Raw genomic sequence first — 57,671 nt, forward strand, 5'->3', positions numbered from 1 at the left:
CCCTGGTAAGAGGTTAAGCAAATAGCATTCGCGTCTTCTTGAATGGCTGTATTTACTACTTCTTCTACACTTCTATCGTGTCCTAAATGAATAACCTCAACCCCTGTTGCTTGAATAATACGGCGCATGATATTTATAGATGCGTCATGTCCATCAAAAAGCGATGCTGCAGTTACTATACGTACTTTATGTTTTGGTTTATATGGTGCTACTTGTTGCATGTATTTTAAAATATTCGATTAGTCTCGCAAATTTAAGGAATATAAAAATTATAGCTGTAATTTTTAAGAATTGTTTCGTGGTTTACAAACCATACAAACTCTGCTTAATTCATTTGAATTATAATTTTCAACAAACAGTAAGTTGCTATTTCAATTAGATAGAAATTAGCTACAAATATTAGTATCTTTACCCTAAAAAACATAACATATGAAACGCCTTTTAATATTCCTTTTAGTTTTAAACTTTACATCTTGCGCAGAATTTCAACAAGTAATAGATCAATTACCTCAAGAGGTTGGCTTATCGGAAGCGGAAATTGGTTCCGGTTTACGGGAAGCTTTAAATTTAGGTATAGACAAACAAGTTACACGACTAACCCAAAAGGACGGTTTCTTTAAAAATGATTTAGTTAGAATTCTTTTACCAGAAGAACTTCAAAAAGTAGATAAAGCTTTACGCGATATAGGTTTAGGAAATCTTGCAGACGAAGGTTTAAAAGTACTTAACAGAGCTGCGGAAGATGCTGTTGGCGAAGCAACACCTATTTTTATTGATGCTGTAAAAGGAATCACCTTTAATGATGCTAAAAGTATATTACTAGGCCAGAACGATGCCGCAACACAATATCTAACTAGCAGAACAGAAGCTGCTTTATACAACAAATTTCAACCTGTGATTGAAAACTCATTTACAAAGGTTGGCGCAGACCAAATTTGGGAAAACTTAATTAACAGGTATAATAGCATCCCATTCACCAATAAAGTAAACCCAGATTTAACAGATTATGTTACTAGTGAAGCACTAAAAGGAGTGTACACTATGATCGCTATGGAAGAAAAAGAAATAAGAAGTAATATATCTGCTAGAACAACAGATTTACTACGCAAAGTTTTTGCTATGCAAGATTAACAACAATAATTGTAGCTTTTTTCATCTAACATTTTTGAGATATTGTAACCGGTTTTCTACAAAACCGGTTTTTTTGTTAAAATTTTATCGCTTTGTTTTTATTATTCACAAAAAAATGTATATTTATCTGTCTAATAGCTAATTAAACCATGAATAGAAATGATATAATTAAACAGCACCAAAGTAAGCTCAACAGAAAATACAAGAAACTTGTAGAAAAAGCTTACAATTTCAGACAAACCGACCATGCCTTAAGTGATATTTCAGAATATAAAGCAATCAAGCTTTTAGATAAGCTAAATAAGCTCAAATATCTTTCTAGGGAAACGCATAAGGTCTAAAATTTACCATTTCTTTAACCTTTACATAACGTCCAAAAAGAAGTTATGCTCGTAATTTATATAAACAAGAATTATGAGCACACAATACTGTAAAGTCGGAAAAACAAAACCTAACTTAAAAAAGTTATTAAACCTTAAAGCTGCAGAAGAAAAAGCAGTTTCTTTTATAGAGGTTATATATAAAAATAAGCCTATGGAGGATCTTAATGCAGTGTCTTAAAATAGGCAAAAGCTTTAATAAGTCTAGAACCGTACCACGAAAACATTTCACCATCTACTAATTGTATTCTGGCATCAGGAAAATACGCCAGAAACTCCCTTTTGTGTTCTTCCTTAAAAGGATAAGGTTCACTAGACAAAAACACTGTATCAACAGCCTTTGCATTAGCAATATCTATTTCTGGATACCTATCTAAATCAGCATATACATTTTCAAAATTATTTAGTTTTAATAAATATTCAATGAAGGTGTGTTTTCCTGCAACCATGAAAGGTTTTTTCCATATAAAATAAGCAACCTTTTTCCTTGGTTTGTCTTTTATATATTCCTGAAAATCTTTTAGATTATTTTGAATAGTTTCCGAAATATGTTTTGCTGCAGCTTCTTTCTGAAACATCGCTCCATACTGCTGAATCACGGCAACACAATCGGAAATAGTTTCAATATCAGAAACATGCACCGGAGAAATTTCACTACAAGCAGCAACGATGTCTTGCGTGTTTTCTTCTTTATTGCATAAAATAATATCTGGCTGCAAGGCTTTTATTTTATCTAAATGCACTTGCTTGGTTCCTCCAACAATCTTTTTATTTTTAATCAGATTTTTTGGATGTACACAGAATTTAGTAATACCTACTATAGCGTCTTCTAAACCTAAATCTACAAGTAATTCTGTTTGAGAAGGCACCAAGGAAACAATTCTTTTTGGTACAGATGCCAAATGAATTTCTCTATTTAGTGAGTCTACTAACTTCATTGTGAATTTCAAACTTTTTAAGAATGCAATTTATAAAAAGCAACCGTTAAAGCCTAACCTAATGCTACTGCCATTTGCTCCTGTAACTCTTTTGCTTTTTCTGCAGCTGCTTGTGCAAAATCTTCTTGACTGGAAGCGTATATAATTCCTCTAGAAGAATTTATAAGCAGTCCTACTTGCTCGTTCATTCCGTATTTACAGACATCCTGCAAGTTACCACCTTGTGCTCCTACTCCTGGAACCAATAAAAAACTATCCGGTACAATTTTTCTTATTTCTGTAAAGTACTCCGCTTTAGTAGCTCCAACAACATACATCAAGTTTTCGGAATTCTCCCAAGTTTTAGAAGTCTCTAAAACTTGTTTGTACAATTCTTTTCCATCGACTTGTTTCGTTTGAAAATCGAAAGCCCCTGTATTTGAAGTCAAAGCCAATAGGATAGTATGTTTGTTATTGAAAGCTAAGAAAGGCTCTACAGAATCTTTCCCCATATACGGAGCAACAGTAACACTATCAAAATTTAAATCCTCTAAAAATGCTTTCGCATACATGGTACTTGTATTACCAATATCTCCACGTTTAGCATCTGCAATCGTGAATATTTCTGGGTGGTTTTCATTGATATAATTGATGGTTTTTTCTAAAGACTTCCATCCTTTTAATCCGTAAGCTTCATAAAAAGCCGTATTCGGTTTATAAGCTACACACAAGTGGTGTGTAGCATCTATAATTGCTTTATTGAAAGCAAAAATAGGGTCTTCTTCTTTTAAAAGATGTTGTGGGATTTTATGTATATCTACATCTAATCCTATACAAAGAAAGGATTTCTTTTTTTGAATCTGGCTTACAAGTTCTTTTGTAGTCATGAATAATACTTTGTATTTCTGTGAAGCAACACAGAGTCTATTTTTATAATTGAAAGATTTAACACCTAGTACAAATGAATAAATCCTTAGTATTTGTCACTAAAAAAAGCCTCAAAAAGAGGCTTGGTTTTAAATATGTTCGTCGCTGGCTTTCAACTTTTCAGTGTTTTCTGCCAACTGCAATTCGTCAATTATTTTTTGAATATCTCCGTTAACAATATTACTTAAATCGTAAAGTGTTAATCCTATTCTGTGATCAGTTACACGTCCTTGCGGATAGTTATAAGTTCTAATTTTAGCACTTCTATCTCCAGATGTCACCATGGTACCACGTAAAGCAGCATCTTCTTCCATCTTTTTTGCAAGTTCTAAATCATATAAACGAGAACGTAAAACTTTAAAAGCTTTTTCCTTGTTTTTATGCTGTGATTTCTGGTCTTGACATTGCGCTACTAATCCTGTTGGAATATGTGTTAAACGTACTGCAGAATATGTTGTATTTACCGACTGTCCTCCTGGTCCTGATGAACAGAAAAAATCGATACGAACATCTTTTGGGTTGATTTCTACATCAAACTCTTCGGCTTCTGGAAACACCATTACCGTTGCAGCACTAGTATGAACACGTCCTTGCGTTTCGGTTTGAGGAACACGTTGTACACGGTGCACGCCAGCTTCAAATTTTAAAGTTCCGTAAACATCTTCACCAGAAACTTCAAATTGAATTTCCTTAAATCCACCATTAGTTCCTTCACTATAATCTACCGTATCTACTTTCCAACCTTTACTTTCACAGTACTTAGAATACATTCTAAATAAATCTCCTGCAAAAATACTAGCCTCATCTCCTCCTGTTCCTGCTCTTAATTCAACAACAGCATTTTTAGAATCTTGAGGATCTTTAGGAATTAATAATAATCTTATTTCCTCTTCTAGTTTCGGTATTCTTTCTTTAGCTTCGTCATACTGCAACTTGGCCATTTCTACCATTTCTGCATCACTTCCGTCTGAAATTATTTCTTCTGCTTCTGCTAAATTATTTGTGTACTCGATATATTGCTCACGCTTATCCATTAATAAACGTAAGTCTTTATACTCTTTATTTAATTCTACATAACGCTTTTGATCTGAAATAATATCTGGTTGAATGATTAAATCACTTACCTCATCAAAACGTTGTTTTATAATTTGTAACTTATCTAACATGTACTATTTTAAATTGTGAGTCAAAAATACGATAATTTATGGATTTCTGAATTTTTTAGTTTCGTGTATTTTAAGAAATTTATCTTATTGAAAATATTTTATCTAAGAAAGCCATACAAAAACAAAAAGGGAAGCCATAAACAACTCCCCTTTTAAATGCATATTAATTAAGGTCTATCCACACTTAGAAGAACCACAGTCCTTACAAGTTAAGCAACCTTCTTGGTAGATTAAATTGCTAGAATCACAGTTAGAACACGTCTGACCTTTAGCCTGTGTACCATCTTCCACATAGCGCTTTAAAGCTCTAACCACACCATTTTTCCAGGTATTTATAGATTCGCTATCTAACTGTAAACTATTAATTAAGTCTACAATTTTCTCAATAGGCATTCCATGACGCAAAGTACTTGAGATTAGTTTTGCATAGTTCCAATACTCTGGATTAAACTTATGTGATAAGCCTTCAATAGTGGTTTTATAACCTCTTTTGTTTTGATATTGAAAATCATAACGAGTAGAACCGTCTTCGTTTTTACTTTTAATTATCACTCCATTTTCTACCCATCTCGGCATTAAAATTCCGTCCTCATCATCTGCTAATCCGGTAAACACCTCATAAGGCTTCCCTTCAATTAGTCCGATAAACGCAATCCATTTTTCTTTATTATTTTGGAAACGCACAACATCTGCTTCTAAAACTTGCGGACGTTTTGTAGGGAATGCTGTTAAAACTTCTTGGTTTTCTTGTTCGGTTTTTTCTTCATTAGATATTAAAACCCCAGAACGAGACCCATCTCTATAAACCGTTACTCCTTTACATCCTGCTTCCCAAGCTTCTAAATATAATTTTCCAACCAACTCTTCTGTTGCATCGTTTGGTAAATTGATAGTGACACTAATAGAGTGATCTACCCATTTTTGAACAGCTCCTTGCATGCTTACTTTGCTCAACCAATCTACATCATTAGAAGTTGCTTGGTAATACGGTGATTTTTTCACCATTTCATCTAATTCTTTTTGATCGTAATTATCTGAAACCTCATAACCATTCACTTCCATCCATTGCTTGAATCTGTGGTGGAAAACCACATATTCCTCCCAAGAATCTCCTACCTCATCAACGAAATCTACACGTACATTTTTATCGTTAGGATTTACTTTTCTTCTTCGTTTATAAACCGGCATAAATACAGGCTCAATTCCAGAGGAAGTTTGTGTCATCAAGCTAGTAGTTCCTGTTGGAGCTATAGTTAATAATGCAATATTTCTACGTCCGTGCTCCAACATTTCATAATAAAGTTTATCGTCTGCTTCTTTTAAACGTTGTATAAACGGATTATTTTTTTCTCTTTCTGCATCGAAAATAGCGAAAGGACCTCTATCTTTTGCTGTATAAACCGAAGCTCTATATGCTTCAATTCCTAGAGTTTTATGCACTTCAACAGAAAAAGCATTTCCTGCTTCACTTCCGTATTTAATTCCTAAAGCAGCAAGCATATCTCCTTCTGCAGTAATACCAATTCCTGTTCTACGTCCTTCTTCTGCTTTCTTTTGAATATTTAACCAAAGATTTCTTTCAATAGATTTTACTTCAGCCGATTCTGGATCTGCATCAATCTTAGCTATAATATTGTCGATTTTCTCTAATTCTAAATCGATAATATCATCCATGATACGTTGTGCAACGTGGATGTGCTTTTTAAATAATTCGAAATTGAAAGTCGCCTTATCTGTAAAAGGGTTTTCAACATAAGAAAATAAGTTCATTGCCAACAAACGACAAGAGTCATATGGACATAAAGGAATTTCACCACAAGGGTTTGTTGAAACCGTTTTGTAACCTAAATCAGCATAGCAATCTGGAACAGATTCGTTAATAATAGTATCCCAAAATAAGATACCTGGCTCGGCAGATTTCCATGCATTATGTACTATCTTTTTCCAAATTTTATTGGCTTCAATAGTTTTAGTGAATTTTGGGTTCTCACTAAATATTGGGTATTTCTGTGTATAAGTTTCGTTTGCCTTAACAGCCTCCATGAAGGCATCATCAATTCTTACAGAAACATTTGCTCCTGTAACCTTACCTTGCTCTAGTTTAGCATCAATAAAATCCTCTGAGTCTGGATGATTGATAGAAACGGAAAGCATTAATGCCCCACGGCGTCCATCTTGAGCAACTTCACGTGTAGAATTAGAATAACGCTCCATAAAAGGAACCACCCCTGTAGATGTTAAAGCAGAATTTTTTACTGCAGATCCTTTTGGGCGAATGTGTGATAAATCGTGACCAACACCTCCTCGACGTTTCATTAATTGCACCTGCTCTTGATCAATTTTCATAATCCCTCCATAAGAATCGGAATCTCCATCGTTACCAATTACAAAACAGTTAGAAAGTGATGCAATTTGGTACGGATTACCAATTCCTGCCATTGGGCTCCCCTGAGGTACAATATATTTAAAGTCTTTTATTAAATCGAAAATGGTTTCTTCCGATAATGGATTAGGATAACGAGTTTCAATCCTTGCAATTTCTTTTGCGATACGTCTATGCATATCGTTTGGTGTTAATTCGTATAAATTGCCTTCAGAATCTTTTAAAGCATATTTATTTATCCAAACGCGAGCTGCTAAATCATCGCCTTTAAAGTATTTAACAGATGCTTCAAAAGCATCTTCTTGGGTGTAAGTTTTAGGCTTAACAACAGTATTGGTTTTTGTTGACATATTCTGGATTAAATTTTAATATTTCACATTCTACATTGAAGGTGTAAAGAACGCAAATATTTTCAACTTTAAAGAATATAAATTTTTCAAAGTTTACAAAAATTTACAACAAAATACTGAATACCAATACGCTAACAATTTATCAACATCAAAAAGTTAACAAATAAATTTGCTTTATATTAAAAGTCAAAAACAACTCCAATTCCCAAAATCTGCTTCCACTGTATCTTGGCAGCTTCTTCCACATACTCCTCTTCCTCACCTTCTTCATGCACAGCTATAAGGTTTCTAACGTCGTTATCAAACTTTAAATGCGAGCCTAAATTTGCTCTAATATAACTATTGACTTTAAAATCTAAATTCACTTGCCAATCTACATCAATATTTCCGAAGTCGTTTATATAGTCGGTATAAAAACTCGCAAGGTGCTTCATATAAATATTAGTGGCTATTTCTGTTTCGTAAGCATTGGTAAACAAAATACCGAATTCGGTTCGAACCCTACTACCTTCTCTAATTAAATTCCCTTCTGCATCATAAACAGCAGCAGTAACACCAAAAGCCCCTGAATTTGCTAACCTTTGATCCAAAACAAATGTTGATTTTAATGTTGCTGGAGAAAAATACAGAGAAAGTGTTTCGATATTTTTACCATACTCAAAACCCATTCCGTAGAACAGATAACCTGGAGCCATTAGTTTAGATATAGATGTATCGGTGTTTGGATAAGAATATCCACTAGTAAATTGTGTTTTAAAATTAAACCTAGATGTAAAAAACCAATTACTTAGCGTATCTCTTCTATAACCAACATTAGAATTTACCTCAAAAACATCCTCCGTTTTTCTAAGCTCCTGATCTTGCTGCTTATTAACCCCGTATCTAACTTTTAAGTTATTATTCCAATAAAAGTTTTTGTATTTATAATTAGCCTGACTGGCAAAACCTAATAAAGCTGAAATAGAATTACTACCTCCAGAATTCCAGTTAACAAAAGCAACCTCACTTACATCTAAAGTTGCTACGTTTTTCTTACTCCATTTAGAAGGCAACTTCTTCTCTTTTTTACCATCTGCCAACGAATCCGGTTCCGCTATATCATATTGCGAATAAGCAAACTGCACGACAAAAATAAACACAAAAAATAGTACCTTTCTCATAAACCAAATAATTGAAACCGCTAAAAGTAATAATTAAACCTAGCTTTTATAAATATTTAAGATATTTTAACGAATCTAATAAGCTAGAATTAATATTTGAATTCTCCGAATTCACTTTTAATTGTTAATTGTTTGTTTTCTGAAGCTTCTACGCGACCAATTATTTTCGCATCTACTTGGAAAGATTTTGAAATTGCGATAATATCTTCTGCAACTTCCGGAGCCACATACAATTCCATTCTATGACCACAGTTAAACACTTGATACATCTCCTTCCAATCTGTTTTAGATTGCTCCTGAATAAGTTTAAACAACGGCGGAACTTCAAACATATTATCTTTTATAATATGTAAATTATCTATAAAGTGAAGTATTTTAGTTTGTGCACCACCAGAACAGTGAACCATTCCGTGTAAAGTATCACTATGGTATTTGGATAAAATAGCTTTTATGATTGGAGCATAGGTTCTTGTTGGAGATAAAACCAACTTACCTGCGTCTATTGGAGCGTCTTGAACTGCATCTGTCAATTTTGTACTCCCCGAATACACTAGATCTTCTGGTACTGCAGCATCAAAACTTTCTGGATATTTTTCAGCTAAATATTTATGAAACACATCATGTCTTGCAGAAGTTAATCCGTTAGACCCCATTCCTCCATTATACTCCTTCTCATAACTTGCTTGACCAAAACTTTCTAAACCAACAATAACATCTCCTGGCTTTATGTTAGCATTATCAATAACATTTTCACGTTTCATTCTTGCAGTCACCGTAGAATCTACAATAATCGTTCTCACCAAATCTCCTACATCTGCAGTTTCCCCTCCTGTTGAGTGAATAGTTACTCCGTGCGATTTTAAATCTTGAATAAGTTCTTCTGTACCATTTATAATTGCCGAAATAACTTCTCCCGGAATTAGGTTTTTATTTCTTCCTATAGTAGAAGACAACATAATATTATCTGTTGCACCAACACACAGTAAGTCATCAATATTCATAATTAATGCATCCTGAGCAATACCTTTCCAAACAGAAAGATCTCCTGTTTCCCTCCAATACATATAAGCTAGGGAAGATTTTGTTCCTGCACCATCGGCATGCATGATTAAGCAATAATCATCATCTCCGGTTAAATAATCTGGAACTATTTTACAGAAAGCTTTTGGAAATAACCCCTTGTCTATATTTTTTATAGCATTATGCACATCTTCTTTGGAAGCGGACACTCCTCTTTGCGCATATCTTTTACTTACATCTTGGCTCATGAGTACAATTTTGAGCTACAAAAATAAGAATTGTATTTTGTTATTTATACTTTATTGGATTGGAATTTATAATTGTTGGCTCGTCATCTGAAATTCTTTGTTTTTTTGTAATTCTTGTTTTTCCGAGGTAATAATTAATCCCCAAACCAACACGCCAAAAAGAAACATTAGACTCCCCGAAAATTCTTTCATCAAAATGTACCAAGAACGTATGGTTATATTCTGCAAAAACTTTAATCCCAAACCCATGTTTTAACATATACTCACCACCAAAACCTCCTTGAACTTTCAGACCTTTTTCAGAAAACTTATCAGTAGTTTTCATTCCTCCACCCAAATACACATAAGGAGTAATAAAACTATCTGGCATCAAAACACTTTCTAGGTTTAAATCTAAAGACATAAAACTTTTGTTTAGCTTTTTATCATACTCTAAGCTAAAGGCGTTGAATGTTAAATTGAAATTTAAATAAGGAGTCACATGCTGTTTATAGCCTAGCTGACCATAAAACCCATAAGAACCTCCAGCTTCACCATTACTTATTAAGGAAGCACCTAAGCCCCCCGTAAGAACATTGTTTCCCCTGTATTCATAAAAATAATCGTGAGAACTACGAATAGGAGGTTTAACATTGGTCGCTGTAGATTGTGCAAACCCGAACGCTACACATAAAAACATAAAAAGAAATAAGCTAAAAGGTTTCAAACAAGAACTCATAGACACAGGAATTTAATGACAAAATATTTTTTAAAACAACAAAGACAATCGAATACAATTCGCTTGCCTTTGTTATTCTTTAGGTAAAGTTATTTCTAACAACAAACAACTCACTACAAACCATATTTAATTTTTTTACTTATTAATAGTTACCACTGGGTTACTGTTTTGTACTAAGTCATTTTTTAATCCCTGTTCGTCTTGTCCCTTATTAGTTTGCGAAAAAATAAAAGTAGCAACCAAAAGCACTAAGACGCTAATTATTAGCCTCTTCATTTTAAATTGATTATTGATTAATAGCAATACTAATATACGAAAAACCTCATAACACACTATAAACCACACCATTAATTCGTTAAGGTGTATTTTAATTTAGCCAAAACGCAGTAGTTTAAGAATTCACCTACAAGTTAACCCCAAAAAAAAAGGCCATTTTTTTCAAAATGACCTTTACTTTATATTTTTCAAAAGCTTAATTAGTAAATAATAACTCTCTATATTTAGTCAATGGCCAAAGCTCATCATCTACTAGTAACTCAAGCTTATCACAGTGATATCTAATTTCATCAAATAGAGGCCTCACATTAAAGCAATATGCTTCAGCTTTCTCCTCAAAACAATCTAACTTATTAGCCTTCTTACGCTCATTAATCATTTTGGTAACATTAGAGTTTATAGATTCAATATGACCAGAAATTTGCTCAATTAAATTCATTTGCTCATTTGCTAATCTCTTGAAATCCTTACCGTAAATTTCTTTTAAACCTCTAACGTTTTCAATTAAAACATTCTGATATTTCACAGCAATAGGTACGATATGATTTCTAGCAATATCCCCTAATACACGACTTTCAATCTGAATACGAAGAGTATAATCCTCTACCTCAATCTCATAACGAGCCTCAACCTCCACCTTATTCATGATTCCAAGCTCACTATAAAGATCAAAAGCTTTTTGTGTTACTTTTGCCTTAAGTGCTTCAGGAGTTGTTTTATTATTACTTAAGCCACGTTTTTTAGCTTCTTTCTCCCAAGCTTCTCCGTAACCATTTCCTTCAAAAAGAATGTTTTTAGACTTTTTAATATACTCTCTTAAAACATTAAAAACAGCCTCATCTTTCTTTAATTTTTTTGCAGCGATTAAAGCATCTACTTCTACTTTAAAGTCTTTTAATTGTTTTGCTACAATAGCATTTAAAACCGTCATTGGATTTGCACAGTTTGCTGTAGAACCCACTGCTCTAAATTCAAATTTGTTTCCTGTAAAAGCAAAAGGAGATGTCCTGTTTCTGTCCGTATTATCTAATAAAACATCTGGAAGTTTTCCAACTACATTAAGTTTTAAATCTGTCTTTTCTTCTGGCGAAAGCTTGCCATTAGTAACATTTTCAAGTTCATTTAAAGTTCTTGTCAATTGATCACCAATAAACACAGACATGATTGCAGGAGGCGCCTCGTTTGCTCCTAAACGATGATCGTTACTTGCCGAAGCAATTGCTGCTCGTAGCAATTCTTCATTATCATGTACCGCTTTAATAGTATTAATAAAGAAAGTCAAGAATTGAAGGTTACTCATTGGTGTTTTACCTGGCGCTAAAAGATTAACACCTGTATCTGTACTCAAACTCCAGTTATTATGTTTACCAGACCCATTTACACCAGCAAATGGTTTTTCGTGGAATAATACTTTAAAATTATGACGAGCAGCAATTTTATCCATTAAGTCCATTAATAAGGAGTTATGGTCAACCGCTAAATTAGCCTCATCATAAACTGGCGCTAACTCAAATTGGTTAGGAGCTACCTCATTATGTCGAGTTTTCACTGGAATACCTAATAACATACATTCTGTTTCTAGGTCTCTCATATACGCCATAGCACGATTTGGAATAGTTCCAAAATAGTGATCATCTAACTGCTGCCCTTTTGCTGAGGAATGCCCTAATAAAGTACGCCCTGTCAAAACAATATCAGGTCTTGAATTAGCCAAAGAACTATCTATTAAAAAGTATTCCTGCTCCCAACCTAACGATGTATTTACTTTTTTTACGCTTTTATCAAAATATTTACAAACTGCAACCGCTGCCTGATCTATAGCCTGTAATGAACGCAACAACGGAGTTTTAAAATCTAAAGCCTCCCCCGTATATGCAACAAAAACTGTAGGAATACAAAGTGTTGTTCCGTAAATAAATGCTGGAGAAGTTGGGTCCCATGCTGTATAACCACGAGCCTCAAAGGTGTTTCTAATTCCTCCATTTGGAAAACTAGAAGCATCCGGCTCCTGTTGTACCAACTGTCCGCCACCAAATTTTTCTATCGCTCGACCATCTCCAATAGGCTCAAAGAAAGCATCGTGTTTTTCTGCAGTTGCACCCGTTAACGGCTGAAACCAGTGAGAATAATGTGTTGCTCCTTTAGAAATTGCCCATTCCTTCATCCCTGTAGAAATATGATCTGCAACTCCTCTATCTATTTTTGATCCGCTTTTAATTGCGTCTTGCACACTTTTAAATGCTTCTTTCGTCAAATATTGACGCATGGTGTCTTCGTTAAATACGTTAGCTCCAAATATTTCGGAACGACGCTGGTTTTCTTCAATATGCACGGGCACTCTATTGAAGGTTTCTTTTAGCGCAAAAAATCTTAAGGTTGACATATGTTGGCGTTTTTAAATTTATACTATGTAATTTATAGGGCAAATTTACGAAAAAATGCACTTACTCGACATTCACCCCTAAAAAAAATAGGGTTAAAAATGAAAAACATCATATTTAACCCTATTTCACAGAAACATTTTTTATTAAAAAAAATTTCTATACCATATATATAGGAAGCAAAAACTAGCCTTTAAAAACTAAAAATATAAAAATAGAATAAAGTAAAACTAAAGCAAACCCTTTCAACTTTCCTATTTCATGTCTTTTCGGAATTAGCGCCAATACTAAAACTATTGCTCCAAATATTAACATCCAAAAGATATCTCGAGATAAAATAGATGACTCTGTAACAGGAATTGTTTTTATCATAGAAGTAAGCCCTAATACAGAACCAATATTAAAAATATTAGAACCTATTAAGTTTCCTAAAGAGATTGCTTTTTCTTGTTTTGCTGCTGCAATAACCGATGCTGCCAACTCCGGAACACTTGTTCCAATAGCTATCATCGTCACTCCAATAACCGCTTCACTAACATCTAACTGTCTTGCTATTTCAGTAGCTCCTTGCACCAACCATTCCGATCCAAAGTACAAAGCTAATGCTCCTATTAAAAACCAAATTATAATTTTAAAGTTGGAAACAGCAGCTAAAGCCTCATCTACCTCTTCTGAAACCTCATCAGACTTTTGGGTTTTGATCAAAAAGACTACAAAAGCAATTAATGCCGCAAATAAAACCCCACCTTCAACAGCTGTAAGTTGATTATCATTCCATAAAAAGTAATATAATGCAATAGAAAAAAGCATCATTACAGGCCAATTCACTTTATAGAAAGATGTATCTACCGCAATAGAACCAACAACAGCCGTGATACCAAGCACCAATCCTATATTTGCAATATTAGAACCTACTACATTATTTATAGCAATAGCTGGAGAACCGGTAAGAGCTGCTTGTAAACTCACTAGTAATTCTGGTGCAGAGGTAGCAAAAGACACTACTGTCATTCCTATTACTATTTTAGAAATATTCAGCTTGAATGATAATGCTACAGAAGACCGAACTAAAAACTCTCCTCCTATTACCAACAAAACAAATCCTAAAATTAACAACACAATACTCATATAAATATTTTTTTGCGAAGATACTATTTCTAAGAAACCAAAATCAAAGATTTTAATTTTTATACGAACAGAATACAAAAAAAAGAACCACAAATTTTAAAGTTTGTGGTTCTTTTTAAAGGACTCATTATTGAATAATAATTTTCTTATTTAAGACCCTTCCTTCGGAAGATATTCTGAAGACATACATTCCTTTGGAAAGATTTAAATCTAACAAAGTGCTTCCTTCTATATTAAAACTATGCACTTTACGGCCTTCTACCGAAAACACATCTACTTTTGCTTCGCCTGAAATTCCATTTATATAAATATAATCGCTTGCAGGATTTGGAAACACTTTCACTTCCACTGTATCAGCTTCAGCAATACTCATGGTTTGCGACCATGATTCCCCGACCATATTTCCCCAGATATATTCAATTAAATCTGGCTGATCTATAAATGGGTTTCTATTAAATTGCCAATTATAAATCACGTTATTTCTATTCATTTCATAATCATCCGGCGGATCATTTCTATGCCAATCTAATAAAGTCTGTAAATCTCCAAACTGACCAACGCTTCCATTCGGGTAACCATTTACAATTTCTAATCCGTTATATCTTACCGCTAAATAAAACACGCCACGCGCTACATCTCCTTTAAACCCGCCTTGAGTTCCTGCAGGACCTGTATACTCCCCATAAAACTGATTTCCTCTACTACTATTCTCAGGACCATCTACAGCTCTTAAAGCATGCGCATCGGAGTTTCCATGACGAAGAGAATCTGCTTTTGTTGTCCAAAAAACATCTACACCATCAGCTACCTCGTCTTCTTCTATACTGTAATAACCTGCTCGAGATCTTGGAAAAGTATGTTCTCTATTCCATTTCCCTGTATTCACAGAGGTGGTTTGAAAGTCTAATTTCGCTCTTCCTTGTTCTAAATACACCAACCAAACCTCATTACTGTTTTCCGGATTTTGATCTGCTTCTTTTAAGATATCAATCACATCGGCATAAGTTTGTGCTCTCACCACACTTGGATCTGCAATAATATCCTGCAATGCTTGACGTAAATCTGTATCTGCCAAACCATCAAGGCTATCATAATATCCATCAGGTTGTGTGCTAGCAACATTTCCGTAGGTAGAATTTAAAGGCGTCCCAAAAGGAGCGACAGTAAAATCATTGTCTACAATTCTTACCTCTATAAAATTATGGCCCGGCACAAAAGGCTCAACAAGATCTAAAAAATGAATTTTCGCAACCTCATCCCCTTCATCAAAATCATCATCTATAGTTGCAATAGTTGTGCTTACAGAATTTTGACCTGCAAGAATTGTTAATGAAGTTGCACCTGTGTAATCAGCGTTGTTAAATCCGTAATTATCAAGACTAATAGCAAAAGTCACATCAGAAGCAACAACTTCTTCAGAAGTAAAGGTAATATCAAAACTATCACCTTCACCTACTTGCGTATTACTTACTGTAATCGAAATTGGGTTTATTGGAATACCAGAACCATCATTCTCTCTTCTCGGAGTTGGTGTAGCAGCTGCAAAAGTTACACCCCCCATAGTATCTACAAATCGCTGAATGGATTTCGGATTCGCATTTGTACCATTATCATTATACTGCGTGGTTTCTCCTAAAAGGGTTAATAAACCTGTTGCATCAGGATCATTAGTACCATATACCATAGCATCAACTAAATTAGTTTGAGTCGCCAAAGTTCCTTCCGGAAAATCCTCCACACTAGCCTGATAAATCCCAACTGCATCTGCTCCATTCTGAATAACATTATCTGGAATAGAATATTGAGGATAAGGATACACTTCTGAACCACCAATAACTAATAGGCCATTATTATCTGTAGTATATCCAGCCAAATCAATTACCATATAACTAGAATCCCCTCCGCTAGAAGAACCATTAAAGAAAACTAAGATGTAGCCATCTGTAGAAAAGTTTGGGGTTTCTGATTTAATCTCTATAAACTCGGCGGTATCAATACTAGGTGTATCTGGATCTAACTCATTAATTACAATTTGTGCAATAGAAAATTGCCAGGACAATAAGAAAACTACTAAAATAAATAAATTTTTCATGCTTGATTTTTTACTAAAACGCTAAAGTAAGTAAGCTTTTTGGATTTAAATATTTTTTAAACGATTTAACATCCTAAAACCAACTTATTTAGTTAAACGAAATTAAACTTAAATTCAAAAATAATAAGCGAAATACAAAATTTCACTCCTTTTTTAAATAAAACCCCCCTTGATTTATAAAAACACACAGAAAACCACCCTAAAAAACTAACATATAGAAACTATAAACAATAAATATAATTACACTTAATAACCAATAGCAAGACACATATGATACATATTGAAACATATTACATCTTTTTAGTTATAAAACAGCATTTAATTTCATGAATTCTATATAAATCGTTTGGAGGATAATTTCCAAAATATATATATTGAAAAAACAATCAAAAAAACGAATCTATTTATTAACAGATAAAACCATTGAATTATGATGACACTTGCAAAGATTTTAATTGACATTATTACCTCAGTAATGTAGAAGTTTAAAATAGTAGAACTTAGTCTAGAATAAGTTTTACTCTTCTAAAAGATTAAATGTTTTGTATTTTGTATTTAAAGTAATAGTTTTACCAATTCTAATTAACTAGATTTTAAAGCATTGAAGAAAAAAGCATTCAAAGTATTAGCAAAAATTAACAAGGCCATCTTACCTAGTTATACCAAACAGCGTTTAGACTTAAGCAAAGCTAGCAAAATACAAATGGCAATATTTGGCTGGAAAGTTTATGTCACAAAGAACGCACTAGATTAGATCAATTTATTCCTTATCCCTGCAGAAAAACAAGCAGTTACATCACACCCTTATATTTCAACAAAGTTTGACCCATAAAGTACTTTTAAAAATATTTTATTTTATAATAAATATTCTTTCAGTTTATTTTGTCATTATCCTAAAAAGAAATATATTTGCACCCACAAAATAGGCCATGTGGCGCAACTGAATAGCGCACTTGATTACGGCTCAAGAGGTTGCAGGTTTGAATCCTGCCATGGTCACTAAAAAGAATGCAAATTCTTAGCAAAACCACTCAATCACTATGATTTGAGTGGTTTTCTGGTTTTTAGACTATCATTTTATTTGATATCAAATCAATCTAATTGGTCTGCTAATCGGTTACCTCCAACTCAAAGTGTCTGCTCAGCAGACACTTTGAAGAAAACAGTTTTGAAAAGTACAGTTGATTTGACTTTCGTCCTAACGATGTTAAACACCTAAAGACGACAACTATGCGCACAAAACACACATTCTCAACATTCTTCTGGTTGCAAACTACTAGAGCAATCAACGAAGAAGCACTCCTTTACGTAAGAATTACAGTAGACGGAAAAAGAGTAAACATTAGCTTAAAAAAACGGGTTCCTATTACTTTATGGGACAAAAAAAAGAAAAAAGCAAAAGGATCCTCCCCTTTAGCTAGGCAAATCAACAGCTATATAGAGGAAGTTAATACCAAACTGTTCCAGATCTATCAAGACTTAAAATATCAAGACCAGCTTATAACAGCTAAACTGATTAAAGCTATTTATAACGGAGAAGAACAAAACAGCAAATCCTTAAAAGATATTTTCGACTACCACAGCGAAAAAATCAAAGACACCCTAGCTCCAGGTTCTATTAGGAATTACGGAATTACACAAAACTATATTTTCCGCTTCCTAGAAGAGAAAAAACACAGCACAGACATCCATTTAAACAAACTCAATTTCGAGTTCTTAAGCCAATTCGAATTATTCCTTACAAAAGTATGGCCTACAGGGCACCCAAAAGCACTAAGCAATAATACCAGAATGAAACACATACAACGCTTAAGAAAAGTAGTAACCCTAGCCTACCACCTAGAATGGATAGACCGCGACCCTTTTATTAAGTGGAAAATGAGCTACGACAAAACCACAAGAGAATTCCTTTCAGAACTAGAACTAAAAAACCTAGAAGAAAAAGTCTTCCTATCAGAACGTCTAGACCGCGTACGCGACCTATTCGTTTTTAGCTGTTATACCGGTATCAGCTACATAGATATCATGAGCCTTACGCCAGACAATGTTGTATTAAACATAAACGGCGGAAACTGGATAATGACCAAAAGACAAAAAACAAACGCAACAGTCAAGGTCCCTCTACTAGACCAAGCACTAAGCATCATTAATAAATACAAAAACCACCCTATAACCAATATATCAGGATCCTTACTCCCTGTAATTACAAACGAAAAATTAAATGCTTACCTAAAAGAAGTAGCCAACCATGTCGAAATCCACAAAAACCTAACCTTCCACATGGCACGCCATACATTTGCAACCACGGTTACCCTATCCAATGGCGTACCTATAGAAACCGTATCCAAACTCTTAGGACACTCAAAAATCGCCACCACACAAATTTATGCTCGGGTATTAGAACATAAAATAAGTGACGACATGAATACGCTTCAAAACATATTAAGAAACAAGAAATCAGACAACAATAGCAAAGCAAAACGAAACAATTAGAAGGAAAGTAAACTACTGCTTTAGAGTTATTTAATTTTGAAATAAGTAAATTCTTACATAATTTGAAGATTTTTTATAAAGGAATTATGCAAGAAATTGGCCCAATCTTGGATAGCTACACAAAACAAGTAGCCACAATTAAAAAATCTAACCTTCACGATATTGAAATTCTAAACGAAGGATTACACCTTTCTATTGACACCCTAAACCAATTCAGAAAACTACTTAGAACGAAGAAGTATTTCTCTACAATAGATAAAGAAATACTCTTCTTCAAAGTAGTAAAACCATATATAAACGGAAGAATAAAGTTTTTCTCAAAAGTAAGAAGGTTTTTATTCGAAAGACCAAACGCAGACATTGTACAACAAATAACCTATGTCTCCTATTTAATAGATAAACTAGAAAAACACAAACTCCGAAACTTAGAATTCTTTCAATACATGAAGCAGTCTAATACATTATTAGACCACATTTATTTTGTTCGCGGGGTAGACAGATTAGATTTCCCTGTAGACACATCACACTACTATACAGACCCCGAATTCTCTACAAGTCACGATAATTTAGCAGCACAAGTAGTTAGCTACGAGCTACTCACTAACTACTACCAAAGAGAACTTCTGTATTTAAGAAAACTAAAGGAAAGCATTGCTTTAGAAGAACCAAAAGCATACTCCTTCAACAAAGTATCCTGGACAGCCTCCAAAACAGATCTAGTAGAATTACTGTACGCACTTCATAGCGCTGGTGCCATAAAAAACGGACAAGTAGAAATCAGTAAAATGGCAGAAGCTTGCAACAACCTTTTTGACATCAACCTCAACAATTTCTATAAAACCTATAGCGAAATTAAAAACAGAGAAAAAGACACCACAAAGTTCTTAGACCATCTAAAACAATGCCTCTTAAACCGCATAGAACAAGACGATTCGCAATAAAAAACCCCTCCCCTTTCTTCGGTACTACCACCCAACTACCGAAAACATACTTACACATAACATCCACTTACTAAAAAGCACCTTCAAATAGTAAAATGCTAGCAAAAACCCTCTTTGCTATACCATAGCATTTTTTTGTTTTACCAAAACACAACAACTTCCAACTAATTTCAAAAAGCATTTAAATCGAAAAACTCCACTAACCCCTTATATAACCTAACCTTTCAAACACAAACACCCATAACACAAATGTTAAAATTCTTCGGTACTACCGAACACATACCGAAGAATTTCCAACAATATCCCCCAAGTTTGTAAAACGAAAGTCAAATCAATCCAAAAAGAGTTTTTAATAATTCTTTTTAAAAGCTCCCTTAAGGCAAGGGAGCTATTTACCAACAATCTAAAACGTTTTACAATGAAAACAGAAAACAAACTTCACCCAAGTCAAACAAGCAAAACACCAATGCTTCGTAACCAAATCATCACTACAGATGATCTCTATGAGTTCAAATTGCAACTATTCGAAGAGCTCAAAAAACTACTCAACAAAAGCAGCCACATACCAAACCAGCAATACCTAAAATCTGCTGAGGTTATGAAATTGCTTAAAGTAAGCCCAGGAACCTTACAAAATTTAAGAATCAATGGCACCATCCCCTACACCAAAATCGGCGGAATCATCCTCTATGATTACCAGGAAATCACTAGAGTACTTCGCGAAAACCAATACAATAACAAGTAAAAAACAGACTCCCTAAAAGGAGTCCTCAACACGCTCAAAGTGTCAAAACATGCCAACCATCAACTACATAAAGCATCTCAATGCAGTCTTTCAACAATTCGCAAAAGACAGTAGGTTAAACCCAACACACATTAGCTTATACATGGCATTCTTTCAATTATGGAACCTTAACCGATTCCCAAATCAATTCCACGTAAATCGAGAGGATGTCATGAAGCTATCCAAAATAGGGTCCAAATCTACCTATCACAAATGTGTAAAGGAATTAGACAACTACAAATACCTCATCTACTACCCTTCCCACAACCCGTTCAAAGGCTCCAAAATCAAGATGCTCATTTTCGGGACAAGCTCTGGACAAGCAGTGGACTTAGCCGTCCTAAATTCGGGACAAGCACTGGTACCTTCTTATAAACATAATAAACATATAAAAAACAGAAGTAAACTAGAGCGCCCAAAATCAAAAATAGAAGTAATCACTTTTTTTAAAGAAAATAAATGGCCAAAAATAGAAGCCGAAAAATTCTTTAACTATTACGAATCCATCGATTGGAAAATAAAAGGCGAAACCAAAATCGCCAATTGGCAAGCAACAGCTCAAAACTGGATACTCAAAGCCGAAGAATTAAAAACCAAAGCAAACAAAAAAGCAGTAAGCCAAAAAACAGACAACCTAAAAACAACCAAAAACAAAAATTACAACCAGCCTTTATAATGGCACAGTTAGAATACATGTACAACCGCATCCAAAACCAGGAACCAATGAAAGGAAAAGCAACATATATGATCACCGAAGGAGGAGTCGATTACACCCTAGGCACCATAAAAAACAACTACATCCACTACGATTTCGATAAAGTCCTAATCTTTTTAGAAGCAAAAGGAAAAAACCTATTTGGGCAACATTTTAAAATTTATGACGAAGACCACCCAATCATTTTCAAGCTATGCATATATGCCATTCACGAAGTCGATTACTGCAAAAAACTGGATATCGACCCAAACAAAGGAATACTCCTTACCGGTCCAGTTGGCTGCGGAAAAACAAGCCTAATGAAACTTATCAGGCACCTCACCCCACACCGCAAAGCCTATAAAATCGTCCCTTGCAGAAATACCGTGTTCAACTTCAACCACCTAGGCTATAAAACTATAGAAGACTATGGCTCCGATGGCTACTATTGTTTCGATGATCTAGGCGTAGAACCTACCGGAAGACACTATGGGCAAGACTGTAACGTCATGGGAGAAATCCTCCTATCCCGTTACGACTACAATGAAAACCCAGCACAAAACCGCAGAATCATAACCCACGCCACCACCAACCTCAACGCTGCAGAAATAGAAGACCGCTACGGAAACCGCGTACGCTCACGCATGCGCTCCATGTTTAATTTATTGGCTTTTGATATGTCTGCAAAGGATAAACGATAACTTAGGTATTTAAAAAAGTAAATAAATAAGTGAAACATCTATAACAAAACCCCAAATCTCAATTAATTTTATTAATTTAGTCATCCCCTCTTTCCAATAATATACAATCGACAATTTTTAATTGTATAAACACCTATTAGGTATTTATGCAACTTTCGCAGGCTATTAGAATGTAGCATTTTGAAAAAGAAATCTTTCAAGGTGGATTAGCTTGATAAACAAATATGAATTATAGCTGTATGGCAACTAATCAAACAGCTGTTTTGTATATATGTTGGGAACTAACCGAAAAGCCAACTAAATTTTGGAGTAGGTGTAATTTAACAGGTTAAAAATGAAAAAAACAATTTTATTATTAGGTTTTGCTATTAGTATCGGTACAATGATGTCCTTCACTAACAAATCACAACAAAAATCAAACATTGTAATTACTACAAACTCCGATTATTGTGATGGCTGGGAAGACGGCTATTGTGAAGGATGGAAAGATGTAAAAGGCCAATTTGCTGTTTGTCCTGTCACACCAGTATGTCCAGTTCCAGAAGTTGGAAAAGACGGCTATAGAGGAGGCTACAATAGAGGTTTTAAAGCAGGAATGAAGGCTGCAAGAAATAATTAAAAACCCCATTAACTAAGAATGAGATTGATTGTTTGGTTTGAGTTCTTTTATTAAATCACTTACAGTTTTGTATCCATGTATAAATACACAAACACATCACCCAAACCACGCAATTAATCTTTAATAGTTACACTTAAACTAATTTACACTCTTTCCCAATACAATAAATTCACTTCAAACTTTACATTAAAAATTAATGACTACTTTATTTTATTACTGTACAAACACTTATAAAACCTAACAATCCCACCTTTTTCACATAGATTGTACACAAATAACAATAAATTAAATTTGTTTATTATCTAAATTAAATTTATGTTTGTACACAGTTAACAACAAATAAAATGAAGTTAAGTCAAATCACATCTATTACCTCAGGTATTAACGAGCGTAGAAACCCGCAAGGGAGTATCTATTATTTGAGTGCAAGTGACTTTATCGCTCCTCACACTTTAGATCCTCTTCTGGAGCCAAGCATAATGCCTTCACCTAAATTAGAAAAACATTTTCTAAACAAGGGAGATGTAATTATTTTATCCAAAGGACATCACGGGTTTATTGCACACAGCTATCAAGCTATAAAAGAACCGGCAGTAGCCTCTTCTATATTTATGGTATTACGGGATATCAACCCTAAAGTATTACCAGAATACATAGCCTGGTATATAAACCTAAAGGCAACACAAAAAGAACTAATCAACTTTAGTCGAGGGTCAGCACTACCAGCCATCAACAAAAGAATTCTGAGCGATCTAAAAATTCAAATTCCAGATTTAGAAACTCAAAGAAAAATAGTAAGATTAGATTCTCTAAAAAAAGCGGAAACCAAAATCATCAATAAGCTAGATCAGCTTAAAACAATAGAGTTAGAAATAGTATTAAAAAATAAAATCCAATAAACATGAGCAATAAAATTAAATCAGAAGACATTAACAGAATTATTTGGCAAGCGTGCGACACCTTTAGAGGGGTTATAGATCCCAGTCAATACAAAGACTACATTCTAGTTATGTTGTTCTTGAAGTATGTTTCTGATACCTATACAGAAAAATATGAGGCCCACCTTAAAAAATACGACGGAGATATTGCTCGTGCACAAAGAGCTATGGCTTCAGAACGCTTTATTGTTCCAGAGCATAGTCATTTTGATGCTTTGTATGACAAACGTAACGAACCTAATATTGGAGAGTTAATAGATATTGCTTTAGCAGACTTAGAAGATGCCAATCGTGAAAAATTAACAAGTAGTGATGGTGCAGGAATTTTTAGAAACATTAGTTTCAATAGCAGCAATTTAGGAGATAAGAAAGACAAAAATTCACGATTAAAAACTCTACTAACAGATTTCAATAAACTAGATCTTAGACCTTCAGCATTAGACGGTCAAGATGTTTTAGGAGATACTTATGAGTTTTTAATATCAAACTTTGCTAGTGATGCAGGTAAAAAAGCTGGGGAATTCTATACCCCTAAAGAAGTATCTACAGTCTTAGCGCGTTTAACTAAATCGAAACCTGGAGCACGTATTTATGACCCTACTTGTGGGTCGGCTTCTCTTTTAATTAAAGCTGGACAAGAGGTCGGAGATCCTAACTTTTCTCTTTATGGTCAAGAGGCAAACGGAAGCACCTGGGCACTAGCTGTTATGAATATGTTTTTACACGGTTTCGATAACGCATCTATTCGTTGGGGAGATACATTACGTAACCCAAAGCACACCGAAGGAGACAACCTAATGAAGTTTGATACGGTAGTTGCAAATCCGCCATTTTCCTTAGATAAATGGGGGCAAGAAGAAGCTGAAGATGATAAATACAACCGTTTCAACCGTGGGGTTCCTCCAAAAAGCAAGGGAGACTGGGCATTTATATTGCACATGATTGAAAGCGCTTACGAAGATACAGGTATTGTAGGTGTTGTTGTGCCACACGGAGTACTATTTAGAGGAAGTGCTGAAGGCCGCATTCGTAAACGTGTAATAGAAGATAATTTATTGGATGCAGTGATAGGACTTCCAGCCAACCTATTTTTCGGTACAGGTATTCCTGCAGCCATACTTATTTTCAATAAAGCTAAGGACAAAAGAACGGAAACCTTATTTATTGACGCAAGCGAAGAATACCTTAATGGTAAAAATCAAAATATTCTAGCAGACAAACATATAGACCACATTGTAGAAACCTATTCCCGTTTTCGTGAAGGCGAAATCAAACCAGGTATAGTAGAAGACAAATACAGCTATATCGCTACACTTTCAGAAATGAAAGAAAACGAATACAACCTCAACATACCACGATACGTAGACACATTTGAGGAAGAGGCCGAAATTGATATAACGGAAGTACAAACAGAAATCTCTAAATTAGAAAATGATCTAGCAGATGTACGTTCTAAAATGCAAGAATACCTTAAAGAATTAAGTTTATAAATCATGGAAGAACAAAATAATATCATTATCTATACTGCGGATGATGGAAAAGCTTCTGTAGCTTTATTTGAAAGAGATGGCACTGTTTGGTTAAATCAAAATCAATTAGCAGAACTTTTTAACACCTCAAAACAAAACATTAGCCTACATATAAATAATATACTCTCAGACAAAGAATTAAAGGCTAATTCAGTTGTCAAGGAATACTTGACAACTGCCGCAGATGGCAAAGAATACAACATTACATTTTATACTTTAGAAATGATACTTGCTATTGGCTATCGTGTACGCAGTAAACGCGGTGTACAATTTAGGCAGTGGGCAACCAGAAACTTAGCCAGCTATATGCGTAAGGGTTTTATTATGGATGATGAACGTCTTAAAAACCCTGACGGACGTGCCGATTATTTTGATGAGCTACTAGAGCGTATTAGAGACATACGCAGCTCAGAAAAACGTTTTTATCAAAAAGTACGCGACCTTTTTAGTTTAAGCAGTGATTATGACGCGACAGATAAAGCAACACAAATGTTTTTTGCAGAAGCCCAAAACAAACTGCTATTTGCAGTAACAAAAAAAACAGCAGCAGAAATGATTGTAACACGTGCCGATGCTAGCAAATTGAATATGGGTCTTACCAACTGGAAAGGCAGTGTGGTAAGAAAACAAGACATAACCATCGCCAAAAATTATCTCACAGCAGATGAACTCGATAGTTTAAACAGACTTGTGGTTATCTTTTTAGAGCAGGCAGAATTAAGAGTAAAAAACCAACAAGATCTTACCATGAGCTACTGGCAGGACAACCTAGATAAATTGATAGCCTTTAATGAATTTCCAGTACTTAAAACAACTGGACGCATAAGCAATACGCAAATGCAGAAAAAAGTAAAAGCACATTATGAAGCTTTTGATAAACTGCGAAAACAAGAAGCCGCAAAAGAGGCAGATAGACAAGAACTAGAGGAATTAAAAGCCCTAGCAGCACAAATTAAAAGGAAAAAGCAATAATGGAAAACACAATTACAGAAAACAATCCAGACTATAAAAAAACCAAACTAGGATGGATTCCGGAGGATTGGGATGTTGCAAAGTTTAAAGAACTATGTCTAAATAAAGGGCAATATGGTATCAATGCATCTGCAGTTAATTTTAGCGAACATTTACCTGCATATTTAAGAATTACAGATATTGATGACGACGGCAAGTTCTCTAAGACAAAGAAAGTCTCTGTCGATGATATAAATTATAAAAACTTTATTTTAATTGAAGGAGACATCGTATTTGTGCGAACTGGAGCAACTGTAGGCAAAACGTACCTGTATGATCCAAAGGATGGAGAGCTTGTTTATGCCGGATTTTTAATAAAATTTACACCCAATAAGAATAAGTTAAATAAAAAATATTTAAAATATTACACCCAAACAACTTCTTATTGGAATTGGGTAAGAATAACATCTGTCAGAAGCGGACAACCTGGGATAAACGAAACCGAGTATGGCGAAATGTTATTACCTTTAGCGCCTCTTTCTGAACAAAAAGCCATAGCAAACTGCCTCAGCACCTGGGACACCGCCATCACAAAGCTAGACGCGCTTATCAAGGCAAAACAAAAACTCAAAAAAGCCCTAATGCAACAATTGCTAAGTGGCAAAAAGCGCTTGCCTGGGTTTGAGGGGGAATGGGTGGAAAAGCGGGTTGATGATTTTGCGAATGAATACAGTCAGAAAAATGACGATAATAAGGACATTGAAGTTTTATCCTGCACTAAATATGATGGTTTGGTACCATCATTAGAATACTTTGGTAGACAAGTTTTTGGAGACAACTTAACAAAATATAAAGTAGTTCCTCGTGGGTATTTCGCATACGCCACAAACCATATCGAAGAAGGTTCAATCGGCTATCAAGATTTTAACGAATTAGGCTTAGTTAGCCCTATGTATACTGTTTTTAAAACAAATGAAACTGTAGATGACAACTATCTATTTAAGGTTTTAAAGTCTCATAAACTCATTCATGAGTATAATCGACGTATGGAAGGGTCTATTGATCGTCGAGGTGGTTTAAGGTGGAAAAATTTTAAAGGCATTAAAATCAACTTAGCTCAATTAGAAGAGCAAAAAGCAATTGCAAAAGTATTAGACACCGCAGATCAAGAAATTAACCTACTAACTAACCAACGTAACCAACTGCAATTGCAAAAGAAAGGCTTAATGCAACAGTTACTAACCGGAAAAAAGAGATTGAATACATAATACACACAGAAAAACACATAAAATATTAATCTTATTTAATGGAAAACAACTACGAATATAATATCTACATAGACGAGAGCTGTCATTTAGAAAATGATAAGCAACCCTTAATGTGTATTGGCTACACTAAGATTCCAACAGCACGTTACGAAGAGTACAAAGAAGCTATTAAAAATATAAAGCTTAAGCACAAGTCGCCTACAGAAATAAAGTGGAACAAGTTGTCTTCTTCTAGATTAGATTTATATAAAGCGTTAATAGATTTCTTTTTTGATAATGAAATTCAGTTTCGTGCAATACTTGTGAAGAATAAACACCAGTTAAATCATGAGAAATTTAATAAAGGAGATCACAATTCTTTTTACTATACACTTGTATTTTTATTGCTTCGAAATCCTTGGGTAAACTACATTACCTCTCCACATAAAGTAATTTTAGATATAAAAGACACTAGAGGAAAAGAGCGTTTAAAGAAGCTAGACCAGCGCTTAAATGAAGAATATCAGAAAAAATATAATCGCCTCTCTCCTTTTAATTTTTTTCAACATATACGTTCAGATGAAAATGAGTTTTTACAGCTCGCAGATTTCTTTATTGGTGCCATCACTTATAAATCTAGAAAAATGCATCGGAAGGAAAATGCATCTAAGGTAAAAATTGCAGTCATTAACTACATTGAAGAAAAATCAGGATATGTATTACACGATGGTACAGACCCTCTTGAAGAAAAGTTCAATATTTTTGATTTTAGAATTCAAACACAACATTAATTCTGCGGATGAATTTTGAAGAAGAACACGAGTTAGATCTCGTAGAAGATCTGTTTGATTATCTAGATATAGATGGTCCAGACAAAGAGCAAATGTATACCCTTTACGGTATCTTTAAAAAGGACATGATAGAAGAGCCTATTTTTATAAACCTAGTACAGGTAGGTTATAATAGTAAAAAGTCAAAACACCCACTCTTTAGAGGTAAACCAGAAGGTTTTGAACATATTTGTACACGAGAAAGCAAACATTCTGGAAAAAGACACTTTGATCCGGAAAGAACAAATAAGATTCATTGGATTAAAACTGTTATTAATCATAGACAGGATCCAAGGGTTAAATATTTTGAAAGGATACATTATAAAGGTCAAAACCAACAGTATTATTGGCTAAAAGACAAAGACTATGTTGTTATTATAAGAGAAATAACAGTAAAACTACAGCTAGTTACTGCGTTTAAGGTTGATGAACTAAATAGAAATAATTTCAAAAGATGGTATGAAGACTATCATAAATAAAGGCAAAAAAAAACCTCACTTCGTAAGTGAGGAACGTATCTTAAGGCAATACGAGTGATGCAACAAGTGCTAAGCCAAGTCCTTTACCCTTTGGGTAATGACACCACAAAGATAGTCAAATTTTACTTATAAACAAAACAGCAACAATTAGACCGCGTCCCCTAAAGCGGCTTTGTAAAAAATAAACTTATGGAAACACCCTCATTCAAAGAAGATCATATTTCACAAATACCTGCCTTGCAGCTATTAATAAATATGGGGTATAACTACCTGAATCAAGAAGAAGCTTTACAAGCTAGAGGCAATAGAACCTCAAGTATTTTGCTAGAAGATATCTTACGCACCCAATTACATAAAATCAACCATGCACGCGTCTCTTCAAAAAAGACTGTTCCATTTACTGATAGTAATATTGAAAATGCCATCATAGCATTAAAAGACATTCCTATGGTAGATGGTTATATGACTACAAGTGAGAAAATATATGAACTGCTTACGCTAGGTATTTCCCTAGACCAAAGTATTGAAGGAGATCGTAAAAGTTTTGATTTACAATATATTGATTGGGAGAACCCAGAAAATAACATATTTCATGTTACAGAAGAGTTCAGTGTACTGCGCTCAGGACTAAAAGAACATTACAGACCAGACATAGTCCTTTTTGTAAACGGAATTCCTATATGTATTATAGAGTGTAAAAGACCAGATATAAAAGAGCCATTAACACAAGCTATATCACAAAATCTTCGCAATCAAAAAGAAGACGGCATTCGTCCATTGTATGCAATGACACAGTTAGTTATGGCAGTAACAGTTAATGAAGGCAGCTATGCTACTACAGGAACACCAGAAAAATTTTGGGCACAATGGCAAGAAGATTTTAAAAAATCCAATGGTGCAATCGATGATGAAAAGGAAGCACATTATCGTAAACATATCTCCAAACTAAAAAACACGCCGCTTCCAGATGAGGTGAAAAAACGCTTGTTTAACGAGAGATTCTATTACGTACGCCAATATTTTGACGCTCTAGAAACCCAAGAAGTTAAAATCACGCCACAAGATGAATACTTGTTTAGTTTATGTAGCAAAGACCGTTTGTTAGACTTGATTTATAACTTCACCCTATTTGATAATGGCGCTAAAAAAATAGCACGTTATCAACAGTTTTTTGCTATTAAAAAGGCAATGAAACAAATCAAAAAAAATAATAATGGACAACGAACCGGAGGTGTTGTTTGGCATACACAAGGAAGTGGAAAATCATTAACAATGGTAATGCTTGCCCAAGCAATTGCAATGGAGCCAAGTATATTAAATCCTAAAATCATTCTAGTAACAGACAGGACAGATTTAGACACCCAAATTACAGGTACATTTAGAAAGTGTGGTTTAGACGTAGATAATGCTAAAACTGGATCGCAACTTGTAGAGTTACTACATACAGAAAGTGATGCCGTTGTAACAACCATCATTAATAAATTCGAAACTGCTGTCAAGAAAATCAAAACACCTCTCACCAGTAATAATATCTTTGTGTTAGTAGATGAGGGCCACCGTACCCAACATGGTACCTTTAATATTGAAATGCAAAAAACCTTGCCTAATGCATGTTTCATCGCATTTACGGGAACACCTTTATTTAAAAAAGACAAAAGCACATTGTCTAAATTCGGTACCCTCATAGATAGCTACACGGTAGATCAAGCTGTAAAAGATAAAGCTGTTGTTCCATTATTGTATGAAGGGCGTCATGCCATGCAGGATGTTAATGCAGCTCCCTTGGATACTTTTTTTAACATGGTATCAGAACCATTAAACGATTATGAAAAAGCAGATCTTAAAAAGAAGTTCTCTCGTGCAGACCAACTCAATATTGCAGATCAAAAAATCTATGCTATCGCTTGGGATATTACAAAGCATTATGAGAGTAACTTTCAAGGGAGAACACCATTTAAAGGTCAGATCGTATGCCAATCTAAAGAAGCAGCTGTTAAATACAAAAACTATCTAGACGAAATTGGTAGGGTAACCTCAGCAGTAATAATCTCACCTCCAGATGAGCGGGAAGGAGAAGACTCTGCGTATGGAAAAACAAGTAATTTAGTGAAAACGTTCTGGCATAAAATGATGGATGAGCATGGGACTCCAAAAAAATACCAGAAAAATATCGTAAACCGTTTTAAAAACGATAATGAACCAGAGTTAATTATTGTTGTAGACAAGCTTCTTACCGGTTTTGATGCGCCTAACAACATAGTGCTGTACTTAACAAGAAAACTCATCGGGCATACATTACTACAAGCTATCGCGCGTGTTAATCGTGTTAGCCCAGACAAAGATTATGGCTATATCATTGATTATTATGGAGTACTTGAAGAATTAGACTCAGCTCTTAAAACATACTCTACTTTTGGCGATTTTGATGAAGAGCAATTACAAGGAACTCTAACAAATATTAATGAAGAAATTGAGAAGTTACCTCAGGCTCATAGTGACCTTTGGCAAATATTTTCATCTATTTCAAATAAAAAAGATGCAGAAGCCTATCAGCAACTTTTAAGAGACGAAGCGCTTAGAAATAAATTTTATGATCAGTTAGCAAAATATGCTCGTTTATTAAAGCTAGCATTATCATCAATAAATTTTCATAAAGAGACAGAAGAAAAACGTATTTCTAAGTACAAAGAAGACCTTTCATTTTTTATGAAATTACGAGCAGCAGTTGCTTCCAGGTATTCCGATAAAATTGATTTTAAAAAATATGAAGGTCAAATACAAAAGCTAATTGACACACATATACCAACTACCGATATAGTTACACTTACAGAGCTCGTAAATATTTTTGACAAAGAAGCATTTGAGGAAGAAATAGAGAAAGTAACAGGTAAGGCCGCAAAAGCTGATATGATAGCATCTAGAACAGCGAAACATATCACTGAAAAGATGGATGAAGACCCAGCCTTTTATAAACGATTCTCTCAATTAATCAAAGAAACCATTGATGATTATTTACAAGGAAGAATCGATGAAACAATGTATTTGCAAAAAATTAAGGAAGCAAGAGACGCTGTATTAAGCAGAACAGATTCAAGTATACCTGCATCATTAGAAGAGAAAGAAGTAGCTAGAGCATTTTTCGGAATAGCTGTTGAAGAATTTGACTCTCATGCGGAAAACAAAGAAACCATACGTAAAATATCAGAGGAGCTAGCCCTGAAAGCGGATGAAATCATACTTAGTTTACGACGAGTAGATTGGTATACCAAAAGTGGTACAGATATTCAAAAGAAAATGGTTTTCCTCATAGGCGATTTTATAATAGATCATATCAGAGACAAACACAACATGAAATTAAGCTTTCAAGAAATTGACAAGATAGCAGAACGCATTGTTGAGGTTGCTAAAATAAGATATAAATAATGTTACGAACACTTAAATACGGATCTGAGCAAATCTCCTATACTCTAACTTTTTGTAATAGAAAAACTTTAGGTATTACAGTTCATCCAGATCGCTCAACTGAAGTCAAGGCTCCAATAGGTAGCAGTATGGAAAAAATTGAGGAGAAAGTTAGAAAGAAGGCACCCTGGATATTAAAACAACAAGATCATTTCTTATCCTTTGAACCTAGAAATACAAAACGAAAATATGTATCTGGTGAATCCCATTTGTATCTCGGTAGACAGTATCAGTTATTATTAATTAAGTCTGATGAAGAAATCGTAAAACACACAGGTAGAAATATTGAAATAAGAACAAGCAACCCGAGCAAAGCTAAAGAATTGCTAAACGCTTGGTATTTAGAAAAATCAAAAATATGGTTCCAAACAATTGCCCAACCTTTAATAGAACGATTTGAAAAATATCAGGTAGCACCAAAAACAATAGAAATCAGAAAAATGAATAACCGTTGGGGTTCATGTTCAACACAAGGAAGAATTCTTTTAAACCCAGAACTAATAAAAGCCCCTAAAGCATGTATTGAATATGTAATTATACACGAGCTATGTCATTTAGTTTATAGAGATCACACAAAAGCATTCTTCGACCTACAACAAAAAGAGTTCCCAGAATGGAAGAAATGGAAGAATAAATTAGAAACACTCTTAGCCTAAAGTCTTGTCTCAATAATGGGAAGATTGCTTAAAATAAGCTAGCAAGATTTTCTAGCTAAAATGTGACATCAAGCCTACATGCTAAAATGACATATGGTTGAAGTTCATTTCATCTTTGAAATAATACAACTTATCTAATAAGTTGTGCAAATAAGCCAGGATTAATGCCATCCTGTCAATTTAAGAAAGTTTTAACAATTTGGAACACTCATTGTCTAATTGTTAAGCATAAAAAAAGTCCCAACATTGGACCGGAAGGACTTTTTAGTATCTAAATAAGTAGTAAAATGAAAAGGATACTACCCACAACAAAGCACTACAACAAATAACAAGTAAAACATACCAACTCGTCACCAAGCCAACTCCATAACTCCCCTCATATATTAGTCCACATCTTGCAGCTACAAAAGCTTATTACAACAACTCAAAAACAAACAAAAAGCTACCACACTTAAATACTATTAACCAAAAAAGAAAATTCCCACAATTAAAGAATTATCCCTAAATTACAACCTCAAATCAAACCAAACACAAACAAAACATCCATATAATAGGAAGAAACTCCCCTGGGGGTATATACAACCATTATGCAACATTTACCAAAAACATCACGAATGAAATTAAAACTTCTAATTTTTAGCATCTTATTATGTAATTCGATTTATTCTCAATCTGCTAAAGACTCACTTTTGCAAAAAGATATTAATGTTTTGGTTGAGGAAATGGAATTTATGTATGGATATGACCAAACTATGCGAGAATACACCATTTATAAAACTTTTAATAAATCAGAAACGGATAGAATTGAAAATCTTCCTGATAGTTTAAGAATTCAGGAAATGATAAAACGGAAATTTGTATCGGATAGTATTAGCAAGATGATTTACAAAAAGTACATTAATCCAATGGATGCTGAACATACCGAGAGAATGATGGAAATAACAAAAAAATACGGTTTCCCCAGCACAGAACGAATTAGAAAATACTATAAAAAGGAATTTGTAGACCCGGAATTTAACCCACTAATAATTTTTATTCATTCACCAAAAAAGTATTGGGATGAACTAAAGGAGTTAATGTTAAAAGAATATCAAAATGGAATAATTAATCAATGTCAATATGGTTATGCACTTTGGCAGTTTACTGGTCGACAAAGCCTTCAACCAATGCTTGATAATGGATTTGAAATGGTTGAAGAAAATGGAAAAACAACGCTAAAATCAACCTGCGAATAAATAACGCAGTACAACATTGTATAACCCCAATAACAGCAGATTCGACTACGTTCGAATCCACTCGGAATTTCTAAGTTAGTTACTTAATCCCGCAACTATCCTTACACCAACCGCTCACAAAAAAAATTATGAATAAAACTTTAACATTATTAGCCTTCCTTTTAATCACTCATTTATCACATGCACAAAAAAAGGATTACCAAGAACCAGTACTAAAATTTGAAGTTGAAATTAATGGAGAAAAACACCAAGTCAATGATGGAGAAAGCCTGATTGTAAATGGTAATACAATCAAAGTTAAATCTTCTAATAATAAAACCTTTGATTTCGGAATTGTAAGCTTCGATTATCCTAAACATTTTGCATTTGAATTTTTTCAAGAGAACGAAATGAAAAATTGGACTTTAGACGGTAATAATTTCGTAATTACTTATTTCGAGTATGAAACTAATATCCAATTAGATACTTTTATTAGCGAATTAGTTAAATTATTTAAAAAGGAAAACTGTGAAGTAATTGATAAGAAAATTACTCTTGGAGATTTATCTTTAAATGGAAAAAGAATTATTGTAAGATTATTTGGTGAAAAAATAACTTATGATATGTATGAGATCGAAACAGAAGACTATAAAACTCACTTTATCGGATTTCAAGATTCTAAAAATGAAAATGGCTTAGATTCTAAAGAAGGGATTGAAACTACAAAACTAATTGATGAGACTATTAAAATAAAATAACAATACTCACCCCCCATATACCAACACTACCCTTATAATTACAAAAAAACCTAAAAATAAACTCCAAAAACAAAATACATTTTCACTATCTTTAAGCAACCAACTTAACACCAAAACCTTAAGCAATGCAATTCCGAAAGATTATTCTTTTTTTCCTATCCACCCTATTACTATTACTTTTACCATTAATAGCCATGCAATTCACTAAGGAAGTAAACTGGACAACAATAGATATTATAGTAGCAGGAACCCTTATATTCGGAGCAGCAACCATTTCCGAAATCCTCTCCAGAAAAATCAAGAATCCAAAACACAAAATCACTCTAATAATTGCAGTATTAGCCATGATCATACTTGTTTGGATAGAACTAGCAGTAGGAATATTCGGCACGCCATTAAGTGGCAGCTAAACAAATCACCCCTCCACAAAAATTTCCCCAAAAACTTCCATAACTTTGCAACATGCAATTAAGAAAGTTATACAACACTCCCGCAATCACCTTTTACAAGGCAGACACCAAAACAAGCCTCGAGCTACCCTATGTAGCTGAAGGTATAAGCGCAGGATTCCCATCTCCAGCAGACGACTTTCTTGACATCAATATAGACCTAAACAAGCACCTAATCAAAAACCCAAGCACAACCTTTTACGGAAAAGTAAGAGGAAACTCCATGATAGATGCAGGAATACATGATGGCGATTTACTTATTATAGACAAAAGCCTAGACCCTACAAACAACAAAATTGCAGTATGTTTTATAGATGGTGAATTCACAGTAAAACGAATCAAAATAGAAAAAAATATTGTCTGGCTAATTGCAGAAAACAAAGACTATAAACCAATAAAAGTAACAGAAGACAACGACTTTATTATCTGGGGAATAGTAACCACCGTTATAAAACAAGTCTAAACAACTGCCTAGCCTCCCATTACATTACCTCTTACCAAAAAATCACATAAACCATTATTTTCTACTCTTAAAGAATACAGAAAAACCCCACCCAAAACCCAAAATCTTGTTCATAAAAATCCAACCAAAAACACCATACCATTAAAATATAAAATAACTTTGTACACATGTTTGCACTAGTAGATTGTAATAACTTCTACGCCTCCTGCGAGCGCGTATTCAACCCCGCATTAAACAACAAGCCAGTAGTAGTCTTGTCCAATAACGACGGTTGTGTTATCGCACGCTCTAACGAAGCTAAAGCTCTAGGAATACCCATGGGAGCACCTGCTTTCGAATACAAAAACACCTTCATAAAAAACAACATACACGTATTCTCTTCCAACTACGCACTATACGGAGATATGAGCAACAGAGTAATGACACTCCTAGCAGATTTCTCACCAGAAGTTGAGGTATATAGCATAGACGAATCCTTCCTGAAATTCGAAAACTTCAAATACCATAACCTCAACGACATCGGACTACAAATGACCAAAAAAGTCGGAAAAGGAACCGGAATACCTATCAGCGTCGGCTTCGCTCCTACCAAAGCACTAGCAAAAGTAGCAAACCGAATAGCTAAAAAATACGCACAAAAAACCAATAGCGTATATGTAATAGATACAGAAGAAAAACGAATCAAAGCTCTCAAATGGCTCGCTATTGAAGACGTATGGGGAATTGGACGAAAACACGCCAAACGACTAAAAGCTATCAACATACATAACGCATACCAATTCACCCAACTTTCAGACCAATGGGTACGCAAACACATGTCCGTAGTTGGCTTACGACTAAAACACGACCTACAAGGAATACCAACACTAGATCTAGAAGCTACATCTTCCAAAAAAATGATAGCTACTACTCGCTCCTTCCAATCCATGATAACCGAATATAAGGACCTAAAAGAACGACTAGCAACATACGCAATTTCCTGTGCCGAAAAACTACGAAAACAAGAATCACACTGCAACGCAATCATGGTATTCCTACACACCAACCGCTTCCGAAAAGACCTACCGCAATTCGGAAAACGCCTCGTATTAAAAACACAATACCCAACCAATTCTAGCATCGACCTAGTAAAACTAACAAACAAAGCACTACATATACTATACAAAAAAGGATACCACTTTAAAAAAGCAGGAGTAATCGTAATGGACCTAACCCCTGTACAACAAAAGCAACTAAGCATGTTCACGCAAGAAAACCCAAAACACTTAGAGCTTATGACTATTGTCGACAAACTAAACACCACCATAGGAAACAATAAAGTAAAATTCGCATCACAATCTTTAGGCCGACAATGGAAAATGAAACAAGAACAACTATCCCCAAGATACTCCACAAATATCAACGAGGTAATTACAATAAAAGCATAATCCTTATCTTTAGAGTATTAAATTTGAACACAATATGAGAAAAATCGTACTTACAATAATATCATTAATCGGAATGAACTCTTTTAGTCAAAACTTAAAATGTTCAGATTTTAAAAATGGAACTTTTATTGTTTCTATTTCAGAACCAATTCAAATAAATTGGAAAATTGTCCGAGAGGGAAATAATCAAACCGAACTTGTTACTAAATTACCCCAAGAATTAATAGATTCTGGTTATCCGACAGACCCCCAATATGGAATAATTAATTGGATTGACGATTGTAATTATCGTCTAACCTATGACGATTCAAAATCGGAACTTTCTGAATCGCAAAAAATGATTAATGATTTAGGAGGAGTTTTAACTGAACTAATTAGAATTGAAGAAAATTGCTTTTATTATAAGTCAACTTTAAAATATAAAGATGGCGAACAAATATTGAACGGTATATTATGCAAAGAATAAATAGTGTGTAAAACACTGAATAAAAACCTAAAACCATGTGCTTTCACACCTCACAAACCAAAAAAGTAAAAAAATTAGAAAATACATTTAAGGTAAACCTCACCAACCCAGAGCTCAGAGAAACATTCGATGTCCCTAGTTACCACCTCAACGGATTCGCACACCCTAAAATGCTTATCATACCACAAGAAGAACCATCCGTAATAACACCAGGACTATGGGGAATCATACCAAACAATAAAAAAGAAACACAAATAACCGAATATTACAAGCAAGCAGTACGGTATGGTGGCGGACTAAACGCACAATCCGAAAAACTATTCGATCACTTCATATACAAACACGCAGCATTCTCAAAAAGATGCATCATACCAGTAACAGGCTTTTTCGAACCACACGAATATAAAAGCAAAAAATACCCATTCCACATAAAAAGAAAAGACGATGAGGTACTAGCACTAGCCGGAATCTATACCAGTATCCAAGAAGTACTAACCTTAACAATACTTACCAAACCAGCCTCACCACTATTCGCCAAAATCCACAACAAAAAAAACCGACAACCAATACTCCTTACAAACAATACACAACAAAACTGGCTAGAAGACAACCTAACCCAAAACCAAATCCAAGAAATCATAAACAGCCAATACCCAGAACAAGAACTAAAAACCTACACCGTAAACAAAAACCTCTTTAGCCCAAAAATAAACAGCAACACACCAACAATTATTGAAGAAGTCAAATACGAAGGCATAACCATCTAAAAGAATCTATTTACACTCGAAAATTCCCACATTTAATATTATTTTAACTAAATTACAACCTCAAAACAAACCAAATACAAACAAAATAGCTATATAATAGGAATAAACTCCCTTGGGTGTTTATACAATTGTTAGCTGACACCCGAGAGAAGCACCTCCACAACAAAAGAGATGCGATATTGACTTAGATTCGATAAATAAGATTTAAAAAAAAGAAGTATATGCCGCCATCATATCAACAAATATTAGCCTATAACGAGAAATGGATAGTTGAAAAAATAGCTTCAAATCCAGATTTCTTTAGTAACTTATGTGCCGAGCAAAAACCCGATTATCTGTTTATTGGTTGCTCCGACAGTCGTGTAGATCCGGATATTTTTACAGGACTGAATTTAGGAGATATGTTTGTGCATCGAAATATTTCCAATATCGTTAATCCTATTGACTTAAACGTAGCCTCCGTTATCCAATATGCCATTACCAATTTAAAAGTGAAGCACATCATCGTTTGTGGACATTATGGTTGTGGCGGTATCAAAGCGGCTATGAAAGAAGAAGGGATTGGAAAGAATAGCCCTTGGCTACAAATTATAAAAGACATTTATCGTATCCATAAATCGGAATTGGAAAAGATAAAAGACGAAACCAAACGCTACGACCGATTAGTTGAGCTGAATGTCATAGAACAAACGGAAAATGTAGTTGAAATGGATTGTATTCAAGCTTTAAAAGGCACTCCTGATTATCCTGAAATTCACGGTTGGGTGTTTGATATGCGTACAGGGAAAATCGTGGAGTTGGATACCCAATCTTCAATCACTAACCAAACTGACAAAGGAAGTTTGTCATTGATACGAAAATTAAAATCGTTATTTAAAAAAAGATAAAGTTATGAGCACACAAACAATGAAAGCAGCCAGATGGCACGCTGCCAAAGACATCAGAGTAGAAGAAACAGTCATTCCTACTCCCAATGACGATCAGGTAAAAATCGAAGTTAAGTTTACCGGAATTTGCGGTTCTGATTTGCACGAGTACAATCACGGACCGCAATTAATCCCGTTCGACAAACCCTATTTACTCAACGGACATCAGGGTACAACTACTTTAGGGCACGAATTTTCAGGCATTGTGGATCAAGTAGGCGCAAACGTAAAAGGCTATAAAAAAGGCGACCGGGTAGTAGTCGAACCCATTTTCAGAAATCCCGATAGTCCTTTTATTGAATCAGGAGAATATAATCTTTCCGAACCTTTGGGATTTGTGGGTTTAACTTCTGATGGTGCATTTGCCAAATATGTGGTAGTAGAAGATTATATGGTGCATAAAATCCCTGACACGATGACTTTTGAACAAGGAGCGATTGTTGAACCTGCTGCAGTTGCAGCTTATGGCATTCAGCAAAGTGGTCTTAAAATGGGCGATACCATTTTAATTTCAGGAGCCGGCCCGATTGGATTACTTACCGTTCAGGTAGCTTTAGCCGTGGGTGCTTCTCAAATTTTCGTTTCTGATTTATCGGAAGCAAGGTTGGCTAAAGCAAAAGAAATTGGTGCTACTCATACATTTGATGCAAGAGATAAAGATATTCCTAAAAAGATCAAGGAAATGACCGGTTATGGTGTGGATATATTTATTGATGCCGCAGGAGTGCAAGCCTCGTTTGACACAGGAATTAACAGTCTTCGCAACGGTGGAACAGCTGTCTTGGTAGCTTTATTTGCCAAAGAAGTCATCCACGATGCATTAAACCAAGCACTACGGGAAATAACCGTCAAAGGGATAATTGGTTATCGGAATATATTTCCACAAGTCATTGCCTTAATTAACAGTGGTCGTCTTCCTGTAGAAAAATTAGTTACAAGCGTTATTGAATTGGATGATATTGTGGAAAAAGGATTCGAAGCCTTGATTAAAAGTCCAACCGAAGTGAAGATTTTAGTTGAAATAAAATAGGAAACTAAAAGACAGATAATACGGGCGATCAGCTAACAATGTATAAGCGTAATGCGGCCTAAAGTATTAATTTGAGCAAATTGAATATTAGCAAACATCTCGGCAAACTGAAAGTGTAGTGCTTTTAATCCCGCACTACGCTTATACTGGTCGTTGTGAGCAATGCGAAAATGCGCAGGCTTTATAAAATTAATATACCAGAAAGCTATTGAATTAGCTGATTTATAGTTTACTCAAGAACAAGCAGAAAAATTGTTAGGATTTAAACCAGCTTCATAAGCTGAAAAGAATTGACTAAAAGACAGCTCGGGACTGAATTTTCAAACAACTTTAAAAAATTTATAGCTATTGCGAATAGTTTTTCAGTACCAATGAGATCTCCATTAACATAAACTCTAAAATTGAGATGTCTGACAAATTAAAAGTTTCTCCGAGAAAAAGATTAAATTGATTAATTCTTGTTGAAAATAATCTATGTTTTTAATTATAGTTACTTCAAATGAAGCAGTTATTTCTCATCTGTACTATTGGCTAAACTTAAAAATACACAGAATATAATTACGACTCTACTAATCGTCCTTTCATCTCAATAGAAAAAGTTTCTATTAAAAATAGTTTAAATTCTGAATTTTTGAAATAATTATCTGATGAACATGAAATTAACAAAATTATAAGTAGTGCCAATGTAATTTTTTTAATTTTTCATGATTATTGTTTGAATGTAATATTAAAAAAGCGCCCACAAGAGTGAGCGCTATATCAAGTTGATATTACATCAACTTAGTCCTTAAGGAACTTCTGATTAATAGAATTGTTAGAGGTGTTAATTTGAATCATGTATAATCCTGAAGGTAATACAGATACATCAATACCGTTTGTAGTTTCAATAGCTTGCTTTACAAGCTGACCGTTAATATTGTAAATAGATATGTTTTTAACTTGCTCTGTAGATTTAATAAATAACCTGTCACTTACAGGGTTTGGGTATAGTTTTACTGAATTTGTATTTAAAGAAACAGCATCAATTCCTAATGTAGAATTGTACTCGTAAGCTCCTAAATCTATCGTAGTGTTAAAAACTCTTGTGTTACCTGATAAATCTAAATCACCAAATAAAGCTTCATCGTAGTATGCGTTATCTCCTTGATCAACAATATAATTTGAAGCTGATGTTGGTTTGTATTCGGTATCTAAATTTAAATCATCAGTTGCTGGATCTAAAGTTGTTACGTTTGTTGCACTAAATGTCCCCCCGTAAGTTCCGGCATTTGATGATACATTTGCAATAGAATTTCTAATAAACACATCGTAAGTAGAAACTAATCCGTTGGAAATATCTCTAGTTGCTGCTGTACCATTAACAGTATTCTGCCAAAAGATAGTATTATTAACATTTAGGTTTACACTACCATTACCTGATGCCGTTATAGAATTGCCATAAGTACCATTATAATCATTATTAACAAACGTACTATTATTAATTATAACATCTAAAGTGCTTCCGTTATTCCAATCTTCTCTGTAAATATCTAAAGCCGCAACATTAATATCGTTATCAGCAACTAAAACGTTAGCCCAACGTGTAAAAATATAGCCGTTTGTACTATCAGATTGCACATAAACCAATCCTCTATTAACAATGGTGTTATTTATAAACTTGGTGTTTTCAATAAGTAAGCCTCCGTTTAATGTTCTCATTTTAAGTAAATAACCATTAGAATAATTACTTCTGAATACCGAATTTTTAATTTTTAAGTTATTAATACTTGAACTATTAGGAATAAAGATTACGCCGTTTTCTTCAACACCACCAGATGTAGATGTATCGTAAATATTTTCAAAAATAATCCCATCAAAAGTCACATCACTAGCTGTTACTTCAAATAAACGCTCTGCATTATCTGTTTTGTTCGATGAAAAATCTCCATCAATATCATCACCATTTATATCTCCAGTAAAAATGGTAGCATTTGTAGTATGAATAGCTGTTATATCTCTTTCAGCTAGAGTCGTTTCGGTTCCTGCAAAACCTCCAATAATATCCACTTCATCTGTACTAACAGCTATTGGTGTGTTTTTATCTGCTAATGTATAGGTTCCTTTTGCTACCCAAACAGCATCATTTAAATTGGTAAGTGCTAAAGCGTCAGTTACATTTGTAAAAGCATCTGCCCATGAGCTACCATCGTTAGCACCTATTGCATTGGCATTTACGTAAAATATAGAAGGAATACAGTTTTCACCGTAACTCGATTGACCGTCTACAGTCCACCCTGGGTTATATTGACCACTATTTGCTGGTGGTGAAAAACCTGCATCAACTTGAATACAGGTTAAACTTGCATTATTATACGCTTTCATGTAGCTAAAATTGCTGTTATTTCCGTTGGCTACGTTTAACTCTACCAATTGATTGTTTTGGCAATGAACTTGCTCTAATGTAGGAATATCACTAACATCTAGTGTGGTAATTTGGTTATCTGCACAATGTAATCGTGTTAAATTAGTGTTATTACTAACATCAATAGTCGTTAAATTATTTGCGTAACAATCCAAACGTGTTAAATTGGTAAAGGCTTCAATACCTGTTAAATCTGAAATTGACAAACCATTGATAAGTAGCTCTGTTGTAGCTTGTGCTTCTGCCACTGTAATTTCAGTATCACCATTTAAATTGATACTATTATTGTTTACTAAATAACTTTTGAAATTAGCATCTGGAATATTTACAATTTGATTTAATGCAGCACAGTCTTCACTATAAAATGCAGAGGTACCTTTAGTCCAACCTTGGTTATATATTCCGGCTTCTGCTGGTGGTGTAAAACCAGCATCTATTTGAATACATGATAAACTATTTCCATAAGCTTTCATCCAGTTAATGTTACTGTTATTACCATTGGCAATGTTTAATTCATATAAAACACCATTGTTATGACATTGTATATCTGTAATTGATGTGTTTGCACTAATATCCAACGTTTCTATTTGATTATCAGAACAGTGCAAACGTGTTAATGCTAGATTATTGCTTACATCGATAGACGTTAAATTATTATTGTAACAATCTAATCGTGTAATGTTTATAAATTCTTCTATTCCTGTTAAGTCTGAAATTGACAAACCATTAATTAATAATTCACCAGAAAATGCTTGTGCTTCTGCTACAGAAATTTCTGAGTCGTTATTGGTGTTAATGGCTGCGTCTGCTAATAAATAGCTTTTAAAATTTGCGTCAGGAATATTAACGTTTTGAGCAAAAGCCGAAAACACACCCAAGCATAAGCAGGTTGTAAATAAGAGTAAATTTTTTTTCATGGTTGTTTTGAATATTAAAATTAATCAACTACAAAACAACGCTAACACTTCATGTTTTTAAGTGGCTTTTTTCTGAATATGGCTATTTTCTTTCTGAAAGCAAACACGTAAAAACACTGATTGCCAAACAAAAAAAAGGCTATCTAAAAAGACAGCCTTCAAAAAATCCTCTTAATAATATATATAATTATTCACAAGTCATTTTTTGTCCATAAGGCATTTGTCCGTGAATAACACCACCAAATTGTGAACTGCCATAACCACTACCATTGTACTGTTGCTTGATTAAAAAACCTTGTAAATAGCAGTCGTTATTTTTATTTTTTTCTGTAAAAGCACCTTTGATCCAACGGTATAAAATACGACCTGTGTATTTGTTTTTTACAATACTCCAATCGTTAGATTCTATATTTAACTTTAGAAGTTTTGCACCATCTTTTGCAATGGTTTTTGATACATTTTCTTTAGCAAAACTCACTAATGAAGCATTACTATTCATGCTACCTGCTTTTGGCATTTTTATAGCATCCATGGTTGATTTTGCAGCTGCATCATAATTTGCTTTTAACGTGGCTTCAAACTCTTTTACAATTGGCTTCGCTTTTTCTAACCACTCTAAATGAAATTGTTGTTCGCCTTTACCAATCACATTTAGAATGGTAATATCATCTTGAATCATGTATGATGGTACATTAAATGCGTGTCCGCCTTGGTGCGATGCTGCATAAATTACAAATACATCGTCTGCAATTAGCATACCTCTTACTAAAATTGGCATTCCTGTACCAAGCTCTAAAGTTTGCGATCGGTCTGCGCCAACTTTGGTTGTAAACATTCCTGAAACCAACTCGTAACCAATATATCCTTCTGGTGACATAGCTACTAGTTCTGGTGTTGTTAAAAAGCGTAACCATGCATAATCTGGATCTTGTGCAGGCAACAGGTCTACATTATCACCCATATCCGTCATTTGGCGTCTTATTTTCACACGGTCTACACCAACTGCGCTCATACCTTTTGTCATTGCAAATGGATACGACATATATAAAAACTCATCACTTACTGAATTTGCAGATTTAGGCTTATTAGCGTCTGCTTCTTGTTGCTTTTTCTCAAGATACTTTTGATAGTATAAATCTTGCTTTGCCTGATCATTTGGATATTTTTTAGCTAATTCTGCTTTAAACTCTTCATCGGTATATTCGGTTTTTGATGAAGTTTCAGTTGAAGAACTGCCAACCATTCCTGAAGCGTTTTCAGATTTTGAAGACGAATTGCTACTTTCTTTTTTATCTAACTTCTTCTCTACTGCTGCTTTGGCTTTCTTTTTAAGCATTTTACCAAATTGCGCATGAGAGACGTTGTAGCATAATGCCAAAACCAATAATAGAACTATTTTTTTCATAAGAATTGTGTTTAGTGGACTACAAAATAAAGCACTTAAGCACTATTCTTAATTTGGTTTTTTCTGAAAATGATGATTTTTTTTCTGAAGGAATTCTAACAAGATTCTTCGCTTTACTCTGATGACATGATATTCTGAAAAGCTACATAAAGGTTTCCTTAATCACATCTAAAAACTGATCGCGTTTAGATTTTGAAATTGGGATGCGTTTTTGATTATTCATTAGTAAGTAATCGCCATCATCTTTTACCAATTCATCTACATATTTTAAGTTGATTAAATACGAACGATGACATTTAAAAAACATCGCATTACGTTCCAATTGCTCAACAAAGTGCTTTAACGGTTTGCAAATGGTTTTTTGTTTGCCATCTATTAGTTGTACGTTAGTGTACATACCATCGGCTTCAAAATAGACGATATCATTATGCGATGCGAATAGGATGCCTTTTGGTATTTCTAAAGCAATTTTATCCATTGAAAGCTGCTTTAACGAATCGCGTAACTTGTTTAACTGGTCGTTTAAATTGTTAGCTTTTATGGCTTCTTCAGCTTTTGCTACTGCTTCTTTTAACTCGGTTGTATCAACTGGTTTTAACAAATAATCTACAGCCGACAGTTTGAAAGCTTCAATCGCATATTGGTTGTATGCCGTCACGAAAATGATTTTAAAATCGATTTGATTTGGGAAATATTCTAAAATATCTAATCCAGACTGATTTGGCATTTCAATATCTAAAAAAACAACATCTGGCTTACTGGTTTTAATCAAATCTACACCAGATGCTAAATCTTGCGCTTCTTCAATGCTAGTAATACTTGCACAATGTTCGGTTAGCAAGTTGGATAGTAAATGTCTGGCGCGTTTTTCGTCGTCTATAATTATCGCTTTCATATCTTAATGTATTGGCATCGTGATAACCACTTTTGTACCTGCAGCAACGTCATTTTCGTCATACAAATCGTTAGTCGTTATGGCTATATCACGTTTTAATTTGTTTTTATAAAGATGCACACGTTCTTCGTTGGCTTTGGTTGCAAAGGGTTTGTGCTGTTGGTTTGGTCGTTTTAATTTTTCGGATTGTGTACGACCAATTCCGTTATCTTCAACGGTAATTTCTAATTTATTTTGCTGAATAATTTTCGCTTCAATATGTAATTTTCGGTCGTTTAATTTGTGTAGTAATCCGTGTTTTAAAGCATTTTCAACATATGGCTGAATGAATAACGACGGTACTTTTATCTGTTTTGTTTTTAACTGATTATCAACCGAAATAGTATATTCCAATTCATCTTCAAAACGCACTTTTTCTAATTCTAAATACAGTTTTAAAGCGTTTAATTCTTCTTCTAAAGTAATTTCGTTTTGCTGACTGTAATCTAAATACATGCGGATTAATCGGCTAAACTTTACTAAATACGAGCTTGCCAATTCCTTTTCGTTTGAAATAATATAATCTTGGATAGAATTCAACGCATTAAAAATAAAATGCGGATTCATTTGCGAGCGCAGATTTTCTAACCTTAAATTCGTTATTTTTTTATCGATTAAAATTTTATCAACTTCGGCAATACGTTGTGCTTCTTTTTGTTGTAATCGCCATCTAAAATACAGCCAAACTAAACCTATTATTGCTGCTACAACTAAACCATAAAACCAATAGGTTTCCCAAAATGGCTTAGCAATTACAAAGGATATTGGTGCTGCAAAAACAGCTTGTTTTGCACTTAAATTTTGGGCTTTTAATTCAAAAGTATAGGTGCCACTAGACAAACTATTAAAAGTAACAAAATGTGTGTTTAGCGGTATGTTTTGCCAACTTGTATCAATTTGTTTAACGCGGTATTGGTAGCTTACGTGTTGGTTAGATTGAAATCCGTTTGAGTTGAACGAAATATCAATTTTATTTAAATTATATGGTAGTTTGTAGTTAGTTGCAACTAACGTGTCGCGGTCGTTAATTTTTACAGCTTCTACCCTAACCTTTGCTGTTTTAAAAGCTTTGAACAATGCGTCCGATTTTGGCAACGCATAAAACGCTTTAGGCAAGCTTACAATTATTTGATTTTGAAGTATTAAAAAATCGTTAACTGCTGTATTTAAACCATCTTGCGCACTTAACGATTTAAGCTGATGTGTTTTTGTATGATATTGAAATAATCCAGCATCGGTTGAAATCCAAAGCAATAAACCATCAGCATGAATAGCGTTAATTTGAAGATTTTCAGGAAGGTTAATTCCTGAAGGTTTTAGCGTATTGTTTTCGTATTTTAATAATCCGTTATGTTGGGTTGCAACCCAAACTGTCCCGTTAGTTTTTGTTAATGTATTAACCAATAAACTTTTAGAATTGAACGTGATTTCTTCTGCATTAAATGTTTTCGTATTGTATTTGTAAAGTCCGTCTATGTGCGATACAAATAAATGATTATTAGAAACCACCGAAGCTTTTACACGACTTTCCTTTAGGATTTGTTGTTCAGGATGATTAAACGGATTTTTATACACAATACCTTGGCGATAATTACCATAAAACAAGGTATTATCATCTATTTTAGAAAAGGTTTTAGCAACTGAAAATCGGTTATTTACATCTAAAATTTTGTCATTTTTTAAATTAACTACAAACGATTCTGAAGCATTAATACTTACTATAAGTTTATCGCTTTGCGCGTCAAAAAAAAGTTTTCCGATAATCTTTTTTCCTGGTAATTGCAGTGTTTTTATTAACTGATTATGATTGTAAAACAGTAATTTACCATCATTGGTTCCTAAGACAAATTGATTGTTTTGTAACGCAACAGAAGCTGTGATTTTAGAGTCTAAATTTGATAATTCAACACGACGAATATTTAAGTTAGGTGATACAAACACACCATTATCTAAAGTTGTAAACCAGTAATTTTTATTAAAATCTACTTGAACATCGGTAATAGATTCTGTTTTAAAAAGTTGTTCTTTAAAGGTGAAAATTTCATTTTCAAAACCATAAATAAACACGCCAGAACTGGTTAAAAACCAATAGATGTTTTCAATATTCAAAACATTGTAAATGGTTTCATTTTTTAATCTAGCAGGCGTTACTACTTTTTTGGGTGTGTTTTTGGTCTTATCTATTCTATAAATGACATTTTCATTAGAACTTTTGTGTGTAAAAAAAACAGTGTTTTTAAAGGCAAAAATTCTTGGTGATTGTATACGATTACTACTTGTAATTTCAAGTATTTTTGTTTTTGTATTGTTATCAAATTTGTATAATCGATGACGCTCTAAATCGCCTTCATGATTAATTATAAATGTGTAGTTGCTTCTGTTATCTTTAGCATTGGTAATACACATACCTTTAAATACTTCGGTTACTTGTTTTGTGCTTTTATCAATATCAAAAATGCCAATAACAGTGAATAAACGTATGCTGTTTTCTAATATTTCAAAATTTGCTAATTGTCCATTTACTAATTTACTAGCGTCATAAAATAGCTTTAAGCTGTCGTTTTCAACGTAAAATAATTGCCCATAAATATTGTTGCACCAAAGTTGGTTTTTAGCATCAAATTTTAATTGAAAGAGAGAGTTTCCTCTTTGTTGAGGATGACTAAAGTGTTTGTAACTTTTTCCGTTGTAACGGTATAAACCTTTGTTTGCAGCAAGCCAAATGTAGTTTTGGCTATCTTCTGCTATATCATAAAACTCAACATCTGGAAGATTTGAGACTTTAGACATATGTTGTATTACTGGGTTTTGAGAATTAGCACAGCTTCCAAAACCAATAATAAAAACAAATAGTATGTATCTAAATATTAATTGCATAGCTTATAATTAGCAAACTTAATATTTAATTAACTAATCAAGCTTTGTTTTTTCTGTAAGCAGTCGTTTTTTTTCTAAACAAAAAACGCAACCTTGATTATGGTTGCGTTTTTAACTTTATCTAAAACTAACTAATAAAACTAAGAGATAATGGGTAGCTAGGTAATTCTCCATTACTAGCTTTTATTGCATTTATAATTGGCATCATAAAAATTAAAAAAATATTAATCTAAAAAAGCACAACTCACAACAAAGTACTGTGGTAAAAAACAAGTAAAAAAGCATTAATTTTTCACCATGGTACTTTTGTAACTATCCTCATATATTAGTCCAGATTTTGCAATAGCTAAAGTCAAATTTAACAGCTACCACCACTGCATAAATACAAATGTATCACTACACCTTTAGCAACCAAACCCTCAAAGCCAATCTTCCTTGTAAACCATCAAGATCTAACCCCTCCCATACCAACCAAAAAAAATCATAGAACATTTACTACCAAAAACGAAAATTCCCACAAACACAATTATTTTAGCTATATTACAACCTCAAAACAAACCAAATACAAACAAAATAGCTATATAAAATAGGAATAAACTCCCTTGGGTGTTTATGCAATTGTTGTGCGTCAGCTAAAAAAAGCATCATTGCTCCACAGAAAATCTAAAAAACATCTACAGTATAGTTATGAAGGATGAAATTTTTCAGGAACAACTTTGAGCATTTCTAAAAAACAATTTTTCCATTGTTTTGCAGACAAACAGACAATTTTGGAATTAAGGTCAACTCCAAACTTTTCTGAAATTGACCTAACTTGTTTTTTTCTAAAAATAGACTTCATAGCTGTTTTAACTGTTAAATCAGGTTTTTGTAACATATACGAAACAAAATTTAAGTACTTAACCTTAAGCCCAATATCTAATGAATTCTGTTTTCTTTCAATTCTCAAAAGTGCTGATTTGACAGTTGGTGGTGGTAAAAAACTTTCAGGATTTATCTCATACAAGAATTTCAAATCATAATAGGTATGATAAAGTACTGTCAATGGGTTATAAACCTTACTTGAAAACAATTTTTTTGCCGGTTCTGACTGAAGGATAATTGAACCGCCTAGAAAATATTCGACATTTTCAAACATCAGGCTACTAAAAATATCAGATGTAATACCAAAAGGAATATTTGAAACTACTTTAAATGGAACTTTCGGAACTACAAAATTTCTATAATCACATCTAACTACTTGAACGTTTTGATCGTGAATGAATTTTTTGCGCAAATGTTGACTTAATGCAACATCGTTTTCAATGGCAATAACTTTATCGACATTTTTTAAGAGATGAACAGTTAGAAAACCTTTACCAGCTCCAATATCTAAAACTGTATCGTGTTGATTTATATTTGATTCTTTTATTGCATCTTTAATAAGCACTTTGTCAATAGTAAAGTGCTGACCCGTAAAACGAACGGGCAATTTCTTTTTTGTCATTATTTACTTCTTACAGGTGAATACTAAAATTAATAGACGTTTTGTCTATACCAAAAAAAATAAGGATTTTTACTCAGGACTGCCTATCACTTGATAGAAGTCCATAACTTGATAAAACAAGACATAATGCAGAAATTGTAATTATTAGAGCACAAAAATATTAACTTTACCTAGAATAACAAAGAATAAATTGAAAGAAAAGAAAGCCGAACGCACAACATTGGCTATAGCTAATGCGGGTTAAAGTGTTAAAATGAAAGTAATTACAAAAAATAGATTAATCGTTAATCAGAAAGAAAAGTGCATTAAAATCCCGCACTAGCCATAGCCGAGATCGTTGGCAAAAATAAAATTCACTCTTGCGGTTAAAAATTAATTTGCATCTGTATATAAACAATAATCGAAAATGTACAAAGCCATTGAAACATCATATGATGGATATAAATTCCGTTCAAGAACTGAAGCACGTTGGGCTGTATTCTTTAACCATCTAGGTCTAAAATGGGAATATGAAAAAGAAGGTTTTGTATTACCATCCTTTAGATATTTGCCTGATTTTTGGATACCTTGCCCATTATATAAAAAAAATGGAGGTTATTGGTTAGAAATTAAAGGAAACTATCCTACTGAAAAAGAAAGAAAAAAATGTAAAGAACTTGCTAAACTCACTGGAGACATTACTCTTTTAATATATGAATCAGTTACCGACAAAAATTTTAACCATTTTTCATATTACCCTATTAGAGAAAATAATACTATTACAGAAATAAAAGAAACTTGCACTTCCTATGAAAACGAAGACGTTTCTCATCTCATTTTAAGTATGCGTTTTATGGAAGGACAAATGAAAACAATCGAAAACGACAAATATTTAGAAGCAATGAATAAAGCTAGAAGTGCTCAATTTGAATTTGGTAAGAAAGGATAAATAAACAAAACTTTTGCTAACAAGGTACTGTGACAAAAAACAACTAAAAAAGCATTAATTTTCCACCAAGCCACCTCTACAACTACCCTCTTTACAAAGACCTCTTTAGCCCACAAACAAACAGCAACACCCCAACAATTATAGAAGAAGTCAAATACAAAGGCATAACCATCTAAAGAAATCTATTTACATTCAAAAATTCCCACATGTAATATTATTTTAGCCAAATTACACACAAAAATAACTAACCAACCATACAGCTATCGTGGGCAAACATTTTAAAAACTAGACGTGAATTAATTCAAAAGAATAATTATAATCTATTAATCCCTTACTTTTCTCATTGTCAATCCACGCTTTTTCTTCGTGACTTAATTCTCTAATTTCTTTCGCGTTGTACTTTTCGAACTTTGAAACAATTTCAGCTAAAATATCTATTTCAGATTTTTCAAATAATGCACTCTTAAATGTTTTTGATGGGATTGTAATAAACTCTTCACCAACTAAACCACTTGGATATTGAACCGAAATTAAATCTACAATTTGTTGATCTGAAAGATAATCGAATAACGTTCTAAATTTCTTCGGAACTGGACCGTGTGTATGTGCGAAATAACGTGTTCCACTTATCGAAACACCTGTTAATTTATAATGTAAAAAATCTGAATAAAACAATAATTTATTCATTTTGGTAGGAGTTACTCGTAACTTTTCAGTAAAATACACTACCATCTCAATTAGTTTATCAAAATTTGGTTTTTTATATCCAGAAAAATTATCAGGCAAAAAGTTATAATCAAAAACATAGTCAATCAATTCTTGTTTTCTTTTATTTAGCACTTCTTCTTTTCTAACTTTGGCAATATTTCTTAAAAACTTCTCTCTTTGTGTTTCTGAAATCTCATTATTACTTTTTATCAATCCTTTTAAAGTTCCTTCACTATTAATTACTGCTTTTAATAAAGCAGCATTAGCCAAACTAGGCACTTCCCCTTTTTCATAATTACTATAACTATTAACACCTAAACCTAATACTTTGGTTATATCTGCATAACTAAAAGAGTATTTATCTCTAAATTCTCTTATTTCTTCTGGAAATGGAACATTATGTTTATCTCTATATTGATTATAAACTTGATTTAAATTAAATTCATCTAACTCTGTGGTTGTAAATGACTCACCACTTTCTTCACAAAAATAACTCTTGTGATTATACTCAAATTCTTCTTTTCGAAAAACCAAAATACTCTTCTCAATTTGTAAGATCATCTCCTTACCTGTGATTGGACTTTTCATAATTGTTTGTTTTTTAGTTTGATTTCTTAAGAGGGAATTCCATAGGATGTTCCGCCTTATGAAAAGAGATGCAAACTGCTCCTCCAGTCATTTTTGAAATAGTCAATTTAATATAGACTTGTTGGCCTTTAATTAATTTCCCGAAAACCCACATTTCAGTTCCACCTTGTTGAGTTTCTTCTAAAGGACCTTCACTGTAATCCTCTACTTCTAAATTCAAAATTAATTCTTCACGCATTTTAGCGGTAATACTTAAATCTGCAAGATTCTGAATATTATTTTTAGGACGATTGAAGAAGATTATGCCAAAAGACTTTATAATCGCCTTAAGTTCTTGCAAAAAAGATTTTATAACTAATTTATCCGCCATATTAACGTGTTAAATTCTTTGCAAATATAAGCATAAAATTGCAATATATCATTTTAAAGTTTAATATTTAACATTTCAACAACCATAAAACCACTTTAAGGTGATCAAAATAACAAATAAAAAGCATCAGTCGTTCACCAAGCCACCTCTATAACCACCCTCATATATCAGTGCAGACCTTACATCAACAAAAGCTTATTACAACTACAGTCTAAAACAACTAAAAAATTCACCCCTAACCAACCTAATTCCCATACCCCCACCCTACATTTCCTCTAAATAGTAAAGTTTCATATATTTATAATTATGAAAACAAGATTACTATTAGCTTTATTATTTCCATTTCTAGTATTCAGCCAAACGCCACAATACTATGCAAATATTGATTTCTCCCAATCAGGCGAAAACTTAAAAGCACAACTAACCACACTAATAACAAACACCCATACAAACCCACTACCCTACACAGCATCCGCAACAGACACATGGGATGTCATCAGGCAATCAGACCTAGTACAACAACAAAGCAACAATGTCCTTTTAGTATATGGCTATAATGACAACGACACACAAACCTTTAACGACCGTACCAGAAGTAAAAACCTAACCTGTCATACCTCAACCTGCAATGGACTATGGAACAGAGAACACGTTTTTCCAAGATCACTAGCAAACCCAAATCTAGATGTATCCTACCCAGGAGCAGGAACAGATGTACATAATCTAAGAAGCGCCGACAGCCAATTCAATTCCTCTAGAAGCAATCGAATCTTTCAAGATGGCTCAGGAAACGCTACAATAACAAGCATAGGCAACTTTTACCCAGGAGACGAACACAAAGGAGACATCGCACGCATAATCATGTATATGTACACCAGATACCCAAACCAATGCGAAGCAATAAATACAGGCTACGGAACAGCAAACAACGCACCTTTAGCAGATATGCCAGACCTATTTTTAAAATGGAATGCAGAAGACCCAGTATCTCAATTTGAAATCGACAGAAACGAAATCATCTATCAAAACCAAGGCAACAGAAATCCATATATCGACAACCCATACCTAGCAACCCTAATCTGGAACGGACAAGAAGCCCAAGACACCTGGGGAACACTATCCATAACAAACTATCAAGAAAACCAACTAGCCATTTACCCAACACACACAACAGACTATATTTACATTACCGGAAACACTAAAAACATAAACTATACTATTCACAACCTACTAGGCCAAGAAATAATAAAAGCAACAACCAAGAACCAAATCGAAGTAGCAACTTTACAAAACGGAATATACATCCTAAACCTTTGGTACAACAACACAAAACAAACTAAAAAAATCATCAAGATCTAGCCCCTTTTCTGCCTACCTAATAATGTATATAGTACTTAAAACTAGAAAAAGAAAATTCCCACAATTAAATAATTATCCCTAAATTTCAACCTCAAAACAAACCAAACACACACAAAACATCCATATAAGAGGAATAAACTCCCTTGGGTGTTTATACAACCATTGGGCAACATTAAACAACACACTTCGATAATTAACATTTTAAACATATACTTAATTTAGCATCACTCTTATTTAATTTTTTTGGAATATTCTTAAATAGGAAGTACTTTTGTTTAAGTTTATACTTAAATTAAAGATGAAAACATTCAAATCTGGTAATTACATTAATCAAGGAACTTATAAAAGTTTCCAACCAACCAAAATAAATCAAAAATGGACAATTGACGATATGGAGGTATTAAACCTTTTAAGTCAAGCAGACAGACAACTTGGAAGACTCGATATGTATTCAGAGTACATTCCAAACATTGATTTATTTATCAGTATGCACGTTTTAAAAGAAGCAACTCAATCAAGTAAAATTGAAGGAACAAAAACAAATATAGAAGATGCCTTATTAGACAAAGAAGATGTAAATGATGAAAAAAGAGATGATTGGGAAGAAGTACAAAATTATATAGAAGCATTAAATTCCGCTATTAAAAAATTAGAAAAATTACCTTTATCTTCAAGATTAATAAAAGAAACTCATAATATATTACTGCAAGGAGTAAGAGGAAAACATAAGCTTCCTGGAGACTTCCGAAGTAGTCAAAACTGGATAGGTGGAGCGAGTATTAATGATGCTACATTTATTCCACCAATTCACACAAGTGTCAACGAATATATGGGTGATTTAGAGAATTTCGCCCACAATACAGAATCATTTTTCCCAGACTTACTCAAAATTGCATTAATACATTATCAATTTGAAACAATTCATCCTTTTCTTGATGGTAATGGAAGAGTCGGTCGATTAATGATTACATTGTATTTGGTTGAAAAAGGTATATTAAAAAAACCTATACTTTATCTTTCAGATTTCTTTGAAAGAAACAGGATGCTATATTACGATAACCTTACAAGAGTTAGAGAAAAAAGTGATTTAAGTCAATGGTTCAAATTCTTTTTAGTGGGAGTAATAGAAACTGCAAAAAATGGAATTAATACATTTGATAGTATTTTAAAATTACAAAAAGAAGTTGAAGTTAAATTACAAACATTAGGAAGTCGTTCATACAATGCACAATTAATTTTAATTCATCTTTATCAAAAACCTATTGTAGATGCTCAAAAAGTAAAAGAATTGACAGGTTTGTCATCACCTTCTGTTTATAAACTAATAGAAGAACTTGAAAAGCTCGAAATATTGACTGAAATAACTGGTGCAAAAAGAGGGAAGATTTATTTATTTAGAGAGTACACAAAACTATTCAAATAAAAACGTTGCCCAACAATGGCTATAAGTAATTGCTTGTTCTCGTTTACTTCTAAAATCCTTACGGTTTTCAGTTTGGTGTGTACTTGCAAAGTTAAGTGCTAAAACACGCAACAAACCTTATACAAAACCGTTAGCAAACATTTAACCACTGTTTTGGTAGAAAAGATATAATCAGAATTATGGATATTGATAAAATAATACAATTGAATCTTAAAAACATATGCAACTTTAACAAAGACATATTAAGAGAAGATATTGTAGATGAAAACAGTAATTCATACTACGAAAACAATGAAAAACAAAAAGCTAATAGAATTGTTTATATAATGGAAAGAGAAGGTTTAATTTTTATAGAGCAAGGAATAATCTTTGCTTCATTTAAAAGCCTTAGAATACAAGAAAAAGGCGGATGGAAAAATCACGTAAGAAAAGAATGCGCTATAAAGATCTTATCTAATGTATCGCTAGTTGTTGGGATTGTGCTATCTATACTCAGTTTTTCCTAACGTGTATATAAGTAACATATAATTTATTTGAGATATCATAAATAATACAGACAATACAAACCTTATTTTTAGTTTTTTAGAAATCATAATAATTTTAAATTTTAGTTAATAATGATAAAGACAATAGAAACAGAATTAAACCATGAAAAACTTATTAATGAATTAAAAAAAGTAAGTTTTCCAAGAGGAACTTCACATAGAATTAACAGAGACAGAAACGGATTTAACATAACTATAGACGGACACGAACACGATATCAACGATGTTGTAAGTCAATTAAAAATCCTCAGTATTATAGCCTAAACAATCACCTAGAAGAACGCCTTTGTTTTTCAAAGAGCCTATTGTTTTTTAAAATTTCAAAATCATTTAAAATATCATGGTTATTCTCGAAAGTCAGTTCAGCCCAAGAAATAGGGAGTTCAATATTAAACTCATCATCTTTTAATTTAACATCATTCACTATACAATTAACCTCATCCATTATAAAAAACCAACAGCCAACAAAACACTACAGCAAAAAACAACTAAAAAAGCATCAATTTTCAACCAAAACACTGCTATTACACCCTTCATATAACAATCCAGACCTTCCAACTGCAAAAGCTTGTTACAACATCTCAAAAACAAGCAAAAAACCATCCCACATAAATACAATTAACCTAAAAAGTATATCCCCACAATTAAATAATAATCCCTAAATTACATCCTCAAAACAAACTAAACACACACAAAACATCCATATAAGAGGAAGAAACTCACTATGTAGTTTATCCCATTGTTAGGCACAAGTTAAAAAACGAAACGATAGAAAATAAACTATGTGTTACAAAATGATTTTAGACATATTGACCACTATTGGTACCGTTGGTGCAGTTGTGATTGGAATGGTTGCAATCTATCACTCAAATAAGAATAGTAAACGTGAAATTAAAATCCACAAATTAGAGGAGATTTTTGAGTTAATCCAGTCTTTAAGCAGATATTATGGGAGGTTTAAAGAGCTTTATTTTTCTATTGAAGATTTACGAGATAAAAAGAAAAAAGACATTCAAACATTGTCCGACTATTACAAAATAAGAGATAAAAAAATATCACCTTCTGAAAGACAAAAAATCATATCTGATTTATCACGATTAGAAGTTTTGTCCAAATGTTATACAGAAGACTCTCTTCTAAATAAAATTTTGGAATACGAGGAACTAATGTATTCATTTTCTGATTTTGTTTTTCACGGAGGCAGTTTGCATCAAGAGTTAAAATGGAAGAATGGCTTTCCTACCTACGAAGAATATGGCAGTATAATTGATGAATTAAAAAAATTACTAATAGACAATATAAAAAGAAAATGAAAAATAAAAGTAACGCAGCTGTTTTAGCTTTTTTTTTAGGAGGTTTTGGAATTCAGAAATTTTATCTCGGAGAAACAGTAAAAGGAATACTTTCTCTTTTATTCTTTTGGACTTTTATACCTTCTTTCGTTGGACTTTATGATTGTATAAAACTATCACGAATGTCTAAAGAATGTTTTGAAGTTAAATACAATAAAAATCAAAATTTAAAATGTGCAACTTGCAAAAGTAAATTAACAAAAATTAATGTTTCATTTTGGAGTTTTGGAGTTGACAAAGGTGCTTGTAAAACGTGTTTTCAAAAAATAAGAAATCA

53 protein-coding genes and 1 tRNA gene (2 of these 54 only partly in view) are annotated in these 57,671 nt (G+C 33.5%); 35 read left to right on the forward strand and 19 right to left on the reverse strand.

The genetic code is table 11. The features are described from left to right. Positions 1-221, reverse strand: the 5' portion of a protein-coding gene (locus DU428_RS10995) for a methylmalonyl-CoA mutase family protein (RefSeq protein WP_113966356.1). Its footprint begins 3,202 nt before the window's first position; the window shows 221 of its 3,423 coding nt (coding positions 1-221); the start codon lies at positions 219-221; the stop codon falls past the left edge of the window. 208 nt (positions 222-429) lie between these two features. On the opposite strand from DU428_RS10995, the gene DU428_RS11000 reads away from it, so the two are divergent. The 3 genes from DU428_RS11000 to DU428_RS13445 all read left to right on the forward strand — a co-directional run bounded on the left by DU428_RS11000 (position 430) and on the right by DU428_RS13445 (position 1,692). Further along, complete coding sequence (locus DU428_RS11000) at positions 430-1,131, forward strand: DUF4197 domain-containing protein (RefSeq protein WP_072350694.1); 702 nt, start codon at positions 430-432, stop codon at positions 1,129-1,131. Positions 1,132-1,280: 149 nt separating this feature from the next. Further along, positions 1,281-1,472 (forward strand): Lacal_2735 family protein, encoded by a 192-nt coding sequence (locus tag DU428_RS11005; RefSeq protein ID WP_072350693.1) that lies wholly within the window; start codon positions 1,281-1,283, stop codon positions 1,470-1,472. A gap of 73 nt (positions 1,473-1,545) precedes the next feature. Next, positions 1,546-1,692: a hypothetical protein gene (locus DU428_RS13445; RefSeq protein WP_165839160.1), complete on the forward strand. Its 147-nt coding sequence runs from the start codon at positions 1,546-1,548 to the stop codon at positions 1,690-1,692. Here the strand turns inward: DU428_RS13445 and DU428_RS11010 are convergent. The 10 genes from DU428_RS11010 to DU428_RS11060 all read right to left on the reverse strand — a co-directional run bounded on the left by DU428_RS11010 (position 1,676) and on the right by DU428_RS11060 (position 16,277). Beyond that, the gene (locus DU428_RS11010) at positions 1,676-2,449 is read right to left on the reverse strand and encodes an ABC transporter substrate-binding protein (RefSeq protein WP_072350692.1); all 774 of its coding nucleotides are present in this window, start codon (positions 2,447-2,449) and stop codon (positions 1,676-1,678) included. The genes DU428_RS13445 and DU428_RS11010 overlap by 17 nt on opposite strands. Before the next feature lie 53 nt (positions 2,450-2,502). After that, entirely contained in the window at positions 2,503-3,315 is an 813-nt protein-coding gene (gene pyrF / locus DU428_RS11015) for an orotidine-5'-phosphate decarboxylase (protein ID WP_072350691.1), read from the reverse strand. A gap of 129 nt (positions 3,316-3,444) precedes the next feature. Continuing rightward, on the reverse strand, positions 3,445-4,521 hold the full coding sequence (prfA, locus tag DU428_RS11020) for a peptide chain release factor 1 (protein WP_072350690.1): 1,077 nt from the start codon (positions 4,519-4,521) through the stop codon (positions 3,445-3,447). A 174-nt stretch (positions 4,522-4,695) separates the two neighbouring features. After that, positions 4,696-7,254 (reverse strand): adenosylcobalamin-dependent ribonucleoside-diphosphate reductase, encoded by a 2,559-nt coding sequence (locus tag DU428_RS11025; RefSeq protein ID WP_072350689.1) that lies wholly within the window; start codon positions 7,252-7,254, stop codon positions 4,696-4,698. Between the two features lie 179 nt (positions 7,255-7,433). Next, a complete protein-coding gene (locus DU428_RS11030; protein WP_113966357.1) occupies positions 7,434-8,414 on the reverse strand; it encodes a DUF3078 domain-containing protein in 981 nt (326 codons plus the stop codon). Positions 8,415-8,503: 89 nt separating this feature from the next. Beyond that, positions 8,504-9,682 (reverse strand): AIR synthase related protein, encoded by a 1,179-nt coding sequence (locus DU428_RS11035; RefSeq protein ID WP_072350687.1) that lies wholly within the window; start codon positions 9,680-9,682, stop codon positions 8,504-8,506. Between the two features lie 40 nt (positions 9,683-9,722). Further along, entirely contained in the window at positions 9,723-10,400 is a 678-nt protein-coding gene (locus tag DU428_RS11040) for a porin family protein (RefSeq protein ID WP_083585057.1), read from the reverse strand. 472 nt (positions 10,401-10,872) lie between these two features. Continuing rightward, positions 10,873-13,059: a glutamine synthetase III family protein gene (locus DU428_RS11050; RefSeq protein ID WP_072350685.1), complete on the reverse strand. Its 2,187-nt coding sequence runs from the start codon at positions 13,057-13,059 to the stop codon at positions 10,873-10,875. A gap of 184 nt (positions 13,060-13,243) precedes the next feature. After that, complete coding sequence (locus tag DU428_RS11055) at positions 13,244-14,185, reverse strand: calcium/sodium antiporter (protein ID WP_072350849.1); 942 nt, start codon at positions 14,183-14,185, stop codon at positions 13,244-13,246. A gap of 127 nt (positions 14,186-14,312) precedes the next feature. Continuing rightward, a complete protein-coding gene (locus DU428_RS11060; protein ID WP_113966358.1) occupies positions 14,313-16,277 on the reverse strand; it encodes an endonuclease in 1,965 nt (654 codons plus the stop codon). A 601-nt stretch (positions 16,278-16,878) separates the two neighbouring features. Here DU428_RS11060 and DU428_RS13545 point away from each other — a divergent pair. The 25 genes from DU428_RS13545 to DU428_RS11185 all read left to right on the forward strand — a co-directional run bounded on the left by DU428_RS13545 (position 16,879) and on the right by DU428_RS11185 (position 40,101). Next, the gene (locus DU428_RS13545) at positions 16,879-17,031 is read left to right on the forward strand and encodes an SsrA-binding protein (RefSeq protein ID WP_072350683.1); all 153 of its coding nucleotides are present in this window, start codon (positions 16,879-16,881) and stop codon (positions 17,029-17,031) included. Positions 17,032-17,202: 171 nt separating this feature from the next. Beyond that, positions 17,203-17,276, forward strand: a tRNA-Arg gene (locus DU428_RS11070). A gap of 231 nt (positions 17,277-17,507) precedes the next feature. Beyond that, entirely contained in the window at positions 17,508-18,770 is a 1,263-nt protein-coding gene (locus DU428_RS11075) for a site-specific integrase (protein ID WP_113966359.1), read from the forward strand. Between the two features lie 62 nt (positions 18,771-18,832). Beyond that, positions 18,833-19,711: an RteC domain-containing protein gene (locus tag DU428_RS11080; RefSeq protein ID WP_243633513.1), complete on the forward strand. Its 879-nt coding sequence runs from the start codon at positions 18,833-18,835 to the stop codon at positions 19,709-19,711. 466 nt (positions 19,712-20,177) lie between these two features. Next, the gene (locus DU428_RS11085; RefSeq protein ID WP_072350848.1) at positions 20,178-20,456 is read left to right on the forward strand and encodes a helix-turn-helix domain-containing protein; all 279 of its coding nucleotides are present in this window, start codon (positions 20,178-20,180) and stop codon (positions 20,454-20,456) included. A 49-nt stretch (positions 20,457-20,505) separates the two neighbouring features. Beyond that, positions 20,506-21,171: a hypothetical protein gene (locus DU428_RS11090; protein WP_317047507.1), complete on the forward strand. Its 666-nt coding sequence runs from the start codon at positions 20,506-20,508 to the stop codon at positions 21,169-21,171. A 47-nt stretch (positions 21,172-21,218) separates the two neighbouring features. Then, entirely contained in the window at positions 21,219-21,890 is a 672-nt protein-coding gene (locus DU428_RS11095; protein ID WP_072350846.1) for a P-loop NTPase family protein, read from the forward strand. A gap of 334 nt (positions 21,891-22,224) precedes the next feature. Then, positions 22,225-22,509, forward strand: a complete 285-nt coding sequence (locus DU428_RS11100; protein ID WP_072350680.1) for a hypothetical protein — start codon at positions 22,225-22,227, stop codon at positions 22,507-22,509. Positions 22,510-22,853: 344 nt separating this feature from the next. Beyond that, positions 22,854-23,408, forward strand: coding sequence for a restriction endonuclease subunit S (locus tag DU428_RS11105; RefSeq protein ID WP_113966360.1), 555 nt, complete (start codon positions 22,854-22,856; stop codon positions 23,406-23,408). A 2-nt stretch (positions 23,409-23,410) separates the two neighbouring features. Further along, on the forward strand, positions 23,411-24,937 hold the full coding sequence (locus DU428_RS11110; protein ID WP_113966361.1) for a type I restriction-modification system subunit M: 1,527 nt from the start codon (positions 23,411-23,413) through the stop codon (positions 24,935-24,937). A gap of 3 nt (positions 24,938-24,940) precedes the next feature. After that, positions 24,941-25,948 (forward strand): virulence RhuM family protein, encoded by a 1,008-nt coding sequence (locus DU428_RS11115; protein ID WP_072350677.1) that lies wholly within the window; start codon positions 24,941-24,943, stop codon positions 25,946-25,948. Then, positions 25,948-27,195: a restriction endonuclease subunit S gene (locus DU428_RS11120; RefSeq protein WP_113966362.1), complete on the forward strand. Its 1,248-nt coding sequence runs from the start codon at positions 25,948-25,950 to the stop codon at positions 27,193-27,195. The genes DU428_RS11115 and DU428_RS11120 overlap by 1 nt, the downstream gene beginning before the upstream one ends. A gap of 38 nt (positions 27,196-27,233) precedes the next feature. Next, a complete protein-coding gene (locus tag DU428_RS11125) occupies positions 27,234-27,965 on the forward strand; it encodes a DUF3800 domain-containing protein (RefSeq protein ID WP_113966363.1) in 732 nt (243 codons plus the stop codon). An 8-nt stretch (positions 27,966-27,973) separates the two neighbouring features. After that, positions 27,974-28,483, forward strand: coding sequence for a hypothetical protein (locus tag DU428_RS11130; protein WP_243633518.1), 510 nt, complete (start codon positions 27,974-27,976; stop codon positions 28,481-28,483). A 189-nt stretch (positions 28,484-28,672) separates the two neighbouring features. After that, positions 28,673-31,906: a type I restriction endonuclease subunit R gene (locus tag DU428_RS11135; protein ID WP_113966365.1), complete on the forward strand. Its 3,234-nt coding sequence runs from the start codon at positions 28,673-28,675 to the stop codon at positions 31,904-31,906. Further along, on the forward strand, positions 31,906-32,601 hold the full coding sequence (locus DU428_RS11140; protein WP_113966366.1) for a M48 family metallopeptidase: 696 nt from the start codon (positions 31,906-31,908) through the stop codon (positions 32,599-32,601). The genes DU428_RS11135 and DU428_RS11140 overlap by 1 nt, the downstream gene beginning before the upstream one ends. 614 nt (positions 32,602-33,215) lie before the next feature. Then, a complete protein-coding gene (locus DU428_RS11145; protein ID WP_113966367.1) occupies positions 33,216-33,836 on the forward strand; it encodes a hypothetical protein in 621 nt (206 codons plus the stop codon). 128 nt (positions 33,837-33,964) lie between these two features. Then, positions 33,965-34,573 (forward strand): hypothetical protein, encoded by a 609-nt coding sequence (locus DU428_RS11150; protein WP_113966368.1) that lies wholly within the window; start codon positions 33,965-33,967, stop codon positions 34,571-34,573. Positions 34,574-34,698: 125 nt separating this feature from the next. Then, on the forward strand, positions 34,699-34,983 hold the full coding sequence (locus DU428_RS11155) for a hypothetical protein (protein ID WP_113966369.1): 285 nt from the start codon (positions 34,699-34,701) through the stop codon (positions 34,981-34,983). Positions 34,984-35,035: 52 nt separating this feature from the next. Further along, positions 35,036-35,485 carry a LexA family protein gene (locus DU428_RS11160; RefSeq protein WP_113966370.1) on the forward strand — a complete coding sequence of 150 codons (450 nt, stop codon included), beginning with the start codon at positions 35,036-35,038 and terminating at the stop codon, positions 35,483-35,485. Between the two features lie 167 nt (positions 35,486-35,652). Further along, positions 35,653-36,912 (forward strand): Y-family DNA polymerase, encoded by a 1,260-nt coding sequence (locus DU428_RS11165; protein ID WP_113966371.1) that lies wholly within the window; start codon positions 35,653-35,655, stop codon positions 36,910-36,912. 34 nt (positions 36,913-36,946) lie between these two features. Next, positions 36,947-37,378 carry a hypothetical protein gene (locus DU428_RS11170; RefSeq protein WP_123796515.1) on the forward strand — a complete coding sequence of 144 codons (432 nt, stop codon included), beginning with the start codon at positions 36,947-36,949 and terminating at the stop codon, positions 37,376-37,378. 35 nt (positions 37,379-37,413) lie between these two features. After that, on the forward strand, positions 37,414-38,145 hold the full coding sequence (locus DU428_RS11175; RefSeq protein ID WP_113966373.1) for an SOS response-associated peptidase: 732 nt from the start codon (positions 37,414-37,416) through the stop codon (positions 38,143-38,145). Between the two features lie 221 nt (positions 38,146-38,366). Beyond that, positions 38,367-39,032, forward strand: coding sequence for a carbonic anhydrase (locus DU428_RS11180; RefSeq protein WP_113966374.1), 666 nt, complete (start codon positions 38,367-38,369; stop codon positions 39,030-39,032). Positions 39,033-39,036: 4 nt separating this feature from the next. Continuing rightward, positions 39,037-40,101, forward strand: a complete 1,065-nt coding sequence (locus DU428_RS11185) for a 2,3-butanediol dehydrogenase (RefSeq protein ID WP_113966375.1) — start codon at positions 39,037-39,039, stop codon at positions 40,099-40,101. Positions 40,102-40,881: 780 nt separating this feature from the next. Here the strand turns inward: DU428_RS11185 and DU428_RS11190 are convergent. The 6 genes from DU428_RS11190 to erm form a co-directional block, all read right to left on the reverse strand. Further along, on the reverse strand, positions 40,882-43,419 hold the full coding sequence (locus DU428_RS11190) for a T9SS type A sorting domain-containing protein (RefSeq protein WP_113966376.1): 2,538 nt from the start codon (positions 43,417-43,419) through the stop codon (positions 40,882-40,884). 187 nt (positions 43,420-43,606) lie between these two features. After that, a complete protein-coding gene (locus DU428_RS11195; RefSeq protein ID WP_113966377.1) occupies positions 43,607-44,824 on the reverse strand; it encodes a hypothetical protein in 1,218 nt (405 codons plus the stop codon). Between the two features lie 142 nt (positions 44,825-44,966). Next, positions 44,967-45,719, reverse strand: a complete 753-nt coding sequence (locus DU428_RS11200; protein WP_113966378.1) for a LytR/AlgR family response regulator transcription factor — start codon at positions 45,717-45,719, stop codon at positions 44,967-44,969. 3 nt (positions 45,720-45,722) lie between these two features. Then, a complete protein-coding gene (locus DU428_RS11205) occupies positions 45,723-48,635 on the reverse strand; it encodes a sensor histidine kinase (protein ID WP_243633519.1) in 2,913 nt (970 codons plus the stop codon). Positions 48,636-48,762: 127 nt separating this feature from the next. Then, on the reverse strand, positions 48,763-48,843 hold the full coding sequence (locus DU428_RS13635; RefSeq protein WP_394340979.1) for a hypothetical protein: 81 nt from the start codon (positions 48,841-48,843) through the stop codon (positions 48,763-48,765). A 477-nt stretch (positions 48,844-49,320) separates the two neighbouring features. Further along, positions 49,321-50,121 carry a 23S ribosomal RNA methyltransferase Erm gene (erm, locus tag DU428_RS11215; protein ID WP_113966379.1) on the reverse strand — a complete coding sequence of 267 codons (801 nt, stop codon included), beginning with the start codon at positions 50,119-50,121 and terminating at the stop codon, positions 49,321-49,323. Between the two features lie 406 nt (positions 50,122-50,527). Between erm and DU428_RS11220 the strand changes: the two genes are divergently transcribed. Beyond that, complete coding sequence (locus tag DU428_RS11220) at positions 50,528-51,049, forward strand: PDDEXK family nuclease (protein WP_113966380.1); 522 nt, start codon at positions 50,528-50,530, stop codon at positions 51,047-51,049. Positions 51,050-51,334: 285 nt separating this feature from the next. Here the strand turns inward: DU428_RS11220 and DU428_RS11225 are convergent, their stop codons facing one another. Next, positions 51,335-52,345: a type II toxin-antitoxin system antitoxin SocA domain-containing protein gene (locus tag DU428_RS11225; protein ID WP_113966381.1), complete on the reverse strand. Its 1,011-nt coding sequence runs from the start codon at positions 52,343-52,345 to the stop codon at positions 51,335-51,337. 13 nt (positions 52,346-52,358) lie between these two features. Beyond that, a complete protein-coding gene (locus DU428_RS11230; RefSeq protein ID WP_113966382.1) occupies positions 52,359-52,715 on the reverse strand; it encodes a type II toxin-antitoxin system MqsR family toxin in 357 nt (118 codons plus the stop codon). 306 nt (positions 52,716-53,021) lie between these two features. Between DU428_RS11230 and DU428_RS11235 the strand changes: the two genes are divergently transcribed. From DU428_RS11235 to DU428_RS11260, 6 genes are all read left to right on the forward strand, one after another. Next, on the forward strand, positions 53,022-54,074 hold the full coding sequence (locus tag DU428_RS11235; RefSeq protein ID WP_113966383.1) for an endonuclease: 1,053 nt from the start codon (positions 53,022-53,024) through the stop codon (positions 54,072-54,074). A 298-nt stretch (positions 54,075-54,372) separates the two neighbouring features. Next, positions 54,373-55,497, forward strand: a complete 1,125-nt coding sequence (locus DU428_RS11240) for a Fic family protein (RefSeq protein ID WP_113966384.1) — start codon at positions 54,373-54,375, stop codon at positions 55,495-55,497. Positions 55,498-55,676: 179 nt separating this feature from the next. Further along, the gene (locus DU428_RS11245; protein ID WP_113966385.1) at positions 55,677-56,003 is read left to right on the forward strand and encodes a hypothetical protein; all 327 of its coding nucleotides are present in this window, start codon (positions 55,677-55,679) and stop codon (positions 56,001-56,003) included. A gap of 111 nt (positions 56,004-56,114) precedes the next feature. Next, positions 56,115-56,306 (forward strand): hypothetical protein, encoded by a 192-nt coding sequence (locus tag DU428_RS11250; RefSeq protein ID WP_113966386.1) that lies wholly within the window; start codon positions 56,115-56,117, stop codon positions 56,304-56,306. Between the two features lie 518 nt (positions 56,307-56,824). Continuing rightward, entirely contained in the window at positions 56,825-57,355 is a 531-nt protein-coding gene (locus DU428_RS11255) for a hypothetical protein (RefSeq protein WP_123796517.1), read from the forward strand. After that, positions 57,352-57,671, forward strand: partial view of an NINE protein gene (locus tag DU428_RS11260; protein WP_113966388.1) — the beginning only. Its footprint extends 778 nt past the window's final position; only the first 320 of its 1,098 coding nucleotides appear in the window; its start codon is at positions 57,352-57,354; its stop codon lies beyond the right edge, outside the window. Before DU428_RS11255 ends, DU428_RS11260 begins: the two co-directional genes overlap by 4 nt.

This window comes from Oceanihabitans sediminis, assembly GCF_003337215.1.
GTDB classification, from domain to species: Bacteria; Bacteroidota; Bacteroidia; order Flavobacteriales; family Flavobacteriaceae; genus Oceanihabitans; species Oceanihabitans sediminis.

Coding starts and splice junctions, on each gene's coding strand:
- DU428_RS11060 (WP_113966358.1), bottom strand. CDS start 16,277: ATGAAAAATTTATTTATTTTAGTAGTTTTCTTATTGTCCTGGCAATTT.
- DU428_RS11195 (WP_113966377.1), bottom strand. CDS start 44,824: ATGAAAAAAATAGTTCTATTATTGGTTTTGGCATTATGCTACAACGTC.
- DU428_RS11165 (WP_113966371.1), top strand. CDS start 35,653: ATGTTTGCACTAGTAGATTGTAATAACTTCTACGCCTCCTGCGAGCGC.
- DU428_RS11200 (WP_113966378.1), bottom strand. CDS start 45,719: ATGAAAGCGATAATTATAGACGACGAAAAACGCGCCAGACATTTACTA.
- DU428_RS11040 (WP_083585057.1), bottom strand. CDS start 10,400: ATGAGTTCTTGTTTGAAACCTTTTAGCTTATTTCTTTTTATGTTTTTA.
- DU428_RS11180 (WP_113966374.1), top strand. CDS start 38,367: ATGCCGCCATCATATCAACAAATATTAGCCTATAACGAGAAATGGATA.
- DU428_RS11145 (WP_113966367.1), top strand. CDS start 33,216: ATGAAATTAAAACTTCTAATTTTTAGCATCTTATTATGTAATTCGATT.
- DU428_RS11220 (WP_113966380.1), top strand. CDS start 50,528: ATGTACAAAGCCATTGAAACATCATATGATGGATATAAATTCCGTTCA.
- DU428_RS11140 (WP_113966366.1), top strand. CDS start 31,906: ATGTTACGAACACTTAAATACGGATCTGAGCAAATCTCCTATACTCTA.
- DU428_RS11050 (WP_072350685.1), bottom strand. CDS start 13,059: ATGTCAACCTTAAGATTTTTTGCGCTAAAAGAAACCTTCAATAGAGTG.
- DU428_RS11115 (WP_072350677.1), top strand. CDS start 24,941: ATGGAAGAACAAAATAATATCATTATCTATACTGCGGATGATGGAAAA.
- prfA (WP_072350690.1), bottom strand. CDS start 4,521: ATGTTAGATAAGTTACAAATTATAAAACAACGTTTTGATGAGGTAAGT.
- DU428_RS11100 (WP_072350680.1), top strand. CDS start 22,225: ATGAAAAAAACAATTTTATTATTAGGTTTTGCTATTAGTATCGGTACA.
- DU428_RS11055 (WP_072350849.1), bottom strand. CDS start 14,185: ATGAGTATTGTGTTGTTAATTTTAGGATTTGTTTTGTTGGTAATAGGA.
- DU428_RS11155 (WP_113966369.1), top strand. CDS start 34,699: ATGCAATTCCGAAAGATTATTCTTTTTTTCCTATCCACCCTATTACTA.
- DU428_RS11025 (WP_072350689.1), bottom strand. CDS start 7,254: ATGTCAACAAAAACCAATACTGTTGTTAAGCCTAAAACTTACACCCAA.
- DU428_RS11110 (WP_113966361.1), top strand. CDS start 23,411: ATGAGCAATAAAATTAAATCAGAAGACATTAACAGAATTATTTGGCAA.
- pyrF (WP_072350691.1), bottom strand. CDS start 3,315: ATGACTACAAAAGAACTTGTAAGCCAGATTCAAAAAAAGAAATCCTTT.
- DU428_RS11250 (WP_113966386.1), top strand. CDS start 56,115: ATGATAAAGACAATAGAAACAGAATTAAACCATGAAAAACTTATTAAT.
- DU428_RS11185 (WP_113966375.1), top strand. CDS start 39,037: ATGAGCACACAAACAATGAAAGCAGCCAGATGGCACGCTGCCAAAGAC.
- erm (WP_113966379.1), bottom strand. CDS start 50,121: ATGACAAAAAAGAAATTGCCCGTTCGTTTTACGGGTCAGCACTTTACT.
- DU428_RS11095 (WP_072350846.1), top strand. CDS start 21,219: ATGAAAGGAAAAGCAACATATATGATCACCGAAGGAGGAGTCGATTAC.
- DU428_RS11170 (WP_123796515.1), top strand. CDS start 36,947: ATGAGAAAAATCGTACTTACAATAATATCATTAATCGGAATGAACTCT.
- DU428_RS11030 (WP_113966357.1), bottom strand. CDS start 8,414: ATGAGAAAGGTACTATTTTTTGTGTTTATTTTTGTCGTGCAGTTTGCT.
- DU428_RS11230 (WP_113966382.1), bottom strand. CDS start 52,715: ATGGCGGATAAATTAGTTATAAAATCTTTTTTGCAAGAACTTAAGGCG.
- DU428_RS11000 (WP_072350694.1), top strand. CDS start 430: ATGAAACGCCTTTTAATATTCCTTTTAGTTTTAAACTTTACATCTTGC.
- DU428_RS11240 (WP_113966384.1), top strand. CDS start 54,373: ATGAAAACATTCAAATCTGGTAATTACATTAATCAAGGAACTTATAAA.
- DU428_RS11175 (WP_113966373.1), top strand. CDS start 37,414: ATGTGCTTTCACACCTCACAAACCAAAAAAGTAAAAAAATTAGAAAAT.
- DU428_RS11010 (WP_072350692.1), bottom strand. CDS start 2,449: ATGAAGTTAGTAGACTCACTAAATAGAGAAATTCATTTGGCATCTGTA.
- DU428_RS11120 (WP_113966362.1), top strand. CDS start 25,948: ATGGAAAACACAATTACAGAAAACAATCCAGACTATAAAAAAACCAAA.
- DU428_RS11005 (WP_072350693.1), top strand. CDS start 1,281: ATGAATAGAAATGATATAATTAAACAGCACCAAAGTAAGCTCAACAGA.
- DU428_RS11225 (WP_113966381.1), bottom strand. CDS start 52,345: ATGAAAAGTCCAATCACAGGTAAGGAGATGATCTTACAAATTGAGAAG.
- DU428_RS11035 (WP_072350687.1), bottom strand. CDS start 9,682: ATGAGCCAAGATGTAAGTAAAAGATATGCGCAAAGAGGAGTGTCCGCT.
- DU428_RS11245 (WP_113966385.1), top strand. CDS start 55,677: ATGGATATTGATAAAATAATACAATTGAATCTTAAAAACATATGCAAC.
- DU428_RS11255 (WP_123796517.1), top strand. CDS start 56,825: ATGTGTTACAAAATGATTTTAGACATATTGACCACTATTGGTACCGTT.
- DU428_RS11205 (WP_243633519.1), bottom strand. CDS start 48,635: ATGCAATTAATATTTAGATACATACTATTTGTTTTTATTATTGGTTTT.
- DU428_RS11150 (WP_113966368.1), top strand. CDS start 33,965: ATGAATAAAACTTTAACATTATTAGCCTTCCTTTTAATCACTCATTTA.
- DU428_RS11085 (WP_072350848.1), top strand. CDS start 20,178: ATGCTTCGTAACCAAATCATCACTACAGATGATCTCTATGAGTTCAAA.
- DU428_RS11105 (WP_113966360.1), top strand. CDS start 22,854: ATGAAGTTAAGTCAAATCACATCTATTACCTCAGGTATTAACGAGCGT.
- DU428_RS13445 (WP_165839160.1), top strand. CDS start 1,546: ATGAGCACACAATACTGTAAAGTCGGAAAAACAAAACCTAACTTAAAA.
- DU428_RS11130 (WP_243633518.1), top strand. CDS start 27,974: ATGAATTTTGAAGAAGAACACGAGTTAGATCTCGTAGAAGATCTGTTT.
- DU428_RS11090 (WP_317047507.1), top strand. CDS start 20,506: ATGCCAACCATCAACTACATAAAGCATCTCAATGCAGTCTTTCAACAA.
- DU428_RS11190 (WP_113966376.1), bottom strand. CDS start 43,419: ATGAAAAAAAATTTACTCTTATTTACAACCTGCTTATGCTTGGGTGTG.
- DU428_RS11160 (WP_113966370.1), top strand. CDS start 35,036: ATGCAATTAAGAAAGTTATACAACACTCCCGCAATCACCTTTTACAAG.
- DU428_RS11135 (WP_113966365.1), top strand. CDS start 28,673: ATGGAAACACCCTCATTCAAAGAAGATCATATTTCACAAATACCTGCC.
- DU428_RS11235 (WP_113966383.1), top strand. CDS start 53,022: ATGAAAACAAGATTACTATTAGCTTTATTATTTCCATTTCTAGTATTC.
- DU428_RS11075 (WP_113966359.1), top strand. CDS start 17,508: ATGCGCACAAAACACACATTCTCAACATTCTTCTGGTTGCAAACTACT.
- DU428_RS11125 (WP_113966363.1), top strand. CDS start 27,234: ATGGAAAACAACTACGAATATAATATCTACATAGACGAGAGCTGTCAT.
- DU428_RS13635 (WP_394340979.1), bottom strand. CDS start 48,843: ATGATGCCAATTATAAATGCAATAAAAGCTAGTAATGGAGAATTACCT.